45 protein-coding genes and 1 pseudogene (2 of these 46 only partly in view) are annotated in these 57671 nt (G+C 71.2%); 26 read left to right on the top strand and 20 right to left on the bottom strand.

The annotated features are described in order from the left end of the window. From PV796_RS14615 to PV796_RS14590, 6 genes are all read right to left on the bottom strand, one after another. A protein-coding gene (locus tag PV796_RS14615) for a polymorphic toxin-type HINT domain-containing protein (RefSeq protein WP_274913545.1) crosses the window boundary here: on the bottom strand, positions 1-2344 show its 5' portion. It extends 1979 nt beyond the left edge of the window; the window shows 2344 of its 4323 coding nt (coding positions 1-2344); the start codon lies at positions 2342-2344; the stop codon falls past the left edge of the window. Between the two features lie 193 nt (positions 2345-2537). After that, positions 2538-3710 (bottom strand): ALF repeat-containing protein, encoded by a 1173-nt coding sequence (locus PV796_RS14610; RefSeq protein WP_274913544.1) that lies wholly within the window; start codon positions 3708-3710, stop codon positions 2538-2540. Next, positions 3707-4315, bottom strand: a complete 609-nt coding sequence (locus PV796_RS14605) for an RICIN domain-containing protein (protein WP_274913543.1) — start codon at positions 4313-4315, stop codon at positions 3707-3709. The genes PV796_RS14610 and PV796_RS14605 overlap by 4 nt, the downstream gene beginning before the upstream one ends. Positions 4316-4437: 122 nt before the next feature. Next, positions 4438-4989 carry an RICIN domain-containing protein gene (locus tag PV796_RS14600; protein ID WP_274913542.1) on the bottom strand — a complete coding sequence of 184 codons (552 nt, stop codon included), beginning with the start codon at positions 4987-4989 and terminating at the stop codon, positions 4438-4440. A 52-nt stretch (positions 4990-5041) separates the two neighbouring features. Then, the gene (locus PV796_RS14595; RefSeq protein WP_274913541.1) at positions 5042-6631 is read right to left on the bottom strand and encodes an AbfB domain-containing protein; all 1590 of its coding nucleotides are present in this window, start codon (positions 6629-6631) and stop codon (positions 5042-5044) included. Between the two features lie 1053 nt (positions 6632-7684). Next, the gene (locus PV796_RS14590) at positions 7685-8677 is read right to left on the bottom strand and encodes an FG-GAP repeat domain-containing protein (protein WP_274913540.1); all 993 of its coding nucleotides are present in this window, start codon (positions 8675-8677) and stop codon (positions 7685-7687) included. An 894-nt stretch (positions 8678-9571) separates the two neighbouring features. On the opposite strand from PV796_RS14590, the gene PV796_RS14585 reads away from it, so the two are divergent. After that, the gene (locus PV796_RS14585; RefSeq protein WP_274913538.1) at positions 9572-9826 is read left to right on the top strand and encodes a BTAD domain-containing putative transcriptional regulator; all 255 of its coding nucleotides are present in this window, start codon (positions 9572-9574) and stop codon (positions 9824-9826) included. A 52-nt stretch (positions 9827-9878) separates the two neighbouring features. Here PV796_RS14585 and PV796_RS14580 read toward each other — a convergent pair. Then, positions 9879-10639: pseudogene (locus PV796_RS14580) on the bottom strand (PIG-L deacetylase family protein). Between the two features lie 204 nt (positions 10640-10843). Between PV796_RS14580 and PV796_RS14575 the strand changes: the two are divergent. The 6 genes from PV796_RS14575 (at position 10844) to PV796_RS14550 (ending at position 18053) form a co-directional block, all read left to right on the top strand. After that, a complete protein-coding gene (locus PV796_RS14575; protein ID WP_274913536.1) occupies positions 10844-11593 on the top strand; it encodes a GntR family transcriptional regulator in 750 nt (249 codons plus the stop codon). Positions 11594-11918: 325 nt separating this feature from the next. Then, positions 11919-13601 (top strand): APC family permease, encoded by a 1683-nt coding sequence (locus PV796_RS14570; RefSeq protein ID WP_274913535.1) that lies wholly within the window; start codon positions 11919-11921, stop codon positions 13599-13601. Positions 13602-13854: 253 nt separating this feature from the next. Continuing rightward, entirely contained in the window at positions 13855-14034 is a 180-nt protein-coding gene (locus PV796_RS14565; RefSeq protein WP_274913533.1) for an SPOR domain-containing protein, read from the top strand. Between the two features lie 63 nt (positions 14035-14097). Then, positions 14098-14526 (top strand): (deoxy)nucleoside triphosphate pyrophosphohydrolase, encoded by a 429-nt coding sequence (locus PV796_RS14560; protein ID WP_274913531.1) that lies wholly within the window; start codon positions 14098-14100, stop codon positions 14524-14526. Positions 14527-14768: 242 nt separating this feature from the next. Beyond that, positions 14769-15230 (top strand): ATP-binding protein, encoded by a 462-nt coding sequence (locus PV796_RS14555; RefSeq protein WP_274913529.1) that lies wholly within the window; start codon positions 14769-14771, stop codon positions 15228-15230. A gap of 171 nt (positions 15231-15401) precedes the next feature. Beyond that, positions 15402-18053 (top strand): SpoIIE family protein phosphatase, encoded by a 2652-nt coding sequence (locus PV796_RS14550; protein ID WP_274919027.1) that lies wholly within the window; start codon positions 15402-15404, stop codon positions 18051-18053. Positions 18054-18206: 153 nt separating this feature from the next. Here the strand turns inward: PV796_RS14550 and PV796_RS14545 are convergent, their stop codons facing one another. The 5 genes from PV796_RS14545 to PV796_RS14525 form a co-directional block, all read right to left on the bottom strand. Continuing rightward, the gene (locus PV796_RS14545; protein ID WP_274913528.1) at positions 18207-19598 is read right to left on the bottom strand and encodes an amidohydrolase family protein; all 1392 of its coding nucleotides are present in this window, start codon (positions 19596-19598) and stop codon (positions 18207-18209) included. Positions 19599-19718: 120 nt separating this feature from the next. After that, positions 19719-20516 (bottom strand): succinate dehydrogenase/fumarate reductase iron-sulfur subunit, encoded by a 798-nt coding sequence (locus tag PV796_RS14540; protein ID WP_274913527.1) that lies wholly within the window; start codon positions 20514-20516, stop codon positions 19719-19721. After that, complete coding sequence (locus PV796_RS14535; protein ID WP_274913525.1) at positions 20513-22435, bottom strand: fumarate reductase/succinate dehydrogenase flavoprotein subunit; 1923 nt, start codon at positions 22433-22435, stop codon at positions 20513-20515. Before PV796_RS14535 ends, PV796_RS14540 begins: the two co-directional genes overlap by 4 nt. Positions 22436-22486: 51 nt before the next feature. Beyond that, entirely contained in the window at positions 22487-23314 is an 828-nt protein-coding gene (locus tag PV796_RS14530; RefSeq protein WP_274913523.1) for a hypothetical protein, read from the bottom strand. 18 nt (positions 23315-23332) lie between these two features. Further along, the gene (locus PV796_RS14525; protein ID WP_274913521.1) at positions 23333-23632 is read right to left on the bottom strand and encodes a hypothetical protein; all 300 of its coding nucleotides are present in this window, start codon (positions 23630-23632) and stop codon (positions 23333-23335) included. A 385-nt stretch (positions 23633-24017) separates the two neighbouring features. Between PV796_RS14525 and PV796_RS14520 the strand changes: the two genes are divergently transcribed. The 7 genes from PV796_RS14520 (at position 24018) to PV796_RS14490 (ending at position 34506) form a co-directional block, all read left to right on the top strand. Beyond that, on the top strand, positions 24018-26390 hold the full coding sequence (locus PV796_RS14520; RefSeq protein WP_274913520.1) for an ABC transporter substrate-binding protein: 2373 nt from the start codon (positions 24018-24020) through the stop codon (positions 26388-26390). A gap of 186 nt (positions 26391-26576) precedes the next feature. Further along, positions 26577-28484, top strand: a complete 1908-nt coding sequence (gene typA, locus PV796_RS14515; protein ID WP_274913518.1) for a translational GTPase TypA — start codon at positions 26577-26579, stop codon at positions 28482-28484. A 439-nt stretch (positions 28485-28923) separates the two neighbouring features. Next, positions 28924-30546 carry a peptide ABC transporter substrate-binding protein gene (locus tag PV796_RS14510; protein WP_274913517.1) on the top strand — a complete coding sequence of 541 codons (1623 nt, stop codon included), beginning with the start codon at positions 28924-28926 and terminating at the stop codon, positions 30544-30546. Between the two features lie 20 nt (positions 30547-30566). Then, on the top strand, positions 30567-31490 hold the full coding sequence (locus PV796_RS14505) for an ABC transporter permease (protein ID WP_274913516.1): 924 nt from the start codon (positions 30567-30569) through the stop codon (positions 31488-31490). Continuing rightward, positions 31483-32466, top strand: coding sequence for an ABC transporter permease (locus tag PV796_RS14500; protein ID WP_274913515.1), 984 nt, complete (start codon positions 31483-31485; stop codon positions 32464-32466). The genes PV796_RS14505 and PV796_RS14500 overlap by 8 nt, the downstream gene beginning before the upstream one ends. Positions 32467-32477: 11 nt before the next feature. Next, positions 32478-33491: an ABC transporter ATP-binding protein gene (locus tag PV796_RS14495; RefSeq protein WP_274913514.1), complete on the top strand. Its 1014-nt coding sequence runs from the start codon at positions 32478-32480 to the stop codon at positions 33489-33491. Further along, entirely contained in the window at positions 33478-34506 is a 1029-nt protein-coding gene (locus PV796_RS14490; protein WP_274913513.1) for an ABC transporter ATP-binding protein, read from the top strand. Before PV796_RS14495 ends, PV796_RS14490 begins: the two co-directional genes overlap by 14 nt. Positions 34507-34586: 80 nt before the next feature. Here PV796_RS14490 and PV796_RS14485 read toward each other — a convergent pair whose 3' ends face one another. The 5 genes from PV796_RS14485 to PV796_RS14465 form a co-directional block, all read right to left on the bottom strand. Next, positions 34587-35720: an ABC transporter ATP-binding protein gene (locus PV796_RS14485; RefSeq protein WP_274913512.1), complete on the bottom strand. Its 1134-nt coding sequence runs from the start codon at positions 35718-35720 to the stop codon at positions 34587-34589. 12 nt (positions 35721-35732) lie between these two features. Further along, positions 35733-36800: an ABC transporter ATP-binding protein gene (locus tag PV796_RS14480; protein WP_274913511.1), complete on the bottom strand. Its 1068-nt coding sequence runs from the start codon at positions 36798-36800 to the stop codon at positions 35733-35735. A 13-nt stretch (positions 36801-36813) separates the two neighbouring features. After that, positions 36814-37785 carry an ABC transporter permease gene (locus PV796_RS14475; protein ID WP_274913510.1) on the bottom strand — a complete coding sequence of 324 codons (972 nt, stop codon included), beginning with the start codon at positions 37783-37785 and terminating at the stop codon, positions 36814-36816. A 116-nt stretch (positions 37786-37901) separates the two neighbouring features. Then, positions 37902-39701 carry an ABC transporter substrate-binding protein gene (locus tag PV796_RS14470; RefSeq protein WP_446750596.1) on the bottom strand — a complete coding sequence of 600 codons (1800 nt, stop codon included), beginning with the start codon at positions 39699-39701 and terminating at the stop codon, positions 37902-37904. A 103-nt stretch (positions 39702-39804) separates the two neighbouring features. After that, positions 39805-40842 (bottom strand): ABC transporter permease, encoded by a 1038-nt coding sequence (locus PV796_RS14465; RefSeq protein ID WP_274913508.1) that lies wholly within the window; start codon positions 40840-40842, stop codon positions 39805-39807. A 539-nt stretch (positions 40843-41381) separates the two neighbouring features. Between PV796_RS14465 and PV796_RS14460 the strand changes: the two genes are divergently transcribed. Beyond that, complete coding sequence (locus tag PV796_RS14460) at positions 41382-41936, top strand: hypothetical protein (protein WP_274913507.1); 555 nt, start codon at positions 41382-41384, stop codon at positions 41934-41936. 368 nt (positions 41937-42304) lie between these two features. On the opposite strand, the gene PV796_RS14455 is transcribed toward PV796_RS14460, so the two are convergent. Then, a complete protein-coding gene (locus PV796_RS14455) occupies positions 42305-44488 on the bottom strand; it encodes a S9 family peptidase (protein ID WP_274913506.1) in 2184 nt (727 codons plus the stop codon). Between the two features lie 233 nt (positions 44489-44721). Here PV796_RS14455 and PV796_RS14450 point away from each other — a divergent pair, with 233 nt between their 5' ends. From PV796_RS14450 to PV796_RS14410, 9 genes are all read left to right on the top strand, one after another. Further along, positions 44722-44916 carry a hypothetical protein gene (locus tag PV796_RS14450; protein ID WP_274913505.1) on the top strand — a complete coding sequence of 65 codons (195 nt, stop codon included), beginning with the start codon at positions 44722-44724 and terminating at the stop codon, positions 44914-44916. A 110-nt stretch (positions 44917-45026) separates the two neighbouring features. Further along, positions 45027-45995 carry an N-acetyl-1-D-myo-inositol-2-amino-2-deoxy-alpha-D-glucopyranoside deacetylase gene (mshB, locus tag PV796_RS14445; RefSeq protein ID WP_274913504.1) on the top strand — a complete coding sequence of 323 codons (969 nt, stop codon included), beginning with the start codon at positions 45027-45029 and terminating at the stop codon, positions 45993-45995. Further along, entirely contained in the window at positions 45992-46525 is a 534-nt protein-coding gene (locus PV796_RS14440; protein WP_274913503.1) for a DUF6113 family protein, read from the top strand. The genes mshB and PV796_RS14440 overlap by 4 nt, the downstream gene beginning before the upstream one ends. Positions 46526-46768: 243 nt before the next feature. Then, a complete protein-coding gene (locus PV796_RS14435; protein WP_446750595.1) occupies positions 46769-49018 on the top strand; it encodes a hypothetical protein in 2250 nt (749 codons plus the stop codon). Between the two features lie 199 nt (positions 49019-49217). Next, positions 49218-50189: an ABC transporter ATP-binding protein gene (locus PV796_RS14430; protein ID WP_274913501.1), complete on the top strand. Its 972-nt coding sequence runs from the start codon at positions 49218-49220 to the stop codon at positions 50187-50189. Then, on the top strand, positions 50186-50923 hold the full coding sequence (locus PV796_RS14425; RefSeq protein WP_274913499.1) for an ABC transporter permease: 738 nt from the start codon (positions 50186-50188) through the stop codon (positions 50921-50923). Before PV796_RS14430 ends, PV796_RS14425 begins: the two co-directional genes overlap by 4 nt. Next, positions 50920-52185 carry a sensor histidine kinase gene (locus PV796_RS14420; RefSeq protein ID WP_274913498.1) on the top strand — a complete coding sequence of 422 codons (1266 nt, stop codon included), beginning with the start codon at positions 50920-50922 and terminating at the stop codon, positions 52183-52185. The genes PV796_RS14425 and PV796_RS14420 overlap by 4 nt, the downstream gene beginning before the upstream one ends. 83 nt (positions 52186-52268) lie before the next feature. Then, positions 52269-52874 (top strand): response regulator transcription factor, encoded by a 606-nt coding sequence (locus PV796_RS14415; RefSeq protein ID WP_274913497.1) that lies wholly within the window; start codon positions 52269-52271, stop codon positions 52872-52874. Between the two features lie 191 nt (positions 52875-53065). After that, complete coding sequence (locus PV796_RS14410) at positions 53066-54169, top strand: PP2C family protein-serine/threonine phosphatase (RefSeq protein WP_274913496.1); 1104 nt, start codon at positions 53066-53068, stop codon at positions 54167-54169. Positions 54170-54187: 18 nt separating this feature from the next. On the opposite strand, the gene PV796_RS14405 is transcribed toward PV796_RS14410, so the two are convergent. Both PV796_RS14405 and PV796_RS14400 read right to left on the bottom strand, forming a co-directional pair. Continuing rightward, a complete protein-coding gene (locus tag PV796_RS14405) occupies positions 54188-55060 on the bottom strand; it encodes a transglutaminase-like domain-containing protein (RefSeq protein WP_274913495.1) in 873 nt (290 codons plus the stop codon). A gap of 17 nt (positions 55061-55077) precedes the next feature. Then, entirely contained in the window at positions 55078-56094 is a 1017-nt protein-coding gene (locus PV796_RS14400; RefSeq protein ID WP_274913494.1) for a GNAT family N-acetyltransferase, read from the bottom strand. 142 nt (positions 56095-56236) lie between these two features. On the opposite strand from PV796_RS14400, the gene fdxA reads away from it, so the two are divergent. Continuing rightward, a complete protein-coding gene (fdxA, locus tag PV796_RS14395) occupies positions 56237-56563 on the top strand; it encodes a ferredoxin (RefSeq protein WP_016573354.1) in 327 nt (108 codons plus the stop codon). Between the two features lie 204 nt (positions 56564-56767). After that, positions 56768-57671, top strand: the 5' portion of a protein-coding gene (gene dapC, locus PV796_RS14390; protein WP_274913492.1) for a succinyldiaminopimelate transaminase. Its footprint extends 215 nt past the window's final position; the window shows 904 of its 1119 coding nt (coding positions 1-904); its start codon is at positions 56768-56770; the stop codon falls past the right edge of the window.

Raw genomic sequence — 57671 nt, 5'->3', positions numbered from 1 at the left:
CGATGCCGGCCGCGGTGGTGCGGGCGGCCCCGGACGCCTGGACGGCGATGGTGGACTGGAGCCTGGCCATGGCCGCTTCGCGGACCGCGCCCTCGGCTTCGTCCTTGGTGCGGTTGGCCGCCTGCAGGGCCTGGTTGGCATGGATGGCGGCCTGTCCGGCCAGGCGGGATGCCTCGTGCGCGGCGATGCCGGCGCGGGCTTCCTGGGCGGTGGCCTCGGCTGCCTTGGTGTTGGCCTTCAGCGCCGCGGCGTTGGTGGCCTGGTACTCGGCCTCGGCCTTGTTGGCGGCGTGGTTGGCGCGTGCGGCGGCGGCTTCGGCGTTGTTGGCGGCGGCGTTGGCGCGGGCCGCGTGCGCGGTGGCCTCGGCTGCTGCGGCCCGTGCCCGGGCTGCGGCGCCTGCGGCTTCGGTGGCCGCGGAACGGGCGCGTACCGCGGCACCGCTGGCCGTGTCGGCGGCGCCGCGAGCCTGACTGGCCGCCGCACCAGCGGTGTTGGCGTCTGCCCGCGCCGCCTCTGCGGCGGCGTTGGCCTCGCCGGCGGCTGCGGTGCCGCGGCCCGAGGCGGCCATTGCCTCAGTGGCCTTGGCCCGGGCCTCCTTGGCCTGGTGGTTCTGTTCCGCCTTGAACGCATCGTTGCGGGCGTTGCGGGCGTTGGTCTCCTCGCCGCGGGCCTTCTCGTCCGCCTTGGCGGCGATGCCTTCCTTCTCGGCGGCGCTGGCGCGTGCCGAGGCTGCCGTGGCCGCGGCCGCCTGGGCCTGCGCGCGGGCCGCGGCCGCGGTGCGCGCCTCGGCCTCCGCACGTGACCGCGCCGCAGCCGCCTTGTCGCGTTCGCGTTCGGCGCGGGCTCGTGCCTGGGCGGCCAGGTTGCGCTCGCGTTCGGCGATCGCGCGCTGTTCGGCGGCGATCTTGGCTTGGCGCTGGGCCTCGACGCGGGCCTCACGGGTCTTCTGGGCGTGCTCCCAGGCTTCCTTCTCGGCCTTCTCGGCGTCGAGGCGGGCCTGCTTGGCACGGGCGGCCGCGTTCGCGGCGACCTTGGCCTGCTTGTCAGCGGCCGTGGCCAGTTGGGCTGCCGCCTTGGCGTTCTCCTCGGCGTTGGCCCGCCACTTCTTGGCCTGCTGCTCGTGCGCTTCGGCCGCGTTCTTGCCGTCCAACGCCGCGGCGTCGGCGGCCGTGGCGTCAACGGCGTGCTGGGCGGTCTGAGCGGCCTTGGCCGCCGCGTCCGCCGCCTCCGCGATGCCCGAGGCGACCTCGGACCACTGCGTGCCGTAGGTCAGACCGGTCTCCACCAGGACGTCGGCCTGCACCTTGGCCTGGCTCGCCGCGACCTTCGCCTGCGTGGCCGCCGCGGTGGCATAGCCGACCTGGCGTTCGACCTCGGCCTTGACGCTGTCGTAGGAGGACAGGCGCTTGCCCGCGCGGTCGGCCGAGAGCATCCGGTCGGCCTCACGCGATGCCTGGGCCGCCGACGTCATCGCGTTGGACGCGTCCTTGAGGGCCTTGACCGCGTCGCCGTGGAAGCCGATGAGCTGCGTGCGGGCCTCCGCCGCGCGCTTGGCCTTCTCGGCCAGCTCACGCAGTTTCTCGGCGGCCTCCTGGGCCTCCTTCTGAGCCTTCTCCTGGGCCGCCCGGTCGTCGGCGTCCTTCTTCGCCGCGATCTGGTAGCCCTTTTCCAGGAACTCCTCGATCGCCTTGTCGGTGCCGGCGGCCAGCGCCTCCTGGGCGGCCTTCTTCACCTCCGGGCCGCCGTTGGCCGCCAGCAACTCCACGCGCTTGCGGAGTTCGGCCGCGCGCTCCTTGGCGTTCTTCTCGTCCTTCTGGTCCTTCTGGCGGGCGATCTCCGCGCCGAAGGCCAGGAAGTCCTCACGGTCCTTGGCCGTGGCCTTCGGGCCCAGAACGCGTTCGACCTCGGCGTTGAACGTCGGCCCGCCGGTGCCGCGCATCGCCTCGATCTTCTTGCGATTCGCGGCGTCGCTGCCGTCCTTCTTGTCCTTGGCGCGCTGGCGGGCCTCGGCCTCGCCGTGCTCCAGGAACTCCCGGATCGCGTTCGGGTCGTCGCTCTCCAGGGCCTTCTTGGCAGCCTCGCGGACCTCGTCCTCCTCGTCGAACTCCGCGAAGTCCTCGACGAGTTGGCGATCGCGCTCCGCGCTGATCCGGTCAAGCTCCGAGCGCGGAGCAGCCGCCTGGGTGGCGGACGACTTCGGCAGCGTGGCGGCCAGGCGGTCCAGGGCCGACACTGCCTGGGCGAAGTCGGCTTTCTGGGCTGCGTTGTGTGCGCGCTCTGTGGTTGCGGCCGTTGCCTGGCTCGTCATGCCGCCGAGCAGCGTCACGACCACTGTGGTGGTCACCGTCTTGCGCGCTATCCCGGCAACGGTGCCGCCGCGTAGCTTTCCGACTCTTGGCCGGAATCTACCCATCACGGAAAGAAACTCCTTTTGGGGTGAAGGGGATAAACAGAAAGACCCCTGCCCTGCAGCAGGTGGCAGGGCAGGGGCAGCCGGTCGACGCGCAACCTGCGCGTCGACCGAACGCTTGGGAAGATCAGCCCTTGACGCGGCTTTCAGCGGCTTGGGCGCGGTCGTACATGTCCTGCCAGAACTTGGCCGTCTCGACCGCGTCCGCCTGTTCCTTGGCCCAACTCTCTTCGGTGGCCTCGGCTGGATCGGCGATGTTCTTCCAGATCTCGTCCGCGGCATCCTTGGCGAGCTGGGCGACCTTCTTCCAGTTCTCCGCCTGGGCCATGGCCGCGGCCTGCTCGGCCTGCCACGCCTTCTGCGCGGCACCCGCGTGCTCGGCAACCGCCCGCCAGGCCCGCTCGGCCTCGGCCCGCGCCTTCGCCGTGTCAGCCGCGCCCTTGACCGCGGCCTCGGCCGTCTCCGCCTGCTCGATCAGACGGGACAGGGCCTGGTGCCGGACCTGCTCGGCGTCCGCGGTCCGCAGCCGGTGTTCCTCCAGGTCCAACGTCGCGCCAGTCACCCAGCCGTAACCGAAGAACTCGGCGACGTCCGTGTCGGTCGCACCGGGCCGCAGCGCCCACTGGGCCGCGACCCGCACCTGCGCGCCCGGGTCGTTCTCGGCAAGCGCGCGCACGAACTCCCGGTCCTTGGCGGCAACTTCCAGCCTGTGCTGCTCGTTCGCCTCGCGGGTGGCCCGGTCACGCTGCTGCGCCTGGGCGTACCCCGTCTTGACGAAGGCGGCGCGGTCGGCGTCCGTGCCCTTCAGGGCGCGAGCGGCCGCGGCGCGCACCTCGGGAGAGAATCCGACGGTATGGGTTTGCACGACCCGTTCGCAGAAGGCCTTGTTGCGCGCCCGGGTGTCCCGCAGCCGCTTCTTGGCATAGTCATAGCCGCCGCCGGGTGCTATCCACTCCGCGATCGCCTCATCCCCACGGGAGTTGCGCAGCGCGTTCCACGCCGAGGTGCGAATCTCGGCCGGCAGACGCGACTTCGCCAGCCGCAGCACGTAGTTGCGCGCCTCCTCGGCCGCTGCGGCCTTGGCCAACGTGGCCGGGTCAGCCGACGGTTCCGTCGACTGACCGGTCGAAACGACGGCGGGCACCGGGGCGTCGGCCCAGGCGGGAGCCACCGTCACACCAGCGATCCCACCGGCCAGCAGGCCGGCCGCCACCGCCTGCGCGACCCACAACTTACGGCTCACAGTCGCCCTTTCAGAAACAGAAGATTCATTGCGTTGATCCAGCGACAGCACGGTCACTTGACCGGCAGGACCCGCCACAGCTGTGCCGCGGTCTGGTTGCAGTACCACTGCTGGGCCTTGACGCCGTCGTCCTTCTTGCCGTGGTCGATGTCCAGGCAGCGATCGGGGGTGTGCATGGGGCGCAGTTGGAAGAGCTTGCTGACCGGATCGACCAGGACCATCCGCCAACGCAGTTGGGCCCCACCACCGCTACAGCCCCACTGCTGGATACGGGCACCGGCCTGGGTGCCGCTGTTTTCCACCTCAAGGCACTTGCCGCTGTGCTCGTTGCGCAGCACGAAGGACGAGTCGACGGTGGGTATGGCGCGCCACTGTTGTGCCTGGCCCTCGTTGCAGGTCCACTGCAGCGCGGCAGCGCCGTTGTCCTTGCTGGCGGAGTCGATGCCAAGGCACTTGCCGGTCTCCGGGAGCTGCAGCCGGACAGTGTCGCCCTTGTCCGAGGCGGCGTCCTTGGCGGTCTGGGCCTTCTTCGCGGCCTCACGGGCGGCTTCGAAGGCCTTGTTGGCAGCGTCGTCCGCGCTCGCGTGGGCGGTGGCGGTGCCGGCGGCCAAGGCAGCGATGCTGCAGGCGACGGCCAGGGCCGCGCGGATTGTCCGAGACATCTGGAAGTCCGTTTCTTCTCGATGGGTGGGCAGCCCAACGGGGTTGGGCGAGAGCGATGCCTGTTGGCAGTGAGCCGGCCGCCGAACGAACGGCGACCGGCTCGATGGAAGCCGGTGTGGGGTCAGGCTCCGGCTGGCTTGAGCTGCCAGCGCTGCGCGGCGGTGCTGTTGCAGTACCAGCTCTGGGCGTTGGCGCCGTCCTTGAGACTGCTGTCCTTGATGTCCAGACAGCGCAGGTCCGTGTGCATGGGCCGCAGCTCGTAGAGCTCCTTGGTGACGTCGACCATCACCAGACGCCAACGCATCTGGCTGCCATCCACGCACCACCACTGCTGGACGTTGGCGCCGGCCTGGGTGCCACTGTTCTCCACCTCAAGGCACTTGCCGCTGTGCTTGGCCCGCACCTCGAAGGTCGCCGAACCGGTGGGGACCAGCTCGAAGAGCTGACTGTCCGCACCGTCCGTGCACGTCGACTGCACGGCGTTGGCACCGTTGCGGAAGCTGCCGTCTGCGATGGTGAGGCACTTGCCGCTGTGCGCCGCCTGCAGTTGCACGACGGATGTCTGAACGGCGGCGCGGGGCGTGTCCGTATCGGCGTGTGCGGTGGTGACACTGCCGGCCAGCGCGGCGACGCCGGCGCCGATGGCCAGCGCGGCTCGGGTGATCCGGGACATGGAGTGTTCCGTTCTTCTTGCTTCTTGCGGAGTGGACTCGACGGGCGGAGCGTCAGCGCGCGAGCGGGGCGGAGATCTTCCAGGTGGCGTCCTGGGCGAAGTCCTTTTCGGCCTCATAGCGGTTCTTACCGCTCTTGTCGGCCGCGTAGAGGTCACCCTGGAACTGCCGCAGCCAGCGCCCCGGTTGGCTCGCCGACTCAAACGACGTGCCCGAGTTCGTCAGGCCCTTGCGGGCGCACCAGGTGGCGTCCTTGCGGAACGCCGAGCTGGTGTCGTCGGCGGCCATTCGCACCCGGAAGCTCTTCTGCATCAGGTAGTAACCGGGCTTGCGCACCGACTCGAAGGAGTAGCAACCGGGTTGGCCGGTGAGGGCGGGCTTGATGTCCCAGGTGGCATCTTCGCGGTCCGCCTGCTTGCCCTTGCCGCTGACGGGGGCGAGGAACGCCTCGCCCTTGTCAGCGTCGGACTGGCGGATGTACCAGCCACTCAGGTTGGCGCTGATCGCCTGGAAGGACTGTCGTGTCGCCCGGTGCTGCCCCTTCATGAGGAACTCGGTGACGTCTACGTCGCTTCCGGCCAGAGCCTTCTTCGCCGCGGCGACCAGGCCCGGGTGGACCCCGGTCTTCTCCGCGCGGGCTTGAATCTGCAGCGCCTGCTTCCGGTTGGCCTCGGCCTGCTTCTTCAGGATGTTGTCGTAGTCGCGCTTGTTGGCCTGGGGAGCACCGGTGTGCAGGAACTCCTTCCAAGCGGCCGGGTCGGGGCTGAGTATCGCCCGCTGCGCCGCGGCGTAGAGCTCGGAGCGCTGTTCGTCGGCCGGGGTAAGCCGCAGGAGTTCACGGATGAGATCGTCGTCGCTGAGATCGAGCGCGGCGTCCGAGAACGTGACTTTGAACCGCGTCTCGAACAGCGCCAGGGTGGCCTTGCGGTACTTCAGCTCCTCTTTGCGTCGAAGTTCCTCGGCCTCCTTCTCCGCCTTTTCCTTCAACTCCTGTGTCACGTCCCGCTGGTGGGCTTCGCGCGCACCGGTGGTGATGAACTCCTGCCAAGCAGCGGCGTTACCGGCCAATGCACGGGCGGCCGCGTCCTTGACCTCCTTGCCGATCACCGGGTGGTTCATGATCGCGCGGACAAAATTGTCGTCACTGAGGCCCAGGAGTTCCGAGCTGACCGGCATGCCGACCGTTATCAGTGCCCGCTGCTTGGCAGCCCGAGCGGCGCGGTCGGCGTCGGCTCGGTCCTTCTCCCGCTGCTTGTCGACCTCATAAGCATTGTGGATACCGGTGGTAATGAACCGCGCCTGGTCCTCGGCTGAGGTGCCGACCATCATCACCTCCTCGGCCGCCATACGCACTGCCTGCAGCGAGTCGCCGGCGTCCCTGGCCTTCTGCCACAGCGCGTGGATGAAGTCGCCGTCGCTCAGGAGCAGCACGTCCGGGCTCGGGTCGAGGTGGACCACGGCCGCGGCGTCCACGCGTTGCTCGTCACTGGTACCGATACCTGCTGCCCGGGCAACCGAGCCCGTCGGCGCTGCGAAGGAAACCGGCGCGGCCACGCCGGTGACCGCGGCCAGCGCGGTGGCGGTCACGATCCCGCGCTTGATGACCCTCTGCATTCCTGCGGAGTTGGTGCGGCTCTTGTCCATTCTGTGTTCAGTAACCCTTCCGGCGTCCCGTGGCAGTCGCCCGACGGCTGCGGGCAGACGGATACGCAGCTTGGAGATTTCAATTGCCGTCGTTTGACGGATGGTTGAGGGAGGGACTGTTCGCTCCCTGCCGCTCTCGGGTGCCTGGATGAGTCGGGCGGAGGGAACGGAAACAGGCAGTCAGCGACCGAAGGCCCATATCGATTTCACAGTTGCTGGATTTGTACCTCGGGAACCGTTCCGACCAGGCCACGGCGCTCCCAACCCTCACTGGGCCCGTGTCGGTCTGTTCGGCATGCACGCGATGCGGAGAACGCACCCTGACGATCACTTCTGGAGCGTTAACGCATTCCCCGTAAGTCGACCGAGAGAGACGCCCCGGGCGTCATCTGCTCCTACGATCCCGAGTGGTTGCCGCCTTTTGCGGCGGCACACTCGGCTGAACCGTACGGATCCCCTCTGGCGCGTCGCATGATTCTCCCCCTTGCGACTGGTCATCCTCGTGGCAGCGCCTGACGCGGGACGAGTCCGACCGCTCCCAGGCGGGGCGCAAAGCCCGCGCGAGCCTGGTCTTCACGGTCATGACTGGTCGAATCCCCCGCCGGGTGCGCTCGCCGCTGGCGAACAGCATCTGCAAATATCGGGTCAAGTAAGTATCAGATAATGGTCAATAGTTTCAACATCCCCGCATCGCCCCAAGATGGGCAATTCCCCACCAGTGGCTAGCCTCTCGACCTGTAGCCCCAACGGTCGACAGGAAGTGATGGATCGTCACCATCTGATCGACCCTTTATCAAATCTTGATCAGAGTAAGGTGGTCTTTCGCGTATACACCCCCTCAGAGGTGCCTCCTCGCGGCGGTCCGCGCCCACCGTCGCATGGTGCGTCGGGCCAGTCAGTGACACTGGCCAACGGGGAGCCTTGGGCCGATGAAGGGCTCATGGGGTGCCGACGGTTCAGGGGTGCGCAAGGCTATGCCGCACGAAGCTTGGGCCCGGAGGCCGCACCCCCGGAGAGTGCGGCTTTCATACGGACGGCAGGAGTGGTGCGACGTCAGAACATCAATTGGTAAGCGCCGTAGCTCCAGCCGACCTTGACGGGCTTGTCAAACGGGTCCGGGGTGTTGCCGTTGCCCTTGTACAGGATCAGGTCGCCACTGGTGGTACGGGCGAGAAGGTCGGTCTTGCCGTCGCCGTTCACATCGCCGGTGGAGAGCAAGTAGTCGTATGCGTTCCAGCCGCTGCCGATCTTCTGGCGGGGCTCAAAGGGGGCCTTCCAGTTGCCAGTGCCCTTGTAAAGCCACAGGACTCCCGACTTGTCGCGAGCGACGATTTCGGCCTTACCGTCGCCGGTGAGATCGCCCTGGCCGGCTATCTGGGTGTACTGGTCCCAGCCGCCGCCGATCTCGGTGCGCCCGGTCAACCGGCCGTCGGAATACGAGAGATAGACGTACATCATGCCTGCTTTGTCGATGGCCATGATGTCGGACTCTGGGTTACCGCCGAGGTCACCGGGGGAGAGGACCTTGTCGTAGATGTTCCAGCCCCCGCCGATGAGACTGGTCTCGGTCTCGAAGTCGTTCTTCGGGGAGGTGAAGCGCAGATTGCCGTCACCGTCCCAGGTGTAGAGCCCGTCGGCGAAACCGTCCTTGTCGCGGTCGACGTTCTGCGCGGCCTTGAAGATGTCCCAGCCGGGTGCCACACGAGTCCGCGGCTCGAACCCGTTGCCGCTCGGCAACTGCTGGTAGAGGTCACCGTTGCCCATCACGCCCGAGAAGTGGAAGGACGGCGCGTTCACCGCCCCCGAGGTGCTGAGCGCGGTCGCTGCCATGCGGCTCTGAAGGGCGTTCGGAGCCTTCCCCTTGCCAGCCCAGGGGACGGTCAGCTTCAACGTCTGGGGCTGAATGTTCTGCAAAGGCGCCGGAACGGGGGCGGGGCTGTCGGCGGCTGCGGTTCCCCCCATCGCCCCCAGCAGGGTTGCTGCGAGCGTCGCGGTGGCGATCTGGGTGAGTGCACGGCCACGCTTACGGCCGGAACGGAAACCCACGTACTTCTCCAGTTAGTTGGACATTGGTTGCACCATGCCCTATAGGGCGTGATGGCATATTATTAACTCAATCTTTACAGAAGAGGGCTGTGTGTCAACTGAGTCATCAGCCCGCTGGAGGCTGGCCCGCCGAAGTCGTTTGAAGTGATGCCTTGAAGGCTGGCTGAGGAGGCTTGCTTCAGCAGTCATGAAAGGGCGTCAATTCCCCTGCGGCGGCTCGTGAGTTATCAGAATTCGCGCCAACAGCGGTTCGAGGTCTGCGCTTAGCTTCTATTTGAGCCGTGCTTCGCGGGTTGGTGCGACCTTGTGTGAGTCGGACCGCTGTATGCCTGGCCCGTGGCAGGGACTCTTCCCGGCTCGTGACGCGGTGCCAGGCGATGGTTCTTCGAGCGTGGTGGCCGTCCGGAGCCAGGTCGCGAAGGTGTCGGTGCACTGGCTGGGGAGCCTGTCCTTGTGCGGAGGTTGCCCCGCCTGACCCGGGCCGGCGTGAGCTTGTTGGTCCCCTTCGCCCCGCACGCCGCTGCCGTCGGACGGCGCTTCGTGCGCTGTGCGACCGCGACGATCGCCGACCGCTGGATGCGCGCTGGATCGAACGCTGCGAAGGGGCGTTCCCGCAGGCCATAGCCCAGCCCTCGACATTCTGGTTCAAGGATGATGTTCGACGCCATGCCGGGCGTGCTGCGCACCGCGGAGCCGCGGGCGGGGACGGGCAGCCCGAGCACGATGTCGGCGGCGCCGGTCAGCCGGTGGACGTAGGCGGCGGTGACGGCGATGACTGCCCGCGGCCAGTCGGTGTCGAGCCCGGCCGCCAGCTCGCGGAGCGCTCCGAGAGGCTGACCACGTCCAGCAGGCCGGCCATCCGCCCCGCCAGAACTCCCGGTCAGCGGCGCGGTCTTGGGACCCGCGGTAGGCGAGGTCCTCGTCGACCAGGTCCCGCAGCCGGCCGAAGGGGGGCGGGTACGGGCTCGCCGGTCGCGAGCGGGGTGTAGGCGGCGGCGATCCGGCGGGCCACCAGCGCTGGCCGTCTCCCGGGACGTGCGCAGCACCCTCTCCGACGAGCTCGGCATCAGCCCCGGGCCGCGCCTGACCGGGATCGAAGGCGCCATCCTGCGACAGGACTTGGCGACCCTCCAGCCCTGCGGCGTCTGATCCGGGCACTCCGGCCGGCCACTGCGGCTTCGCCGCGCGCTGCGGCCCGCCGCTAATGCGGAAAGACCTCGAACAGCACCGCCGGCCGCCCCCGATGACGGGCGGCCGCGGTGCGCAGCGAGCGGTTGAGGAAGTCGCTGGCGTAGGCGTGCGGGTCCTGGTCGGGGGCGATGAGCGCGGCGAGGTAGGTGGTGTGGGCGGTCAGGGAGGCGATGGCGCGGGGGACGCCGGGGCCCACTTCGACGGCGTGGGTGGGGTGGGGGGAGCCGGCCACCGCGGTCCAGCGGACGCCGGACCAGGGGTCGAGGCCGTCGGTGTCGGCGAGTTCGGGGAAGATCCAGCGGTTGCCGGCGTCGGCGGCGGCGTCCAGGACGGCCCGGCCCACCACCGGTGGTCGGGGGTGTTCCAGTGGGTGCCGAACCAGGTGTCGCGGTGGTTGAGCGTGAGCAGCAGCTCCGGGCGGTGCCGGCGGACCGCGGCGGCCAGATCGCGGCGGAGCGCGGTACCGGCCTCGATGACGCCGTCCCGGTGACCGTCGAGGAACTCCACGCGGCGGACGCCGACATGGGCCGCCGCGGCGCGCTGCTCGGCCTCGCGGAGCGTGGCGCACGCCGGGGGCGCGAGGCCGTCGATGCCCGCCTCGCCCCGGGTGACCAGGAGGTAGCTGATCTCCCGTCCGGCGTCGGTCCATTCGGCGATGGCCGCCGCGGCGCCGTATTCGAGGTCGTCGGGGTGGGCCACGACGGCCAGCGCCCGCTGCCAGTCGTCGGGCATCGGGCGGAGGGAGCTGACGGCGGCGTTCTCGATCGGCATCGCGACCCCTTTCGTGCTCGGTCACGATGCTGACACGGTTGGACACGGACAGTGGTGAAGGGCAGGGTGGGGCGGGCGTTCGAGTGGGGCGTGGGGCGGGGGTGAGCTGCGCGCATCACTTTCAGTGAAGGCTTGCGGGGAGGTTGCGGACGACGACGCGCGGTTGCCACGCTGTTGCTGACCGTCAAGCTGTTGGGAGGGCACGTGCCTTTCGGTGAGCAGCCCGCGTACCTCCGCGTCGCCGGTGACCTGCGCCAGAAAATCGTCGACGGGGTGCTGGCCCCGCACACCCGCCTCCCCTCTCAAGCCCGCATCCGCGAGGAGTACGGCGTCTCGGACACCGTGGCCCTGGAGGCGCGCAAGGTCCTGATGGCCGAGGGCTTGGTGGAGGGCCGCTCCGGCTCGGGGACGTACGTACGGGAGCAGCCGGTGCCGCGCCGGATCGCCCGCGGCGGCTTCCACAGCCGGGGCGCAACGCCGTTCCGGCAGGAGCAGACGGACGAGCGGGTGCGGGGCACCTGGGAGTCCAACAGCGAGCAGGAACCGGCCAGTTCGGCGGTGGCCGCCCGGCTGCGGGTCCCGGTGGGCGCCAGGGTGATGCGGACCCGCTACGTCTTCCGCGCGGAGGGGGAGCCGTCGATGCTCTCCACCTCCTGGGAACCGCTGGAAATCACCGGGCGGACGCCCGTGATGCTGCCCGAGGAGGGGCCGTTGGCGGGGCGCGGGGTGGTCGAACGGATGGCGGCCATCGACGTGGTGGTGGACAACGTCGTGGAGGAGGTCGGGGCGCGGCCGGGCCTGGCCGAGGAGGTGATGGCGCTGGGCGGGGTGCCCGGCCATGCGGTGTTGGTCATCTCGCGGACGTACTTCGCCGGCCGCCGACCGGTCGAGACGGCGGACGTCATCGCGCTCGCCGCCCGCCATCGGGTCGCATACCACCTGCCGGTGAAGTAACGGCGACTTCCGGGCGCCGCGGGGCGTCCCGGATGGCGCGCGGTCTCCGATAGGTGCCCGAAAAACTCCCCGTGTTCGCCAAGTCGACGCCCTGTATGGGGATCCCGTGCCATCCTCAGGGCCGACAGGCCGCGAATTCCGGCCGACTTACCTGTCCATTTTGACGTAATTCTTCAGGGTTTGTCGTCGGAAGAGCGGTGTTGGAAACCTCACAGACCCTCAACTCGGCGGGATTTTTTCATCGGTGTGGGAACCGGATCTTCGGTTTCGCTCATACGATGGCGAAGTTTGTGCACGGCACGGGGGAAGACCAGGAGACCAGCACGTGAGCACGACGAAGACAGCGAGTGCGGAGCAGGGTTCGCACTCGAACTACCGTCGGTCCCTAGGGACCATTGCCCTGACCGCCACTGGTCTCGGATCGATCATTGGTTCCGGCTGGCTGTTCGGGGCCGAGCGCGCCGCGGCCATCGCCGGCCCGGCCGCGATCCTCGCCTGGGTCATCGGCGCGGTCGTCGCCCTGACCATCGCGCTGACCTACACCGAGCTCGGCTCGATGTTCCCCAAGGCGGGCGGCATGGTCCGCTACGGCCAGTACTCGCACGGCTCGCTCGCCGGGTACCTGGCGGCCTGGGCCAACTGGATCGCGATCGTCTCGGTGATCCCGGGTGAGGCCACCGCCTCCGTCCAGTACATGAGCAGCTGGGAGTTCGGCTGGGCCAAGGCGCTCTTCGACGGCAAGGAGCTGACCGGCTCCGGCGTCGCGGTGGCCAGCGTCCTGCTGATCTTCTACTTCTTCATGAACTGGTTCGCGGTCTCGCTGTTCGCCAAGACCAACACCGCGATCACGGTCTTCAAGGTCGTCGTGCCGATCCTCACCGCGGGTGCCCTGATCCTCGCGCACTTCGACACCGGCAACATCGACCGCGCCGGCGGCTTCGCCCCCAACGGCTGGAGCTCGATCTTCAGCTGTGTGGCGCTCTCCGGCATCGTCTGGGCCTACAACGGTTTCCAGTCGCCGCTGAACCTCGCCGGCGAGGCGCGCAACCCGGCCCGTTCGCTGCCCAAGGCGGTCGCCTTCTCGATCGTCATCGCGCTGGTCATCTACCTCGCGCTCCAGGTCGCCTTCCTCTTCGCGGTGCCCTCGGGCGACCTGAGCAAGGGCTGGGGCGGGCTCAACTACCACTCCCCGCTCGCCGAGCTGGGCCTGGCCTGGGGTCTGAACTGGCTGGCGCTGCTGCTGTACGCGGACGCCTTCGTCTCGCCGTCCGGCACCGGCATGATCTACGCCGCCACCACCTCGCGCATGATCCAGGGCGTCCAGGAGAACGGCCACCTGCCGGGCGTCTTCGGCAAGGTGGACGCCAAGACCGGCATCCCGCGCCCGGCGCTGCTGCTCAACCTCTTCGTCGCGTTCCTCTTCCTCGCGGTGTTCCGCGGCTGGGGCTCGCTCGCCGAGGTCGTCTCGGTCGCCACCGTCATCTCGTACATCACCGGCCCGGTCGCCGTGATGGGGCTGCGGCGGCTGTCGCCGCACATGAAGCGGCCGGTGAAGCTGCGCGCGATGCCGGTCATCGCGCCGATCGCGATGATCTTCGGCTCGCTGGTCCTGTACTGGGGCAAGTGGCCGCTCACCGGCAAGGTCATCTTCATCATGGCCGTCGGTCTGCCGGTCTGGGCCTGGTACGAGATCGTCCGGCCGTGGAAGCAGGGCCGCAAGCCGCTGCCGGAGCTGCTGCCGCACCTGAAGGCGGGCGCCTGGATGGTGATCTACCTGCTGGTCATGGCGGCCGTCTCCTACCTGGGCGGCAAGGAGTTCGGCGGCAAGGGCTACCTGCCGCAGGGCATCGACCTCGCCGTGGTCGCCGCGATCGCGCTGGCCTTCTACTTCTGGGGCGTGCGCAGCGCCTGGCGCAACCCGACGCTGATCAAGGTCGAGGCCGAGATCGCCGCGGCACAGGCCGCCGACGAGGCGGCGGCCGGCGGCAAGACCCCGGCCGGGGCCTGAGCGGCCGTACCCGGCCCGCTCCGGTCCCTGTAATACGGACACGACTGACCCGAATTCCTCGGGTTTCCGGCCACTCGTGGTCGCATCTGGACTTCCAGAGCGCCCACGGGTGGCCGGTTCGGTCTCTCTTTGTGTAAATCCATATCCGGTGCGTAAAGGTCGGGCGTAGGGTCGGGCATATGCGGATTGCGATTTCGGCATCAGCACAGGAGGGGCGCGCCGCGGCGCGCTGCGCGGCGGACGGAGGGGCGCAATGACCGAGAACGAGACCGCGTTGCCCTGGCTCGTCATCCGCCAGGACGAAGGCGGAAACCGCTATCGGGTCGGCCGCTATGCCACCCGGGCGGAGGCGGAGCGGGTCGCCGAGCGCCTCGACACCCGCGGCAATCGACGGCTCTACGCGGTCGAGCGGGTCGGTCGGGGCGCCTCGTAGGGGACGTCGTGCGGCGCGCGGAGCGGGAAGCGGGAGGCCGGCGGGAGACGTAGGCTGCCGCGCATGACGACGGTGCGCGTAGTGGTGGGCGGTGCGGTGTGCGAGCGGGGGCGGTTGCTGGCCGCCCGACGGAGCGCGCCGCCCGCGTTGGCCGGCCGTTGGGAACTTCCCGGCGGCAAAGTGGAGGACGGCGAGACGCCGGAGCAGGCGCTGGTGCGCGAGCTGCACGAGGAGTTGGGCGTCGACGCTGCCCCCGTGGAGCGGATCCCCGGCGAGTGGGTGCTGCGGCCCGGCTACGTGCTCCAGGTGTGGACCGCCCGGCTGGTCTCCGGCCGGCCCGAGCCGCTCCAGGACCATGACGAACTGCGCTGGTTGCGGCCCGGCGAGGAGCGCGAGGTCGACTGGCTCGACCAGGACCGCCCGGCGGTCGCCGAGGTGATGCGTCGGCTCGGCGGGCGGCCCGCGGTGGGCATCCCGGGCGCGCGGTTGTAGCGCGGGAGTTCGGCGCCGGGCGCGCTCCCCCGGCTGACGGTGGGTCGCGCACCGCCCCGGATCGGCCGCCGGCATCTGCCCGCTCAGGGCGTGCGCCACCGCCGTGACGGCCCGCCGCGAGATGCGCCATTTGTGCCACAGTGCACGGTTGAAGGCGGTACTTGCCGTTCGATACCGGGTATGTCCTGATTGGCCCTATTCGGCGTGGGCCGGGTACGACGGGGGGCCCCTCGGCCTGGGAAGTGATCGGCGTGAGCGACAGCGCAGCGGCAGAGGTCCCGGAACCCGGCCCGACCGATGTCCGCGGGCGCGGCCGGAACTGCGGTGCGCCGAGCGCGGAATGGAGCCTCCCGGCCGACCCCGGCGCGGTGCGCACCGCCCGCACCATGGTCCGTCAGGTGCTGGACGACTGGGGGTTGGACGGCGCCGCCGACGTCGCGGTCCTCCTGGTCAGCGAACTCGTCACCAACTCCCTGCGCTACGCCAGCGGCCCCATCGGCGTGCGGATGGTGCTGCTCGGCGCCGGCGCGCTGCTGGTCGAGGTCTCCGACCCGCTGCCCGATCCGCCCCGGACCCGCACCGCCGCCCCCGACGACGAGGGCGGCCGCGGCCTCCAACTCGTCGCGCACAGCGCGCGCCGCTGGGGCACCCGCCAGGGGAAGAGCGGAAAAACCGTGTGGTTCGAGCTGGCGGTGGCTGGTTAGGAGTCATGGGGGGTCCTGATCGTTGCCATTTCATCGACATTTTGTAGATGGCCTGCGATCGAGACTGTGCTGTGATCGTGAAGACCGTGTTCCGGATAGCCGACGTACTGGAATACTCGGCAGGTCCGGTCCGGGCACGATGAGCTGGAGGGGACGGGGCTCGTGAGCGAGATGTCATCTGGTGGGGTGGTGCCCGCGCGCAGCGAGGGCCTGGGCGGCGCGTACGGTCCGAGGGACCCCGAACGCCGTCACCATGCCCGCGAGCCGCAAGGCCCGCCCGTGTGGCAGAGCAGCCGACCCGGCTCCATCTACGACTACATCAAGGTCGCCTCGTTCTCGCTGGGCCCCGACGGGCGCATCGATCAGTGGAGCGAGCGTGCCGAGCAGATGCTGGGCATCCCGGCCCGCTACGCCCTCGGCAAGGACCCCGTCGAGGCGTTCGTCCCCAGCGAGTTCCGGGAGACCGGGCGCCGCAAGGTGTCCGAGATCCTCGACGGCCGGGAGTGGACCGGGCTGGTGCCCTACCGCCGGGAGGCCGAGGGCGCGCCGGAGGGGCTCGCCGAGATCTATGTGATGCCCGCCGAGAACGAGGACGGCGCACGCGGCGCGGTCTGCCTGGTCGTCGATGTCCGGGCGCTGCGCGGCATCGAGACCGACCTCGCCGCCGCGCAGGCCGTTTTCGGTCAATCCCCCATGGGCTTCACCCTGTTCGGCACCGATCTGCGGCTGCTGCGGGTCAACCAGCGCTTCGCCAGCGTCTTCGGCGGACCGGCCAGCAAGTACCGCGGCGGCACCCCGCACGACTTCCTGCCCCGCCCCGAGGCCGACCGGATGACCGTCGCGCTGCGCCGCGTCCTGGAGACCGGCGAACCGGTCAGCGAGATGCAGCTGGTCGGCGTCGTCCCCGGCGAGGAGGACCGCCGCCGCTGGTCGGTCTCGCTCTACCGGCTCCACGGCGCCAGCGGCCGCCCCATCGGCGTCGCCGCGCTCGCCTCCGACGTCACGGGCCGCCGCCGCGCCGAACGCGAGGCCGCCAACGCCCGCCGCAACCTCGCACTGCTCAACGAGGCCGGCGCCCGGATAGGCAACTCCCTCGACCTGGAGACCACCGCCCGCACCCTCCTCGACGTCGCCGTACCGCAGTTCTGCGACCTGGCGTCGGTCGACCTCTACCAAGGGCTGCTCTCCGGCGACGAGGCGCCGCCCGGGATGAGCGACGGCAGCGCGGAGCTGCGCCGGGTCGCCTTCGCCAGCGCGGTCTCCGACGCACCACTGCCCGGCGGGGTGCCCGACGAGGCGGCCGTCGCGGTCGGCGCCATGCACCGCTACCCCTTCAACTCCCCGTGCGCGGCCGCCCTGCGCACCGCCCAGGCGCAGGTCATCCCCGGCCGGGAGGGCGACGGCGGGCCGGAGCTGGGCGCGGTGGTGCACTCCACCCTCGCGGTGCCGATGGTCGCCCGGGACACCGTCGTCGGCCTGGTGCGCTTCTCCCGCACCAAGGGCAGCGAGCCGTTCGGCGAGCGGGACACCGCGCTGGCGGTCGAACTGGCCGCGCGCGCCGCGGTCTGCATCGACAACGCCCGGCTCTACCGCCGGGAGCACGAGCGCGCCCTGATACTGCAGCGCAGCCTGCTGCCGCCCGGGGACCCGGAGGCCGCCGGACTCGACATCGCCTGCCGCTACCTGCCCGGCACCACCGCCACCGAGGTCGGCGGCGACTGGTTCGACGTCATCGAACTCCCCGGCCACCGCACCGCGTTGGTGGTCGGCGACGTGATGGGCCGGGGCCTGCGGGCCGCGGTCGCGATGGGCGAACTGCGCACCGCGGTACGGACGTTGGCGCTGCTCGACCTGGAACCGGCCGAGGTGCTGGGCGCGTTGGACGAGATCGCGCAGGGGCTGGGCGGCAGCGGGAACCGGGGCGCGGGCGCGCGGTCCGGGCGCGGCCGCCCGGGGGCCGCGCCCCGCCAGGACCGCCCGGCCCGGGACGCCGACCTCTCCGAGGTCTACCTCGCCACCTGCGTCTACGCCGTCTATGACCCGATCACCCGCAGGTGCACCTTCGCCAACGCCGGCCATCTGCCGCCGGTGTTGGTCGAGGAGGGCGAGGAGGCGATGCTGCTCGACGTCCCGCCGGGGATGCCGCTGGGCGTCGGCGGGGAACCGTTCGAGGAGATCGAGGTCGAGGTGCCGGACGGCGCGCTGCTCGCGCTCTACACCGACGGCCTGGTGGAGTCCCGACACCACCCGCTGGACGAGGGGCTCCAGGCGTTCCGGCGCGCCCTCTCGGACGCCGACCGGCCGCTGGAGGACGTCTGCGACCACGTCCTGGGCGCCCTGGACACCTCGCATGGCGAGGACGACATCGCGCTGTTGATGGCCCGGGTGCACGGGCTGCCCAAGGACGCGGTGGGCGACTGGAGCCTGGCGCCGGAGCCGCGTTCGGTGGCCCGGGCCCGGGAGTTGGCCCGCGACCAGCTCACCGACTGGGGGCTGTCGGCCCTGGTGGACACCACCGAGCTGCTGGTGAGCGAACTGGTGACGAACGCCCTGCGGCACGGCCACGGCGAGATCCGGCTGCGGCTGCTGCTGGACCGGACCCTGGTCTGCGAGGTCTGGGACGCCGACCTCGCCCAGCCGCGGCGCCGGCGGGCCCGGGACACCGACGAGGGCGGCCGCGGCCTCCAACTCGTCGGCCTGCTGAGCGAGCGCTGGGGCAGCCGCCGCACCCCGCGCGGCAAGACCGTCTGGTTCGAACTCGCCCTCCCGGACGGTGACACCACACCGGTGGATCCGACGGAGGCCCTGCTCAGCCTCTTCTGAGGCGCCGGGCGCGGGGGCGTCGCCCAAGGGGGACGGGCGCGGCGCCCACGAGGGCGGCGGCGTCCACAGGGGCGGCGGCGGGGACGGCCGCGCGCCTACCCTGGGTGAAAGGGGGGCCCTCGGCCCCGTAGGGGACCTCCCGTACGGGGCGTCTCACGCCTCCCGGACGTGCCGGGCGGCCAACTCCGCCTCGTGGACCACGCGTTCGACGTCCACGTGGGGCAACTCGCCCCGCGACTTGCGCAGGTGGCCGTCGACGAAGACCTCGCTGACGTTCGGCGGCTGGCCGTTGAGGACGATCTGGCTGGTCCAGTCGGTGCGCGGGGCGAAGTTGAGGGTGCCGGGGTCCAGGACGACGACGTCGGCGCGCTTGCCCGGCGTCAGCGAGCCGACCCGGTCCGCCATCCCGATGGCCTCCGCGCCGCCCAGCGTCGCCATCCGCAGCACCGCCGGGATGGTCGGGTGGATCCCGGCGTCCTCGTGCCGGGCCCGCTGGACGCCGACGGCCGCCTTCATCAGGTTGAACATGTCCGAGGTGTCGTTGGTCCCGCCGTCGTGGCCGAGCCCGGCCTTCACCGCGTGCCGGTGGAACGCCGGCAGCGGGCAGATACCGGACGCCAGCCGCATGTTGCTCAGCGGGCAGTGCGCGATCCGCACGTCGTGCTCGCCGGTCAGCGCGATCTCCGCGTCGGTGAGGTGGATCGCGTGGTTCATCAGCAGGTCCGGCCCGAAGGCGCCGATCTCGCGCAGCGAGCGGATCGGGTCGTCCTTGCGGTCGTGGCGGCTCTCCAGGACGTGCGAGTTGAACATCACGCCCAGGTCCCGGGCGAGTTCGTGGAGCGTCCGCAGCTCCTTCAGCCACGGCATTCCCGCGTGCGCGGCCACCTGGACGGAGGCCAGCGGCAGCGGGTCCAGGAAGTCCCTCTTCACCCGGGGGATGAGGGGGGCGTCGGCGGCGCTCTGGGTCGCGGCGTAGACGAAGCGCAGCCCGGAGTCGTCCAGCGCCCGGACGTACTCCGCGCTGGTGTCGTAGGGGAGGGGGTGCACCCAGTCAACGACCGTGGTGACGCCGGTCCGGAGGACGTCGAGCGCGGCCAGGTGGACGAAGCGGTACATGTCGCGCGGGTCGATCCGGGGCAGCGCGGTGCGCTCGCAGTCGCGCAGCCAGCCGGTGACGCCCTCGCTCGCGCAGCCGCCGCGGATGCTGGACTGCCACAGGTGGTTGTGGACGTCGACGAAGCCCGGCAGCACGATCCGGCCGCGGGCGTCCAGGACGCGGGCGCCGGCCGGCGCGGTCAGGCGGTGCCCGACGGCGGCGACGGTGCCGTCCCGCAGGAGCACGTCGACGCCGTTCTCCAACTGGCCGAGCGGGCCGTCGCCCACCCGGGGATCCATGGTGAGGACGAGGTCCGCGCCGCGCAGCAGTGTGGTGCGGCGGTCGCCGGGGGCGTCCGTCGGGTCCGCGGGGCGGTCCCACTCGGGGAAGCCGGCGGCCGCGGCCAGCGGGACCGTGCTCAGCCCGGCCAGCGCGCGCCGTCGGCTCATTCTCGGAAGATTCACTCCGTTCTTATACCGCGGGCGTTCGAATCCGCGGTAAGGACGTTTTCGGTCACCTGATGTGACATCAAGAATGCGGCACCGATGGCCACTTGGGCGCGATCCGGGTCATTCCGTCCGGCGCCGGATCTTGTTCCCGAGCCATACCAGGGGGTCGTACTTGCGGTCCGCGGCGCGCTCCTTCAGCGGGATCAGCGCATTGTCAGTGATCTTGATGTGCTCGGGGCAGACCTCCGTGCAGCACTTGGTGATGTTGCAGTAGCCCAGCCCGTGCTCGTCCTGCGCGGTGCGCTTGCGGTCCACCCCGAGGGCCGGTGCGGCGTCCAACGGGTGCATGTCCAGCTCCGCGACCCGCATCAGGAACCGCGGACCGGCGAACGCCGGCTTGTTCTCCTCGTGGTCCCGGACGACATGGCAGGTGTTCTGACACAGGAAGCACTCGATGCACTTGCGGAACTCCTGCGACCGGTTCACGTCCTCCTGCCGCATCCGGTACTCGCCGGGACCGAGGTCCGTCGGCGGCACGAACGAGGGAATCTCGCGCGCCTTGGTGTAGTTGAAGGAGACGTCGGTGACCAGGTCGCGCAGGACCGGGAAGGTCCGCATCGGCGTGATGGTCAGGGTCTCGGTGCGCTCGAAGACCGACATCCGGGTCATGCACATCAGCCGCGGCCGGCCGTTGATCTCCGCGCTGCACGAACCGCACTTGCCCGCCTTGCAGTTCCAGCGGACCGCGAGGTCGGGGGCCTGGGTCGCCTGGAGGCGGTGGACGATGTCCAGCACCACCTCGCCCTCGTTCACCTCCACCGTGAAATCGCGGAGTTCGCCGCCGTCCGCGTCGCCCCGCCACACCCGGAAGTGCGCCTGGTAGGCGCCGGTCCGCGCCTGTGTCTGCTGCTCGCTCACCGGCTCAGCTCCTCGTCCGTCAGGTACTTCACCAGCTCGTCCTTGTCGAAGAGTTCCAGGAGGTCGCGCCGGATCGGCGGGGTCTCCCGGCGGGAGAGCCGGATCTGTCCCAGCGCCGGGTCCGGGCCCTCCGACTCGGGCCGCGCGTCGGCGAGTTCGCAGACCAGGTTGACGTTGCGCCAGTGCCGGTCCATCTCCGGGTGGTCGTCGCGGGTGTGGCCGCCGCGGCTCTCCGTGCGCTCCAGGGCGGCCCGTGCCACGCACTCGCTGACCAGCAGCATGTTCCGCAGGTCCAACGAGAGGTGCCAGCCCGGGTTGTACTGCCGGTGGCCCTCCACCCCGGCCCGTCGCGCCCGCGCCCGCAGCTTCGCCAGCCGCTCCAGCGCCTCGGCCATCTCGCCCTCCCGGCGGATGATGCCCACCAGGTCGTTCATCGACTGCTGGAGCTCCTGGTGCAGTGCGTAGGGGTTCTCCGGCCGGTCGCCGCCGTCCTCGGCGCTGAACGGGCGCAGCGCCTCCGCCTCGGCCGCGTCGATCCCGCGCTCCTCGGCGGGCGGTCGGCGGTGCAGCGCCGAGACGTACTCGGCCGCGTACAGCCCGGCGCGGCGGCCGAAGACCAGCAGGTCGGAGAGGGAGTTGCCGCCCAGCCGGTTGGAGCCGTGCATGCCGCCGGCCACCTCGCCGGCGGCGAACAGCCCCGGCACCCCGGTCGCCGCCGCGGAGTCCGGGTCCACCTCCACCCCGCCCATCACGTAGTGGCAGGTCGGACCGACCTCCATCGGCTCGGCGGTGATGTCCACGTCCGCCAGTTCCTTGAACTGGTGGTGCATGGAGGGCAGTCGGCGCTTGATCACCTCGGCCGGCATCCGCGTCGACACGTCCAGGAACACCCCGCCGTGCGGGGAGCCGCGGCCCGCCTTGACCTCGGCGTTGATGGCCCGGGCCACCTCGTCGCGGGGCAGCAGCTCGGGGGGCCGGCGGTTGCGGTCGGGGTCGTCGTACCAGCGGTCGCCCTCGGCCTCGGTCTCGGCGTACTTCTCCTTGAAGACGTCCGGGACGTAGTCGAACATGAACCGCTTGCCGTCGCTGTTGCGCAGCACCCCGCCGTCCCCGCGCACCGACTCGGTGACGAGGATGCCCTTCACCGACGGCGGCCAGACCATCCCCGTCGGGTGGAACTGGACGAACTCCATGTTGATCAGCGGCGCCCCGGCCAGTAGCGCCAGCGCGTGGCCGTCCCCGGTGTACTCCCAGGAGTTGGAGGTCACCTTGAACGACTTGCCGATGCCGCCGGTGGCCAGTACCACGGCCGGCGCCTCCAGCACGAAGAAGCGGCCGGACTCCCGGTCGTAGCAGAAGACGCCACAGACCGCGCCGTCCGCCTTGAGCACCCGGGTCACGGTGCACTCCTGGAAGACCTTCAGCCCCTCCTCGTAGGAGCCGGAGACCCGCTGGTCCTCCTGCTGGAGCGAGACGATCTTCTGCTGGAGGGTGCGGATCAGCTCCAGGCCGGTCCGGTCGCCGACGTGCGCCAGCCGCGGGTACTCGTGGCCGCCGAAGTTGCGTTGGGAGATCCGGCCGTCCGCGGTGCGGTCGAAGAGCGCGCCCCAGGTCTCCAACTCCCAGACCCGGTCCGGGGCTTCGCGGGCGTGCAGCTCGGCCATCCGCCAGTGGTTGAGGAACTTCCCCCCGCGCATGGTGTCCCGGAAGTGCACCTGCCAGGTGTCGTGCTCGTTGGCATTGCCCATGCTGGCCGCGATGCCGCCCTCGGCCATCACCGTATGGGCCTTGCCGAACAGGGACTTACAGATCACCGCCGTCCGCATCCCGGCCTCGCGGGCCTCGATGGCGGCGCGCAGCCCTGCGCCGCCCGCGCCCACCACGACCACGTCCCAGGTCTGCCGGTCCACATGCGCCATCCGTGGCACACCTTCCCTCGAAGTTCCTTGGTTTTCCCCGGAGTTGCCCCGTCAGAAGAAGCGTGGGTCCGTAAACGCCCCGCTGGCCAGCAGGAAGACGTAGAAGTCCGCCAGCGCCACGCTGATCAGGGAGGACCAGGCGAGCAGCATGTGGCGCGCGTTGAGCCTGCTGACCCAGCCCCACAGCCGGTAGCGCACCGGGTGCTTGGAGAAGTGCCGCAGCCGACCGCCGACGATGTGTCGGCAGGAGTGGCAGGAGAGGGTGTAGGCCCAGATCAGCACGATGTTGGCGAGGAAGACCAGCGAGCCCAGGCCCATGTGGCCCCAGCGGTAGTGGTCGTCGCGGAAGGTCAGCGCGGTGTCGTAGGTGAGGACGCCGGCCACCAGCACCGCGAAGTAGAAGAAGTAGCGGTGGACGTTCTGCAGGATCAGCGGGAAGCGGGTCTCGCCGGTGTACTTCTTGTGCGGCTCGGCGACCGCGCAGGCCGGCGGGGAGGCCCAGAAGCCGCGGTAGTAGGCCTTGCGGTAGTAGTAGCAGGTCAGCCGGAAGCCCAGTGGGAAGATCAGGATCAGCAGGGCGGGGGACAAGCCCCACCAGCTCCCGAAGAGGTCCCAGTTGGGGCCGCCGTGCATGGTGCGGCAGTTCTCCGCCAGGCAGGGCGAGTAGAACGGCGAGACGTAGGGGGCGTGGTAGTAGTCCGCGTTCGCGAACGCCCGCCAGGTCGAGTAGACGACGAAGGCGAGCAGCCCGGCGGCGGTGCCGGCCGGCGCCAGCCACCAGCGGTCGGTGCGCAGGTGGCGGGCCGGGATGGCGGCGCGCGAGGCATCGCGCACGCCGGTCGGCCCCGATTGCGGTGCGGGTTCGATGCCAGTGGCCAACGTATTCGTCTCCGTCCTTTAGGGCGCGTGCCGGTCCTTGGCGCCCAGGCCCTCGTCCTCGGCGTCCGTCCACAGCGCGGAGTTGTAGGGGGTGTCCGGGATCGTCACCATCTCGTCCTCGGTCTTGGTGCCCGGGGCCGGACGCGCGCCGGCCAGGCCCTGCTTCAGCAGCGCGAGGCTCTCCCGCAGATGGTCCGTGTCGCTGCGGACCCGGCGGACGTCCAACCCGCCGCCGATCCGCGTCTCCAGCTTTCCGACCGCCTGGACCAGGGCGTCCAGGCTGCGTTCCACCGCCGTCAAGTCGTCCTGTACCGACATCACATGCCCTCACTTCATGACGTGTGGCGGGCGATCTCATGCGCCCGAGAGTGTCGCGCGTCACAGTAGGGCTTGGGAAGGGGGCAGACGCGAGTACGACTCGAACCGGTGCGTTGCGGCCAGCCGACGCTCACCATGTGTCGAACTCCGGTACGAGCGGGGCGGGATGAGGGCGCGCGCGACGGCCCGCGCGCCCCCGCGGGCGTCAGCCGGCGGACCGGGGGTTGCGCCGGGCGGGTGGCGTTGGCCGGACCCCCGACGTGTCGGGCGGCCCGGAAGCGGACGGTCACCTTCAGTAGGGAGCCCATAGATGTGATGAGCCGCAAAGTCGGCCGGACGTGTTGCTGCGGGTCGGTGCGGCGCGGGCGAGCCCGGAGGGAAAGTCATGACCGACCACGTCAGCCCAGGCGGCGCGGTGTGCCGGAGGCGCCGCTGTGCCGCGCTCGTCGCGGTGGGCGCGCTGCTCCCGCTGCCGGTACTGGCCGGATGCAGCCAGGGCGACACCGCGCCCTCCGTCGCCCAGTCCCAGGACATCGCGCCGGCCCCGCGGGGGATGGTCAAGGACGGCGGTACGGTCCGCTGGGCGATCGACGCGCTGCCCAGCACCTTCAACGCCTTCCAGAGCGACGCCGACGCGGCCACCACCCGGGTCGCCGGCGCCGTGCTGCCCAGCCTGTTCACCCTCGACGGCAGCGGCCGGCCGCAGCGCAACGCCGACTACCTCACCGCCGCGGACATCAGCGCCCGCGAGCCCCGACAGGTCGTCACCTACCAGCTCAACCCCAAGGCGCGGTGGAGCGACGGACGGCCGCTCACCGCCGCGGACTTCCTCGCCCAGTGGAACGCGCTGCGCGGCAAGGACAACGCCTACTGGACGGCCCGCAACGCCGGTTACGACCGGATCGCCAAGGTCGAGGCCGGCGCCAAGCCGCACCAGGTCAAGGTCACCTTCGCCCGCCCCTACGCCGACTGGCAGGCGCTGTTCACCCCGCTCTATCCCAAGAGCGTGATGGGCGAGGCGAACGCCTTCAACGACGGGGCGCGGGAGAAGCTCCCGGTCAGCGCGGGGCCGTTCCTGGTGCGCAAGCGGGACGCCGACCGCGGCACCGTCACCCTCGTCCGCAACCCCAAGTGGTGGGGCGACCGGGCCAAGTTGGACCGCCTGGTGCTGGCGGCGCTGCCCCGGGACAAGCGGGCCAGGGCGCTGGCCGCCGGGTCCGTCGACGTCGCCGCGGTCGACCAGGGCGCCGCCAAGCGGGTCGCCCAGGCCGCTGCGCCGGCCACCCTCAAGGTCGCGGACGGCAAGGCCGCCGACCGCGCCGGCGCCGCCCGGCAGAGCGCGCTGCGCGGCTACACCATCCGCAAGGCCCTGGAGCCCGCCTACACCCAGCTCGCCCTCAACGGCAGCGCCGGGCCGCTCGCCGACGACCGGGTGCGCCGCGCGGTGGCCCGCGCCATCGACCGGCAGGCGCTCGCCGACACCGTCCTCAAGCCGCTGGACCTGCCCGCCAAGCCGCTCGGCAACCACCTGCTGCTGGCCGGCCAGCACGGCTACGAGGACCACAGCGACGCGATCGGCGAGGCCGACTCCGACGCGGCCAAGAAGCTGCTCGCGGAGGCCGGTTGGAAGCCGTCCACGGGGGGCGGGGCGCAGCCGGCGGGCGAGGAGCAGGCCGGCGTCGGGCGCGCGGTGACGCCGGACCGGCGGGACGACGGGGACGGGGCCGGCGAGGACCCCGACGCGGACCGGCCCGGCGACGGCACCTCCGTCGACCAGTCCGACGACGCCGGGACCGACGACCGCAACCCGCAGCGGCCCCTCGCGGGCGAGGCCGCGGCCCGGGCGGACCGGGACGGCGCCCGCCCGGCCGCCGCCGAGGCGCCGCTGTCCTCCGCCGGGGCGGTCGGCTCCGAGGTCCAGCAGGCCGCCCTGCTGCGGCAGAGCGCGGCGTTCTACAAGGTCGGCGCCACCGAGGAGAGGGTGGCGGCCCGCGGGGACACCCGGTCCGCGGCGTACGGGAAGTACCGGCAGTACAAGCAGCGGGCCGCGCAGGCGCTGGGCGCCGCCGAGCTGATCGAGACCGGCCAGGCCCCGCACCTGCCCGGCGCCGCCGCCGGCCACGCGGCGGTGCGGCGGGTGGGCAACGGCCTCCGCGCCGCCCAACAGGCCGAGACCGGGCGCTCCCCGGAGGCGGCGCCCGGCCGGGCCCCCGGTCGGGCGCCGGTGATGAGGAAGGACGGCCGGCCCCTGGCGCTGCGCTTCGTCCTGCCCGACGGCCCCGGCTCCGAGCAACTGCGCACCGTCGGCCGGCGGATCGCCGGGATGCTGAACCGGATCGGGGTACAGACCGCGGTCCAGCGGGTCCCGGACGCCAGCTACTTCAAGGACCACATCGCCTCCGGCGACTATGACCTGGCCCTGTACTCCTGGCCGGGCACCGCCTACCCGGCCACCGACGGCCGGCCGATCTTCGCCAAGCCGGAGCCGGCCCCGGACGGTTCGCTGACCGTCGAGCAGAACTACACCCGGGTCGGCACCGACCGCATCGACCAACTCTTCGACCAGGCCGCCTCCGAACTCGACCCGGACGCCGCGCACACCCTGGTCGAGCAGGCCGACGCCCGGATCTGGGCCGCCGCCGGATCGATCCCGCTCTACCAGCGGCCGGAACTGGTGGCCACCAAGAAGTCGCTCGCCAACATCGGCGCGTTCGGTTTCGCCACCCCCCGCTTTCAGGACATCGGTTACACGAAGTAGAGGTCTTGCCAAAGCCGAAGTTCGAGAGGAAATCGCAGGTCAGAGTGGGTTTGTACGGGCTGGGGCGGCCGTTGCCGCCACAGCCCCGTACCATGGGGTGAGGCCGTGGCGTGTCCAGCCCGGCAGGGCCCGCGTAACAACAGAGGTACGCGCAGCCGACCACTCACTCCAGGAGTACGCCGCAATATGGCCACGCGCCACGACATCCGTAACGTCGCCATCGTCGCCCACGTCGACCACGGCAAGACCACCATCGTCGACGGCATGCTGAAGCAGGCAGGTGCCTTCGCCGCCCACCAGCTTGAGTCGGTCGACGACCGGGTCATGGACTCGAACGACCTGGAGCGTGAGAAGGGCATCACGATCCTCGCCAAGAACACGGCGGTGAAGTATCACCCCAAGGACGGCGGGGAGCCCATCACCATCAACATCATCGACACCCCCGGCCACGCCGACTTCGGTGGCGAGGTCGAGCGCGGTCTGTCGATGGTCGACGGTGTGGTCCTGCTCGTGGACGCCTCCGAGGGCCCGCTGCCGCAGACCCGCTTCGTGCTGCGCAAGGCGCTCCAGCAGCGCCTCCCCGTCATCCTGTGCATCAACAAGACGGACCGCCCGGACTCCCGGATCGACGAGGTCGTCAACGAGACCTACGACCTGTTCCTGGACCTGGACGCCGACGAGGACCAGATCGAGTTCCCGATCGTCTACGCCTGCGGCCGCGACGGCATCGCCTCGCTGACCAAGCCGGACGACGGCACGGTCCCGGCCGACTCCACGAGCCTGGAGCCGTTCTTCTCCACGATCCTGGAGCACGTCCCGGCCCCGACGTACGACGAGGCCGCTCCGCTCCAGGCGCACGTGACGAACCTGGACGCCGACAACTTCCTCGGTCGTATCGCGCTGCTGCGCGTCGAGCAGGGCGAGCTGCGCAAGGGCCAGACGGTGGCCTGGATGAAGCGCGACGGCTCGATCCAGAACGTCCGCATCACCGAGCTGATGATGACCGAGGCGCTCACCCGCAAGCCCGCCGAGATGGCGGGGCCCGGTGACATCTGCGCCGTCGCCGGTATCCCGGACATCATGATCGGCGAGACGCTGGCCGACCCGGAGAACCCGGTCGCGCTGCCGCTGATCACCGTCGACGAGCCGGCGATCTCCATGACCATCGGCACCAACACCTCGCCGCTGGTCGGCCGCGGCGGCACCGGCAAGGGCGCGGACGCCAAGGCCGCGGTCAAGGACCGCAAGGTCACCGCCCGCCAGGTCAAGGACCGCCTGGAGCGCGAGCTGATCGGTAACGTCTCGCTGCGCGTCCTGGACACCGAGCGCCCCGACGCCTGGGAGGTGCAGGGCCGTGGTGAGCTGGCGCTGGCCATCCTGGTCGAGCAGATGCGCCGCGAGGGCTTCGAGATGACCGTCGGCAAGCCGCAGGTGGTCACGCAGGAGATCGACGGCAAGGTGCACGAGCCCGTCGAGCGCATGACGATCGACGTGCCCGAGGAGCACATGGGCGCCGTCACCCAGCTCATGGGCGTCCGCAAGGGCCGGATGGACAACATGTCGAACCACGGCTCCGGCTGGGTCCGCATGGAGTTCGTCGTCCCCTCCCGCGGTCTGATCGGCTTCCGCACGGAGTTCCTGACCCAGACCCGCGGCACCGGCATCGCGCACTCCATCCACGAGGGCCACGAGCCCTGGTTCGGCACCCTGGCGACGCGCAACAACGGCTCGCTGGTCGCCGACCGCTCCGGCGCCGTCACCGCGTTCGCGATGACCAACCTCCAGGAGCGCGGCGTGCTGTTCACGGATCCGGGCACCGAGGTGTACGAGGGCATGATCGTCGGCGAGAACTCGCGCTCCGACGACATGGACGTGAACATCACCAAGGAGAAGAAGCTCACGAACATGCGGTCCTCGTCGGCCGACTCGTTCGAGGCGATCGTCCCGCCGCGCAAGCTGTCGCTGGAGCAGTCCCTGGAGTTCTGCCGCGACGACGAGTGCGTCGAGGTGACCCCGGAGGCCGTCCGCATCCGCAAGGTCAACCTGGACGCCCGCGAGCGCGCCCGCGCCGCGTCCCGCGCCAAGCACGGCTGACGCCGAAACGGCACCCCGAGCGCCCCGTCGGACCCCGGTCCGGCGGGGCGCCGCCGTATCCGGGCGCGGGGACGGCCGGCGGAGTGGGTGGCGCTGCCGAGCCGGGCCACCGAGGAGGCGGTGCGCGCGATGCCCGGCTTCCCCTCGGCCGACCCCCACGCCGGCACCAACGGCGAACGGGTCGTCAACTCGCGCAGCGGGAGCGCGCGGACGCCTTCCGGGCCGTGCCGGTCAATCCGGCGGCGCAGGAGCGAAGGCCCCCGGTCGGGCGGCCCGTTCGGGGTGCGGGGGTCGTTCGTCCGAGGGGTTTCCCGTGGGGTTCGGAGCAGTGGCGGACGGTGCCGGGGTGCGCTATGTCCCGGTGTGGGCTCTGATGTGGGCTACGGCTGGCCCTGGTGGCCAGGCGTAGCCCTTCAGTCCGGACCGTCAGGGAGGCGCCATGCGCGGAGCCGCGCGCGCGAAGTGGGCCGTCGGCGCGGCGGCCCTGGCCCTCGCGGCCTCCGCCTGCGGGGGCGGCACCGCGGGCCCGGGCGGCTCCGCCGTGGTCAGCGCCTCCTGGGGGGACCCACAGAACCCGCTGGAGCCGGCCAACACCAACGAGGTGCAGGGCGGCAAGGTCCTGGAAATGCTGATGCGCGGCCTGAAGCGCTACAACCCCAGGACCGGCGCCGCCGAGAACGTCCTCGCCGAGCGCATCGAGACCACCGACGCCCGGCACTACACCGTCACCCTCAAGCCCGGCTGGACCTTCAGCAACGGCGAGAAGGTCACCGCCAAGTCCTTCGTGGACGCCTGGAATTACGGGGCGCTGCTCGACAACAAGCAGAAGAACGCGCCCTTTTTCCAATACATCGACGGCTTCGACAAGGTCCACCCCGACAAGGGCACGGCCACCGCGAAGACCCTCTCCGGACTCCGGGTGAAGGACGACCACACCTTCACCGTCGCCCTCCACCAGAAGTTCTCCAGTTGGCCGGACACCCTGGGCTATTCGGCTTTCATGCCGCTGCCGCAGTCGTTCTTCCGGGACCACGAGGGCTGGTTGAAGAAGCCGATCGGCAACGGCCCGTACGAGGTGGACTCCTACGACAAGGGCACCGTGCTGCGGATGCGGAAATGGAAGGAGTACCCCGGCCCGGACCCGGCCCAGAACGGCGGCATCGATCTGCGGGTCTACACCGACAACGACACCGCCTACACCGACCTCCAGGCGGGGAACCTGGATCTCGTCGACGACATCCCGGCCGCGCAGTTGCGGAACGTCCGCAGCGACCTCGGGGACCGCTACATCAACCAGCCGGCCGGCATCATCCAGACCCTCACCTTCCCCATGTACGACCCGCAATGGGGAAAGCCGGGCCGGGAAAAGGTGCGGCGCGGGCTGTCGATGGCGATCGACCGGCAGCAGATCACCAAGGAGATCTTCCAGCACACCCGCACCCCGGCCACCGACTGGACCTCGCCCGTCCTGGGCGAGAAGGGCGGCTACCAGGCCGGGGTGTGCGGCGATGCCTGCGAATTCAATCCGGCCGGGGCCCGGCAACTCATCAAGGAGGGCGGGGGACTTCCCGGCGGCCGGATGACGCTCACGTACAACGCGGACACCGGGTCCCACAAGGACTGGATCGACGCCGTCTGCAACAGCATCAACAAGACGCTGGGCAACGACCGGGCGTGCGTGGGAAATCCGGTCGGCACCTTCGCCGACTTCCGCAACCAGATCAGCGCCCGGCACCTGACCGGCCCCTTCCGGGCCGGCTGGCAGATGGACTACCCGCTGATCCAGAACTTCCTCCAACCGCTCTACTACACCGGCGCCTCGTCCAACGACGGGAAATTCAGCAACCCCGAGTTCGACAGGCTCGTCAACGAGGCGAACGCCGCCCCCGATTCCCGGCAGGCGGTGGCGAAGTTCCAGGAAGCGGAGCGGATCCTCGCCCAGCAGATGCCGTCCATTCCGCTGTGGTACCAGAACGGCAGCGGCGGCTATTCGGAACGGATCAGCAATGTGCGGCTCAATCCGTTCAGCGTGCCGGTCTACAACGAGATCACCGTCGGCTGACCACGAAAGCGGGCGCGCTCATGGGACGTTATGTGATCCGGCGGCTGCTCCAGATGATCCCGGTCTTCATCGGCAGCACCTTCCTGATCTTCGTCATGGTCTACGCGTTGGGCGATCCGGTCGCCGCGATGTTCGGCGACCGGGCGCCGGACCCCGCCACCGCGGCGCAGATCCGCCACGACCTCTACCTCGACCAACCGCTGTGGAAGCAGTACCCGCACTACATGGGCCAGATCTTCCGCGGGAACTTCGGCACCGCGTTCAACGGTCGGCCGGTCACCGAGCTGATGTCCACGGCCTTCTCGGTCACCCTCCGGCTCACCCTGGTAGCGATCGTCCTGGAGACGGTGGTGGGCATCGCGCTCGGCGTGTTCAGCGGGCTGCGGCGCGGTCGGGGGATCGACACCACCGTGCTGGTGCTGACCCTCGTCGTGGTCTCGGTACCGACCTTCGTCAGCGGCTATCTGCTCCAGTTCGTCTTCGGCGTGAAGTTGGAGTGGGCCGCACCGACCGTCGCGCTGGACGCGCCGCTGGGCCAACTGCTGCTGCCCGGGCTGGTGTTGGCGCTGGTCTCGCTCGCCTACGTCACCCGGCTGACCCGCACCTCGATCGCGGAGAACGCCCGCGCCGACTACGTCCGCACCGCCGTCGCCAAGGGGCTGCCCCGACACCGGGTCATCACCCGCCATCTGCTGCGCAACTCCCTGATCCCGGTCGTCACCTTCATTGGCACCGACATCGGGGCGCTGATGGGCGGCGCCATCGTCACCGAGCGCATCTTCAACATCCACGGCGTCGGCTACCAGCTCTACCAGGGCATCCTCCGGCAGAACTCGCCGACCGTGGTGGGCTTCGTGACGATCCTGGTGCTGGTGTTCCTGATCGCCAACCTGTTGGTCGACCTGCTGTACGCCGTCCTCGACCCGAGGATCCGCTATGCCTGATCCGTACGTTCCCAAGGAAGCCGTCGGCCACGGCGACGGCGGCAACGCCGCGCTCGCCATCGGGGCGGCCGAATCCCTGGAGCGCGCGCCCGGCGCCGTGCCCCCGCCCCCGGGCGGCGAACCCACCGGGAAGCCGCGCAGCCTGTGGAGCGACGCCTGGCACGACCTCAGCCGCAACCCGGTCTTCGTGCTCTCCGCGCTGGTCATCGTCTTCCTGGTGGTCATCGCCATCTGGCCGCAGGCGATCGCCACCGGAAACCCCTACCGCGCCGACCTGTCCAAGGCCCAACTGGGCGCCTCGCCCGGCCACCCCTTCGGCTTCGACACCCAGGGCCGGGACGTCTACACCCGGGTCGTCTACGGGGCCCGCGCCTCCATCACCGTCGGCACCTGCGCCACCGCCGGCGCCGCCCTCCTGGGCAGCCTCCTCGGCGGCCTGGCCGGCTTCTTCGGCGGGTGGTGGGACACCCTGCTCTCCCGGATCGCCGACATCTTCTTCGGCATTCCGGTCCTGCTCGGCGGGTTGGTCTTCCTCTCCGTGGTCATCAGCACCACCGTCTGGCCGGTGGTCGGCTTCATCGTGCTGCTCGGCTGGCCGCAGATCGCCCGGATCGCCCGCGGTTCGGTCGTCACCGCCAAGCAGAACGACTACGTCCAGGCCGCCCGGGCGCTGGGCGCCGGCAACGGGCGGATGCTGCTGCGGCACATCGCGCCCAACGCCGTCGCCCCCGTCATCGTCGTCGCCACCATCGCGCTGGGCACCTACATCGCCCTGGAGGCCACGCTGTCCTACCTCGGCGCCGGCCTGAAGCCGCCCACCGTCTCCTGGGGCATCGACATCTCCGCCGCCTCCACCCACATCCGCAACGCCCCGCACATGCTGCTGTGGCCGGCGGGCGCGCTGAGCATCACGGTGCTGGCGTTCATCATGCTCGGCGACGCGGTACGCGACGCCCTCGACCCCAAGTTGCGCTGAGGAGGCGGGAGATGGCGAACCACGGCGGCGCGGCCCCCGAGGGGCCGCTGCTGGACGTCCGGGATCTCCGGGTGGAGTTCCGCACCCGCGACGGCGTCGCGAAGGCCGTCAACGGCGTCAGCTACACCGTGGCGGCCGGGCAGACGCTGGCGGTGCTCGGCGAGTCCGGCTCCGGCAAGTCCGTCACCGCGCAGGCCGTGATGGGCATCCTGGACTCCCCGCCGGGCTTCGTCACCGGCGGGGAGATCCTCTTCCGGGGGCGCGATCTGCTCACCCTGGGCCGGGAGGAGCGCCGGCGGATCCGCGGCGCGAAGATGGCGATGATCTTCCAGGACGCGCTCTCCGCCCTGAACCCGGTGCTCAGCGTCGGTGCCCAACTCGGCGAGATGTTCCGGGTGCACACCGGCGCGTCCCGCAAGGAGGCCCGGGCGAAGGCCGTCGCACTGATGGAACGGGTCGGCATCCCGGCCGCGCGGGCGCGGGTGGGCGACTACCCGCACCAGTTCTCCGGTGGGATGCGCCAGCGCATCATGATCGCCATGGCGCTCGCCCTGGAGCCGGACCTGATCATCGCGGACGAGCCGACCACCGCCCTGGACGTCACCGTCCAGGCCCAAGTCATGGACCTGCTCGCGGAGTTGCGCAGGGAGTACCGGATGGGGCTCGTCCTGATCACCCACGACCTGGGCGTGGTCGCCGACGTCGCCGACACCATCGCCGTGATGTACGCGGGCCGGGTCGTCGAGACCGCCCCGGTCCACCAGCTCTACAAGGCGCCCGCGCACCCGTACACCCGCGGCCTGTTGGAGTCCGTGCCCCGCCTGGGACACCAGGGCCGGGAGCTGCACGCGATCAAGGGCCTGCCGCCGAACCTCACCGCCGTCCCGCCGGGCTGCGCCTTCCACCCCCGCTGCCCGCTCGCCCGCGACGTCTGCCGCACCGACCGCCCGCCGCTCTACGAGGTCGGGCCGGGGCGGGCCAGCGCCTGCCACTTCTGGAAGGAGGCCATGAATGGCGGCAGTTGACGAACCGCTCCTCGAAGTCCGCGACCTGGTCAAGCACTTCCCGCTCACCCGCGGGGTGCTGGTCAAGAAGCAGGTCGGCGCGGTCAAGGCGGTCGACGGGGTCTCCTTCGCGCTGCGGCCGGGCGAGACCCTCGGCATCGTGGGGGAGTCCGGCTGCGGCAAGTCCACCGTCGCCCGGATGCTGGTCGGCCTGGAACGCCCGACGTCCGGTCACATCCGCTACCGCGGCGAGGACCTCACCCGCCTCTCCGGCCGCGCCATGAAGGCCGTCCGCCGCAACATCCAGATGGTGTTCCAGGACCCCTACACCTCGCTCAACCCCCGGATGACGGTCGGCGACATCATCGGCGAGCCCTACGAGATCCACCCCGAGGTGGCGCCCAAGGGCGACCGCCGGCGTCGGGTCCAGGAACTCCTCGAAGTCGTCGGCCTCAACCCGGAGTTCGTCAACCGCTATCCGCACCAGTTCTCCGGCGGCCAGCGCCAACGCATCGGCATCGCCCGGGGGCTCGCCCTCCGCCCGGAGATCATCGTCGCGGACGAGCCGGTCTCCGCCCTCGACGTCTCCGTGCAGGCCCAGGTGGTCAACCTGCTGGCCCGCCTCCAGGACGAGTTCCACCTCTCCTACGTCTTCATCGCGCACGACCTGTCCGTCGTGCGGCACCTCTCCGACCGGGTCGCGGTGATGTACCTCGGCAAGATCGTCGAGTTGGGCACCGGCGAGGAGATCTACGACCACCCCACCCACCCGTACACCCAGGCGCTGCTCTCCGCCGTCCCGGTGCCCGACCCCGAGGCCCGGGCCAGTCGGGACCGCATCCTGCTCAGCGGTGACGTCCCCTCGCCGGCCGACCCGCCGTCCGGCTGCCACTTCCGCACCCGCTGCTGGAAGGCCCGGGAACTGTGCGCCAGGGTCGAGCCACCACTGGCCGTCCCGACGGACTTCCGGCATGCGGAGGGTGCCGTGCGGCACCCGTCGGCCTGCCACTTTGCGGGGGAGCGGCGGGGGCGCTGAGCGAGTAACTGGCCCACGACGCACCGGAGCCCGCTTCCCTGAGGGAGGCGGGCTCCGGTGCTGTTGTGCGGGCGCGGGGGTCAGTCCTGCTGCTCGTGCGCCCCGTCCACGCCCTCGATCGCCGCCAGTGCCGGGTCCAGGACGATGTCCTCGCCGCGGGCTGCCGTCGTCGGCTCCTCCGGGAAGTGGCAGGCCGTCAGGTGGCCGGCGTCGCTGCCGCCGAGTTGGACCAGCGGCGGCTCCTCGGTCGCACACTTGTCCTGGGCCTTCCAGCAGCGGGTGCGGAAGCGGCAGCCGGAGGGCGGGTTGACGGGGGAGGGGACGTCGCCGGCGAGCCGGATCCGCTCGCGGTCGTCCACGCCCTCCTCCGTCAGCCGCGGCTCGGGGACGGCCGAGAGGAGGGCGTGGGTGTACGGGTGGCGCGGACGGTTGTAGATCTCGTCGCGGGTGCCGACCTCGACGATCTTGCCGAGGTACATCACCGCGACCCGCTGGCTGAAGTGCCGTACCACCGCCAGGTCGTGGGCGATGAAGACGAACGCGATGCCCAGCTCGCGCTGGAGGTCCTGGAGCAGGTTGACCACCTGCGCCTGGATGGAGACGTCCAGGGCGGAGACCGGCTCGTCGGCGACGATCAGCTTGGGTTCCAGGGCGAGCGCCCGGGCCACGCCGATGCGTTGGCGCTGGCCGCCGGAGAACTCGTGCGGGAAGCGGTTGTAGTGCTCGGGGTTGAGGCCCACGGTCTCCAGGAGCTCGCGGACCCGCTTCTCCCGGCCGCCGGTCGGGTTGATCCCGTTGATCTCCATCGGCCCGCTGATGATGGTGCCGACCGTCTGCCGCGGGTTCAGCGAGGCGTACGGGTCCTGGAAGATCATCTGGATCTCGGAGCGGATCGGCGCCAACTCCTTGCGGCCGGCGTGGGTGATGTCCTGCCCCGCATAAGTGATCTTGCCGCCGGTGGGCTCCATCAGCCGGGTCAGCAGCCGGCCGGTGGTCGACTTGCCGCACCCGGACTCGCCGACCAGGCCGAAGCTCTCGCCGGCGTGCACGGTCAGGTCCACCGCGTCGACGGCCTGGACGGCCCCGACCCTCCGCTTGAACGGGAAGCCGCCGTAGATCGGGAAGTGCTTGGTCAGCCCCTCGGCGGTGAGCAGCGGCTCGCCCTGGGCGGGCGCGGGGGTCCGGGGCGCGGGGAGGGTGTCGTTCTTGGACATGGTGGTAACTCCCTAGCCCAGCCGGGGCTTGATCTGCTCGGTGAAGAGGGTCTGCTTCTGCTCGGAGGTCAGATGGCACGCGGCGGCGCGGCCCAGTCCCAGCGGCGGGCGCTCGGTGGTGCAGCGGTCGCCGTCGACCTCCGCGGTGTAGGCGCAGCGCGGGTTGAAGGCGCAGCCGGAGGGCGGGTTGAGCAGGCTCGGCGGGGAACCCGGGATCGGGTGCAGCGCCTCGCTGACGTCGGAGGAGAGCCGCGGCATCGAGCTGAGCAGGCCCCAGGTGTACGGGTGGCGGGGCTCGCTGAGGATCTCCTTGACGGTGCCGCGCTCGACCGCCCGGCCCGCGTACATCACCAGCACGTCGTCGGCGGTGTCGGCGACCACACCGAGGTCGTGGGTGATCAGGATGATCGCGGAGCCGAACTCCTGCTGGAGGTCCTTGAGGAGGTCCAGGATCTGCGCCTGGACGGTGACGTCCAGCGCGGTGGTCGGCTCGTCGGCGATCAGCAACTGGGGGTTGCAGGCCAGCGCCATGGCGATCATCGCGCGCTGGCGCATGCCGCCGGAGAACTGGTGCGGGTAGTCGTCCACCCGCAGGTTGGGCTGCGGGATGCCGACCTTGGTCAGCATCTCGATCGCCCGCTGCCGGCCCTCGCGCTTGTTGGCGCCGGTGTGCTTCATGAACGGCTCGGCGATCTGCCGGCCGACGGTGTAGTACGGCGACAGGGCGGTCAGCGCGTCCTGGAAGATCATCGCCATCTTGTTGCCCCGGAGCTTCTCCAGGGTCTTCTCCTTGGCGCCGGTGAGCTCCTGGCCGTCCAGGTGGATCTCACCGGTGATCTCGGTCGCCTTGGGGTTGTGCAGCCCCAACACCGCCAGGTTCGTGACGGACTTGCCGGAGCCCGACTCGCCGACGATGCCCAGGGTCTTGCCGCGCTCCAGGTCGAAGGAGAGGCCGTCGACCGCCTTGACGATGCCGTCCTCGGTGGAGAAGCGGACGTGCAGGTCGCGGACGGAGAGGAAGGAGCCGGTGCCGGATCCGTTCGGGGCCGGCGTCTCCGCGGTCTTGGTGGGTGTGGTCACGACTTAAGTTCTCCTAGGACAGGCGCACGCGCGGGTCGATGAACGCGTACGCCGCATCCACGATGATGTTGAAGACCAGGATCAGGGCGGCGCTGAAGATCATCACGCCCATCACCATGGGCAGGTCCAGGGTGATGACCGAGTCGACCGCCAGCCGGCCGAGTCCCGCCAACTGGAAGGTGAACTCGGTGATCATCGCGCCGCCGAACAGCGATCCCAGGTCCACACCGAGGATGGTGACGATCGGGATCAGCGAACCGCGCCAGGCGTACCGCAGGAAGACGTAACGCGCCGGCATGCCCTTGGCCTTGGCGGTGCGGACGTGCTCTTCCTGGAGCTGCTCGATCATCGTCGAGCGCGCCATACGCGTGTACTGCGCGGTGAAGATCGTCGCCATCACCAGCCACGGGATCAGCAGGCCCATGAACCAACCGACCGGATTGCTGGTGAGGTTCACGTACTGCGGGGCGGCCATGATGCCGCTGTAGACGAAGATGCCCAGCACGACGGGGCCGAGGATGTAGATCTGCACCGAGCTGAGGACCATCGACACACCGGTGACGGCCTTGTCCAGCAGCGTGCCGCGCTTCCAGGCCGCGATCAGGCCGGCGCCCAGGCCGATCACCAGGAAGGCCACGGCACCGCCGACGGCCAGCGACGCGGTGAGCGGCAGCCGGTCCATCATCGTGGACCAGACGTCCTGCTTGGTGGCGAAGGAGTAGCCGAAGCAGGGGGCGGCGCAGTGGCCGAGGGTGAAGTCGCGGCCGACGAAGATGCCGACGAGGAAGTGCCAGTACTGGACCGGCACGGGCTGGTCCAGTCCCAGGTTCTTGTGGATCAGCGCGACGTTGTCGGCCGTGCAGTTCTTGCCGCAGGCCATCAGCGCGGGATCGCCCACGGAGAAGAAGACGAAGAACGTGAAGGCGCTGAGGAGGACGAGGATGACGACCGCGCCGATCGTCCGGCGAAGGAGGAAGGGAAACATGACAGTTCGCTGCTCTCAGGACGGCGGCTGCAGTGGGGTGAGGGGTGGCGGGAAGGCCCCGGAGTGCGCGCCCCGCCTTGCGCGCGCACTCCGGAATGCCTTCGGCTGTGTGCTGCCTACTTCTTGATGAACAGCGTGTTCACGTCGAGGTAGTTGGTGTCCGTGTTGTACCGGATACCGCCGATCTTCGAGCCGTAGAGCTGGAGCGACTTGACGTAGAAGACCGGGGCGGCCGGGTTGACCTTCTCCACGATGTAGTGGTGGAGCTTCTGCCACTCCGCGGTCTGCTTCTGGACGTCGGGGATCTGCCGGATGCGGTCGATCTCCTGGCTGATCTTTGGGTCACGGACGTGCGAGTAGTTGGAGGCGCCGTCCGCGATGGTGCGGCCGTCGTAGGACGGCGGGATCACCGTGGAGGCGTCCGGCCAGTCCTGGCCCCAGCCGGTCAGGTAGATGTCGAAGCCGTTGTCGACCTTGCCCATCTGCTGGTACCAGGAGGAGGAGTCGATCTCCTTCTTCTGCACGTCGAAGCCGGCCTTGGCCAGCCCGTCGGCGATGGCGACGGCTTCCTTCTGCCGGATCTCGGTGTTGGCGTAGGCGTAGACGAGCTTCATGCCCGTCTTGCCGGCTTCCTTCAGGAGCTGCTTGGCCTTCTCCGGGTCGCCGTTGGGCTTCTTCAGCTTGCCGTAGGGGTCGTAGCCCTTCTCGTAGCCCGCGACGGTCGGGGAGAGCAGACCGCCGGCGACCTCGCCGCCGTAGCTGCCGCCCTCGATCCGGACGACCTGCTGGCTCGGCAGCGCGTAGGTGATGGCGTCACGGATCCGCTTGTCCTTGATGCGGTCCATGTTCATGTTGAGCTGCCAGACGTAGGGCTGGTAGCCCTGCACCAGGCGCTTGCTGGCGCTGGGGTTGTCCAGCACCTGCTTGGTGAGCGTCGGCTCCACGGCGTTGGTGAAGCTGATGGCGGTCTTGTCGCCGCCCTGATCGGCCATCAACCGCTTGGTGGAGTCGGAGAACTGGTGGTTGAAGGAGATGTTGTAGCCGTCGACGAACTGGTGGCGCGCCGGGTCGGTCTTGGGGTCCCAGTTGGTGTTCTTCACCAGCTGCATGGACTTGCCGGACTTGAAGGACGCGATCTTGTACGGGCCGGCGCAGACCGGCTTGACGTCGTAGTTGTCCTTGGTGTCCTTGGCGCTGTCCGGGACGACGCTGTAACCCGCCATCGCCAGCGCGTAGGGCAACTGCGTCTGCGGCGCCTTGAAGTGGAAGACGATGGTCTTGCCGTCCGGGGTGTCCAGGACGGACTTGGGCAGGTGGTCGCCCTTGTACGGACCGTCCGGCAGCGCCTTGCGGTAGGTCGTGCCGTCGCCCGACAGCCACTGCTGGATGTAGGTCGGACCCTCGGTGATGAACGGCGCGTACATCCGCTCGATGGAGTGCCGGATGTCCTTCGAGGTGATCGGCGTGCCGTCCTCGAACTTGATGCCGTCCTTGAGGGTGTACGTCCAGGTCTTGCCGCCGTCGGACATCTTGCCGGCGTCGGTGGCGAGGTCGCCGACGAGGGTCTTGTTGCCCTTGTCGTCCTGGGTGTAGGTGGTCAGGCCACGGAAGATCAGCTTGGCCAGGTCGCCCACGTCACTGACGTACATCTGGGCCGGGTCGAGGTGGTTGTAGCTGTCGCGCTGGTAGACGGTGATGGTGCCGCCGTTCTCTGCGCCCTTGACCGGGGCCGCGGGGCCGTTGGACTGCGCCGCGGTACCGATCGGCACCACCTTGGACTGGGTGGCCGCGTCCTTGTCGGTCTGTGCGTCGTCCTTGGTCGCGCGGCCGCCGCCGCTGCAACCGGTGAGTGCGAGCGAGCCGGCCGCCAGGGCCACGATCATCGCGCGGGCTCTACGCGTGGAGAGTGCATTCATGAGGATCCAAGCACCTGCCTGTCAGTCGTTGTCCCGATGTGCTGTCTGACGCATCCGGTGCGCCACCGGCGCGGGGGTGACAGCTCCCCCGTCAAGAGGGCGATCAGCGCCCGGACTTGGGGTCGAAGGCGTCCCGTACCGAGTCCCCGAGCAGGTTGAAGCAGAGCACGAAGATCACCATCGCGGCGCCGGGGAAGAGAAGGTAGGTCGGGTCGTTCTCGTAGATCTGGCCGGCCGTCTTGAACAGCCGGCCCCAGTCGGGAGTGGGGTCCACGATGCCGACGCCCATGAAGGACAGGCCGGCCTCCGCCGTCACGAACAGCGGGAGCATGTAGGTGCTTTGCACGAGGATCGGGGTCACCACGTTGGGGAGCAGTTCCTTGGTGATGATGCGCCAGGGGGAGGCGCCGGTGATCCTCGCGGCCTCGACGAAGTCGCGCTCCCGTAGGGACATCACCTGTCCGCGCAGCAGACGGGCCAGACCCATCCAGCCCAGCGCCCACTGCACGAGGATCAGCGCGATCACGCGGATATAGGTGGGGGTCTCGTCGCCCGGTGCCACGAAGAGCGCGATCACCGCGGGCATGAACGCCACGAACGTCAACTGGCTGGGGAAGGCGAGCAGGAAGTCGATCAGTCGGCCGACCCAGTAGTCGGTCCGGCCGCCCAGGTAGCCGGCCGTGATGCCGATGATGGTGCCGGTGACGACCACCAGGATGGTGACCGCGAGCGAGATGCCCAGCGAAGTCCGCATGCCGTAGAGCAGGTTGGTGAACAGGTCGCGGCCGAGGCCCGGCTCGATGCCGAACCAGAAGTCGCTGGACATGCCGCCGTTGGGCCCTGCCGGGTAGCTGAACTCGTCCAGCAGGCTCGGGTCCTGGCCGCCGTAGAGCGTGTACGGGTTCTTGCCGTAGAGCTTGGCGATCACCGGGGCCAGGGCCGCGACGAGGAAGAAGGCGAGCACGACGATCCCGCAGATCACGCCGCTGCGGTCGCGCTTGAAGCGCGCCCACATCAACTGCCCGGGGGAACGGCCGACGAGCTCACCGCCCGTGCCCTTCTTCTTCTCCTTCTTCAGACCCTTGGGCGCAGGTCCTGGTGAATCAGACGTGCTTGCCGCGGTCTGGGATGGACTAGTCATCGCGAAGTGCCCCCGCGCCGAGTTCTCTTGGAACGTGAAGCGGCACCGATTGCACCGCTGGATGAGCGCGACTTTCGCAAGTGGTTTACGGCGGAGTCAAGGGTATGAGGTGTGCTTGTGCACAGGTCGTCCGCTTCTTGAGCGAAGATTGCGCAGATCGTCGCCATGGCGTGCTTGACATGAGATTGTCATGTGCCGCATTTAGGGCATCTCGCCGTCAATCGCTTTAACATGCGGGCAACTTGGCCGTCGCAACACCGATATACGGACGCGCCATGATGAACACCGTACGGCCGTGCGGGTGCCGTAGGTCGGTCGGGGACGTCAGCGGCGCCCCGGCCGACCGTCGTTTTGTGCGGCTTTCACGGTCTGGTTCCCGCCATGTCTGTTGTCCGATGGCTGAGATGGGAGTAGATCTGTGGTAGCGCCTTCGCGAACGCGGGGGCGCCGTGGGCTTCGTGGGTCACCGACGCGGACGGGGGCGGGTCGTGTCCACCATCCGGTCGTTAGCTCTCACCCGGAGCGCCCGCCGTACGGCGGTGGCGTCCGCTCTGCTGCTCACCGCCTCCGAGGCGGCCTGGCTCGTCCGGGACCTCGCCGTCCTGCGGCACCCCGCGGGCCTGTCGGGCGGGGATCTGGGGGCGGCAACGGCGGTGTACGACCCGCTGCTTGCGGCGACCGGGCTCGCGGCCGCCCGCACCGCCCGGCGCGGCACGGCGACGGCGCCGGGCGCGCTGCTGTCCCTGGCGACCGCCACCGCACTGCTGCGCCTGCCGGTGCTGTGGCTGCCGGACCCGCCGCCGGGTACGGACGGGACGCCGGCGGCCTGGGCGCGGGCCACCGCGGTCGCCCAACTCGTCCTCGCCGGGGCCCTGCTGGCGGTCGCCTGCGGGCTCGGCGGGCTGTGCGCGGCGGCCCTGCCCGGAGCACCGGACGACGCCGCGGACGGGCGCCGGCCGGTGGTGTACGGCGACGGGCCGGACGAGCCGCGCCCGCGGGGCGCCCCACGTGGCCGGCTTTCCCGCCGTGGTGCCTGCGGCGAGCCGGTCCGCTGCGCGGGGCTTTCGGGGTGCGGTGACGGACCTCCGGGGTAGGGGCCGGACTGCTTCGCTTTACGTCCGGCCCCTACCCCGGAGGTCCGTCACCTCCCGTGGGTGGGTGGGAAGAACAGGTGGGTGCCACGCCCTGCCGGTGGGCCAACTCAGGTTTGTGGGTTGAGTGGTGGCGGACCACGATGGTCGGCCCCCACTCACCGGTTTTCCCACCCCTCAAACGGGAGGGGACGGGCCGGAGGGGGTGGTGTGCAGGACGTAAAGCGAAGCAGTCCTGCACACCACCCCCGGAGGTCCGTCACCGCACCCAACAGCCCCGCGCAGCGGACCCGCGCCGCAGGGGCAAGAACAGCAACCCCCACGGCGGGGACGCCGACAACGTGGGAAGCCAAGCCAAGCGCAGCGGCCACTCAGGCGATCCCCAACGACCGCTTGAGGAAGTCCACTTGGAACAGCAGCAGATTCTCCGCCACCTGCTCCTGGGAGGCCATGTGCGTCACCCCCGTCAGCGGCAGTACCTCGTGCGGCCGGCCGGCCGCCAGCAGCGCGGAGGAGAGCCGCAGGGAGTGCGCCACCACCACGTTGTCGTCCGCCAGGCCGTGCACGATCAGCATCGGGCGGTGCGGCTCCACCGCGCCCGACAACCCCTCGTCCGTCACCAGGGAGTTGCGCGCGTACACCTCCGGCTCCTCGGCGGGGTGGCCCAGATACCGCTCCTGGTAGTGGGTGTCGTAGAGCCGCAGATCGGTGACCGGCGCCCCCACCACCGCGGCGTGGAAGACGTCCGGCCGGCGCAGCGCGGCCAGGCCCGCCAGATAGCCGCCGAACGACCAGCCGCGGATCGCCACCCGCGTCAGGTCCAGGGGGAAGGAGTCGGCCAGCGCGGTCAGCGCGTGCACCTGGTCCTCCAGGGTCACCGACGCCAGGTCCCGGGAGACCGCCTTCTCCCAGGCGGGGGAGCGGCCCGGGGTGCCCCGGCCGTCCGCCACGACCACCGCGAAGCCCTGGTCGGCGAACCACTGTGAGGTCAGATGGGCGTTGTGCGCGGCGACCACCCGCTGGCCGTGCGGGCCGCCGTACGGGTCGAGCAGCACCGGCAGCGGACCGTCGCCCTCCGTATGGCCGGTGGGCAGCAGCACCGCGCACGGGATGCGGCGCTCGCCGGCGAGCACCAGCCGCGGCCGGGCGGCGAGATGGGGCGTCTCGGCATGCGAGCCGATGACGGCCAGGGTCTTCTCGGCGCCGTCCGGATCCAGCCGCACCACCTCCGAGGTGGCGCCCGGCCGCTCCAACGACGCCTGGGTCAGCACCATCAGCGCCCCGCTGCGCACCGCCGAGGACACCGTCGGATACGGCCGCTCGCCGACCCGCTCCCAGGCCGTCAGGGCGGGGGAGGCGCCCCCGCCCTCCTGGCCGCCGCTGTGGAACCACGCCCGATAGACGCCGATGTCGTGCAACTCCGGCCCGCTGGCGGCGAACAGGACGTCGTCCTCGTCGATGTCCAGCACCGCCCGGACGTGCAGCGGCTCCCCGGTCAGCGGCCGATCGCCGACGAACAGCTTCCGGGCGCCGCCCTCGTCGGCGATCCGCACCAGCCGGCCGTCGGGCGTCCAGCCCGGCGCCCCGGGGAACGGCTCGACCCACACCTCGTCCTGGTCCTCGTGCAGCACGGCGGTCTCGCCCGTCTCCGGATCGACCGTCAGATAGCGCTGGGCCCGTTGGTCCCGGGTCTGCACCAGGAGCAGCGGCGGGCCGGCCGCCGACCAGTGGACGCGGGCCAGATACGGATAGCGCGCGGTGTCCCAACGGACGTCCGTGCGGCCGCCGTCCAGCCCGAAGAAGGCCAGGGAGACCTCGGCGTTGGCGGTGCCGGCCGCCGGATACGGCACCTGGGCGGGCGCCCGGTCCGGGTGCGCGGGGTCGGCGATCCACCAACGGGCCACCGGCGACTCGTCGACCCGGGCGGCCAACAACCGGTCGCTGTCGGGGGACCACCAGAAGCCGCGGTGGCGGTCCATCTCCTCGGCCGCGATGAACTCGGCCAGTCCCCAGGTGACATCGGGTCCTTCGGGCTCCGCCAGCGCGCGGTCCGCGGCCGCGCCGGTGTCCCCGCCGCCGTCCGCCGCGACGACCCGCAGCGCGCCGCCCGACACATAGGCGACATGGCGGCCGTCGGGGGCCGGGCGGGGGTCCACCACCGGGCCGGCCGCGGGGAGTTCGCGGGTGGTGCCGGCCCGCAGCTCGGAGACGAACAACCGCCCCGAGAGGGCGAAGGCGGCCAACTCCACCGCGGCGTCCACCGCGTAGCCGACGATGCCGGCCGAGCCCTCGCGGCTGCGCTCGCGGCGCGCCCGCTCCTCGGGCGGCAGGTCCTCCTCCGCGCCGGCCAACAGGGCGTGCGGGTCCGCGGCGGTGAACTCCCGTCCGCCGTCCAGCTCCAGGACCCAGAGCCGCTGGCTGCGGTCGGTGCCGGTGGCGGAGCGGAGGAAGGCGACGCGGGCGCCGTCGGGGGCCAGGGCGAAGGCGCGCGGGGCGCCGAGCGTGAAGCGCTGGGTGCGCGCCGAGTGCCGGGGGAAGGGAAGCTGTCCGGTCATGTGCCGAGCCTACGGCGACAGCGGCCGCGGCGGGCGGGACTGTGGAAAACGGCGTGCGCCCCCACCGTGCTCCGGTGCACCGACTTATGCGCAACGACGGAAAGTTATGATCCCATGCGCGTAGGGGGTGTGGGGTACAAGAGCCCTTGGCATACCCGGGTACGTCGTGCTGTCCGTTTGGCTCACGTACCGTCAACTCTGTCCGGACCATGCGTACTTGGAGGTGGGCCGCCGTGGCACTCTCGATTTCGGCGGTGGTGCTGCTGGCGATCATCGTCTTCTTGTTGATCAGGAAGTCCGGGCTCAAGACGTTGCATGCCTTCGTCTGTATGCTGCTCGGCTTCTATCTGGCCAGCTCGTCCGTAGCCCCGACGATCAAGAGCCTGACGACCAACGTCGCGGGGATGATCGGCGGCATCAAGTTCTGAGCCGCTAGCCGTCCCCAGTCGGCCCGCCCCGGCCACGGCCTCGGCGGGCTCCGGGGCGATCGTGCAGAGCGGCTGCCCAGGGCGCCGCGGCCGGCTCGTAGGCTGTCGGCATGACCTCCCACCCGCCCGCGGGGCGCAGCGACGCTCCCAGTCGCCGCCTCCTCCTGGTGCACGCGCACCCGGACGACGAGTCGATCAACAACGGCGCCACCATGGCCAGGTACGCGGCCGAGGGCGCCCGGGTCACGCTGGTGACCTGCACCCGCGGCGAGGAGGGCGAGGTCATCCCGCCCGGGCTCGCCCACCTGACGCCGGACCGCGACGACGCCCTGGGCCCGTACCGCGTCCGCGAGCTGGCCGACGCGATGGCCGCCCTCGCCGTCACCGACCACCGCTTCCTCGGCGGCCCCGGCCGCTACCGGGACTCCGGGATGATGGGCGCGCCCCAGAACGACCGGCCGGGCTGCTTCTGGCAGGCCCCCGTGGACGAGGCGGCGGCCCACCTGGTGGCCGTCATCCGCGAGGTCCGCCCCCAGGTCCTGGTCACCTATGACCCGAATGGCGGATACGGCCACCCCGATCACATTCAGGCCCACCGCGTGGCGATGCGGGCCGCGGAGCTGGCCGCGCGGGCCGACTTCCGCCCGGATCTCGGCGGCGCGTATGCGATCGAAAAGATTTACTGGAACTGCAACCCCCGCTCGGAGGTCGAGGCCGGTCTGGCCGCGGTGGCCGGAGCCGAGCACCGCTTCGCCGGGGTCGCGGCGGTGGGCGAGGTCCCCGGTGTAGTGCCGGACGACGCGGTCACCGCGACGCTCGTCGGCGCGGGCGGATACGCGGACGCGAAGGCCGCGGCGATGCGCGCGCACAGGACGCAGATCGTGATCGACGGGGCGTTCTTCGCGCTCTCCAACGACCTCGGCCAACCGCTGTTCAGTACGGAGCACTACCGGCTGGCGCACGGAAAGTCCGGCGCGGCCGACGGGGAGCGCGAGGACGATCTCTTCGCGGGGATCGTGGAGTCGGCCGGTTCGACGGGGGCGCCCGGGCGCACCCGACGTGAGGAGGCGGCGGAATGACGACGTCGAAGGGCGGCGGGACCGCGGCACGGCGCGGCCCCCACAAGGGCGGCGCCGACGCGGACAGGGGCCAGCGGACCAGGGCGTCCGGTGGCGGCGCCGCGGCGCGCGGTGGCACCCCCGCGGCGCCACCGGGCGGGGCGTCCGCGAGCGCACCGTTGACGCCGGGCCGGGTGGGCATCTACGCCCTGCTGCTGGTGGCCGGCGTCCTGGTCGCGCTCGCCGGCACGCTCGTCCAAGCGGCCTGGTTCCCGGGCGGGTTGCTGCTGGCGCTGGCCGGAATCGGTGCCCTCTTCTACGGGGGCTCCAGGGCTACCGGGACCGCGGCCGGGGTGCTGGTGCCCGGCGCGGCCTGGCTGGTGACGGTGTTCCTGCTGATCAGCGACGTACGGCCGGAGGGCGACTTCCTGTTCGGGCCGGGGCTCGGCTCGTACGCCTTCCTCCTGGGCGGCATGGTGATCGCTGTGATCTGCGCCACCGCTCACCAGTTCCGTGCTACCGCCGCGCCCCGTGGCCGAGTTGGCGGATGACGCGGCCCATATCGGGGCGTGCGCCGGGCAGTTGCGGGCGGCCGGCACTCATGCCGGCGTCACGGCCGATGCGGCGGTCTTGCCGCGCACTCGGAGTGCCGGACGGCGGCGGACAGTATGGTGGTGCGCGCCGCCGCGCCGCCCTGGGGGCGCCCCTCCCGCTGACGCTGGAGGCTCCCCGCCCGGCCTTCAGGTCGGGGGATCATGTCTGACGAGCGGCGGAGCCAACCGGGAGAACCTGCTTTGAGTCGTGAATCTGACAGTTCGTCCTCCGGCCCTCGGGGCCGCGGCGGAGCCGTTTACCCGTCGGGGACACCGCCCTACGGCTCGCCCAGGGGAGAAGCCGGCGAGGCGTCGGCGCCCGGATCCGCGGACCGGCCGGAGGAGCCCAAGACCGAGACCACGCTGACGACGCGGATCAAGATCAATATCCCGGGGTCCCGCCCCATCCCGCCGGTCGTCGTGCGCAAGCCCGTCGGTGAGGAGTCCGGCATGAACGCATCGGCTGCATCCGGCGGTTCCGCCGGCGGCTCCGGTTCCCAGGGGACGTCCCGTCCGGCCTTCGGTGGCGAGCGGGCCGCCGAGCGGACGGCGGAGACGCCGCGCCCGGAGGCCGTGGCGGGCGAGGCACCCGCCACCCCGAAGGAGAAGACGACCAGCGACTGGTTCTCGCCGCGCAAGCCCCAGGGGCCGGCCGGCGGGCAGTCGTCCACCACGGGCACCCACCAGGTGCCGGGTGCGCCGGCAGCGGCGGCGGGCGGCCCGTCCACCCCGCAGCGCCCGGACCTCCCGTACTTCTCGGACGCCCCGGCGGCGGCCTCCGGGCCCGTCCCGCAGGACGGCGGCACGCCCTTCGACGGCGGCCGCGGCCACACCGCCTCGCCCTACGAGAACGACCCGCTGGGCGGCGACCCCTTGGGCGGCGCTCCGTTGGGCAAGGACCCCCTGGGCAACGACCCTCTGGGCGGCGCTCCGTTGGGCAAGGACCCCCTGGGCAACGACCCTCTGGGCGGCGACCCGTTGGGCAAGGACCCGTTGGGCGGCGACCCCCTGGGTGGCGCCCCCTTCGGTGGCGACGCACCCGGTGGCGACCCGCTGGCCGGCCCCTCCCCGTTCGACGGCCCGCAGGGCCCCAGCGGCCCGACGGTCGGCCCGGCGCGCGGCGACTCCGCGCTCGACCTCCCGCCCGGATTCAGCGACCCCAGCGCCGGGAAGAGCGCCGCGGGCCGGCTGAGCGACGACACCGCCGAGCTCACCCCGCAGCCCCCGGCTGGGGCCGGACCCGGCGTCGCCGGCGGCATCACGGGCGGCCTGGGCGGCACCCGGCAGGACAAGGGCGCCCGGCCCGGCCCCAAGGGCGGCCCGCGCAGCGGCGGCCCCGTTGGCCGGGTGTCCGGCGACACCCTGGTCGGCGGGATCCCCAAGGTCCCCGGGAAGGACGGTCCGAAGACCGCCACCCCGTTCGCCGCGGCGCCCGGCAACGGCGAGGAGAGCGCGGCCGCCAAGCCCCGCCCCAAGATCCCCGAGCCGATCAACCCGCCCAAGAAGGGCCGCAACAAGCTGGTGCTCCTCGGCGTCGCCGTGGTCGTCCTGGCTGGCGTCGCCTACGGCGCCGGGTTGCTGCTCGACCACGCCGACGTGCCCAACAACACCACCGCGCTCGGCGTGGACATCGGCGGCACCTCCAAGGACGACGCGGTCAAGAAGCTGGAGACCGCCCTCAAGGACCGTCGCACCGCACCGCTGAAGATCACCGTCGACGGCAAGTCCGAGAGCCTGCTGCCCGCCCGGGCCGGCCTGGACGTCGACCTCCAGGCGACGGTCCGCAACGCGGCCGGCCGGGACTACAACCCGGTCTCCGTCATCGGCTCGCTCTTCGGCGTCAAGCGCACCGCCCAGCCCGCGGTGATCGCCGACAAGGAGAAGCTGGGGGTCGCGCTCCAGAACGTGACCGGCCCGGCGGACGCCACCGCCGACGGCGGGATCACGTTCGAGAACGGCAAGGCGGTGCCGCACTACGGCGCGCCCCACAAGGCGATCGACGCCGCGGCCTCCGAGAGCAAGATCACCGACGCCTACCTCAACCGCGTCAGCACCGGCAGCGACGCCCCCGTGGTGCTCGCCGCCACCATCCAGCAGCCCAAGGTCAGCAAGGCCGCGGTGGACAAGGCGCTCAAGCAGTTCGCCGAGCCGGCGATGTCCGGGCTGATCACGGTGCGGACGGACCCCCAACACGCGGTCTCCTTCAGCCCGCAGAAGTCCATCCCGAAGTTCTTCTCCTTCAAGATCGTGAGCGGCGAGCTGGTGCCCTACTACGACCGGCCGGCCCTCAAGGAGCTCTACGGGACCACCTTCGACGGCGTCATGGTGACCAAGGGCGACGGCAGCAAGCACCCGGTCAGCGTCGAGGAGGTGGCCGGCGCGGTGGGCAAGGCGCTGCAGGGCAGCACCCCCGCCGAGCGCGTCCAGACCATCGCGACCAACGGCAACTGACGGATCGCGACCAACGGCAACTGACGATCGGGATTTCCGCTTCCCGACCGCCGTATCCTCGGCACCAGCAGGTCAGAGGCCCTCTGGGGAGAGTCCTCCGGGATTCCCCCTAGGGGGCCTCACCCATGACATCTGTCATGCCGCTTTGCGGACACCTGACACTGCCGGACCGCACCGTCGATCGAGGAAGCTCAATGTCATGACGACGACAGCTACCACCACTCTCACCGCCGCGCGGGACGCGGGCCGGGCCCCGGTGGTCAGCTTCCAGGGGGTCAGTAAGAGTTACGGCGCGGTGCGCGCGGTGGCCGACCTCCACCTGGAGCTGCACCCCGGCGAGACCGTCGCCCTCCTCGGCCCCAACGGCGCGGGCAAGTCCTCCACCCTCGACCTCCTCCTCGGCCTGCGCACCCCGGACACCGGCGAGGTCTCCCTCTTCGGCACCACCCCGCAGCGCGCCATACAGGAGGGCAGGGTCGGCGCGATGCTCCAGAGCGGCGGCCTGATGGAGGGCGTCAAGGTCCGCGAGCTGGTCCGGCTCGCCCGTGATCTGCACCCGCGCGGCTATTCCGTGGACCAGATCATGGCCACCGCCGGCATCACCGACATCGCGGACCGGCTCGTCGGCAAGCTCTCCGGCGGCCAGGAGCAGCGGGTGCGCTTCGCTCTCGCCACCGCCGGCGCCAACGACCTGATCGTGCTCGACGAGCCCACCACCGGCATGGACGTCTCCTCCCGGCAGACCTTCTGGGGCGCCATGCGCCGCCAGGCCGACGAGGGCCGCACGGTCCTCTTCGCCACGCACTACCTCGAAGAGGCCGACGAGATAGCCGACCGCGTGATCGTGCTGCACCGCGGTCGGGTGCTGGCCGACGGCACCTCCGCCGAGATCAAGGCCCGGGCCGGCGCCCGCCGGATCACCTTCGATCTGGACGAGCTGCCCGACCGCAGCGCGCTGGAGGCCCTGCCGCACCTGACGTCCCTGACCGTGTCCCACAGCGGTTCCGCCGCGGGCGCCGCGCGCACCGTCCGCATCCAGTCACAGGACGCCGACGCCACCGTGCACGCCCTTTACGGCCTCGGTCTCTACCCGCGCAACCTCGAAGTCTCCGGCCTCGGCCTGGAGCAGGCGTTCATCGCCATCACCACCGCCGAGGAGGCGGCCCGATGACCACTCTGATCAAGCTGGAGATCCTCCGCGCGCTGCGGAACAAGAAGTTCATGTTCTTCTCGGTGATCTACCCGCCGGCGCTCTACCTCCTCATCGCCGGCGGCGCCGACAACAAGCCGCTCACCGGCACCGGCCTCACCATGGGTCTCTACTACATGGTCTCGATGTCCGCCTTCGGCGCCATGACGGCCGTCCTGCTCGGCAACAGCGAGCGGATAGCCAAGGAGCGAGAGCAGGGCTGGGTGCGCCAGCTCCGCCTGACCGCGCTGCCCGGCCGGGGCTATGTCGCCGCGAAGATAGCCGCCGCGGCGACGGTCAGCCTGCCCTCGATCCTGCTGGTCCTGATCGCCGGTGCGGTCGTCAAGGACGTCCGGCTCGAAGCCTGGCAGTGGCTCGCCATCGCCGTCGGCACCTGGCTCGGCAGCTTCGTCTTCGCCGCCCTGGGCGTCGCCATCGGCTACGTGGCCACCGGCGACGCGGTCCGCCCGGTCTCCATGCTCTGCTTCTTCGCGCTGGCCTTCCTCGGCGGCCTGTGGATGCCGATGACGCTGCTGCCACAGTGGGTGCAGAACATCTCCGAATGGCTCCCGACGCACGCCTACGCGGCGCTGGGCACCGCCGTCGAGGCCGGCGGCGCCCCGCACGTCAAGGACGTGACCATCCTGCTGGGCTACCTCATCCTCTTCGTGGGCGGTGCGGCCTGGCTGTACCGCAAGGACACTCGAAAGGCATGAGACCGGTGAAGACGACGAGCGTGGCGGACGACCGCAACCCGGTGCTGATCGGGCAGCGGCCGCGCAGTCGCCGCCAGGCCGTCGGCAAGTCGATGTGGATCGCCATCTGGCTGCTCTACCTCGCCGGCCCGGTGGCCGAGCTCACCAACCGCGGCTTCAGCACCGGCCAGCGGATATGGGGCGTCGTCGGCCTCACGCTCTTCGTCCTCGCCTACGCCCTGCTGGTCTTCCGCCACATGCTGCGGAAGCCGCCGCTCGCCCTCCGGTACACCCCGCTGATCGTGATGGTGCTGTTGTCCGTCCTCCTGACCTGGACGCTGGGCTACTCCTGGCTGGTGCTGTTCATCTTCACCAGCGTGGCCTCCGCGGTGGTCCTGCCCTGGCAGCGCTCCCGCTGGGTCATCCCGCTCATCACCGCGGTGCTGATCGCCGTCGGCATCCGCTATCCGGAGATACGCAACTACTACCTCTTCGCCTACGCGCTGCCGGCCCTCGGCAGCGGCTTCGTGATGGTCGGCGTGCAGAACCTGGTCCGTACGACGCAGGAGCTGCGGGCCGCCCGGGAGGAGGTCGCCCGCCTCGCCGCCAACGAGGAGCGCCTGCGGCTCGCCCGCGATCTGCACGACCTCCTCGGGCACTCGCTCTCGCTGATAACGCTCAAGAGCGAGCTGGCCGGGCGGATGCTGCCCGGCCGCCCCGACGACGCCGCCAAGCAGGTCGCCGACATCGAGCGGGTCAGCCGCCAGGCCCTGGTCGACGTCCGCGAGGCGGTCACCGGTTACCGCCGCCCCCGCCTGGCGGTGGAGCTGGCCGGCGCCCGCGCCGCGCTGCGCACCGCCCAGATCGCGCTCACCGTCGACCCGTCGCTGGAGGAGGAGCACCACGGGCTGACCGCCGACACCGAGGGCGCCCTGGCCTGGGCGCTGCGCGAGGCGGTCACCAACGTCGTCCGGCACAGCGGCGCCCGCCGCTGCGAGTTGCTGCTCACCGAGGAGTGGGAGGCCGACGAGCGCCGCTATGTCTGCCTGACCGTGGCCGACGACGGGGACGGCCCGTCCCGCGCCCAGCACGACGGCAACGGCCTCGCTGGCCTGCGCGAGCGGCTGGCGCTCACCGACGGCCATCTGGAGACGGGCCAGGCCCCCGGCTCCGGCGGCTTCGTGTTGCGGGCCTTCGTCCCGCTGCGCGCCCCGTCCCCGTCCCCGGACGGCCCGATACCCGCGCCGGACAGCTCCCCGGAGCCGGTGAACGGCCCCGCCTGAGGGGTGCCCTGCCGGGCCCACCCCGCTGCCCCGTGCACGGACTCCCGGCCGCCGTGCCCGCCTCGGGCCGTAAGCTGGCCCGCATGATCAGACTGCTGCTGGCGGAGGACCAGTCCATGGTCCGGGAGGCGCTGGCGGCGCTGTTGTCCCTGGAGGACGACCTGGAGGTCGTCGCCCAGGCGGCCCGCGGGGACGAGGTCCTCGCCCAGGCCAGGGCGCATGCGATCGACGTCGCGCTGCTGGACATCGAGATGCCGGGGATGACCGGGCTGGACGCCGCGGCGCGGCTGCGCGACGAGTTGCCCGGCGTGAAGGTCGTCATCCTCACCACCTTCGGACGCCCCGGGTATCTACGCCGCGCCATGGAGGCGGGCGCGGACGCCTTCCTGGTCAAGGACGCCCCGGCCGCCCAGCTCGCGGACGCGGTGCGCCGGGTGCTGGACGGTGAGCGGGTCATCGACCCGGCGCTGGCGGCGGCCGCGTTGGCCGACGGTGCCAGCCCGCTGACCGAGCGCGAGCGCGATGTCCTGCGGGCCGCCGCCGACGGCTCCACCAACGCCGAGATCGCCACCGCCCTGCACCTCTCCCAGGGCACGGTCCGCAACTACCTCTCGCTCGCCATCCAGAAGACCGGCGCCCGCAACCGCGCGGAGGCCGTCCGCACCGCCCGCGACAAGGGTTGGCTCTAGTACCGCAACGAATCCCCTGCCCGACGGACCAGGGGCGCCCCGGCCGCGATCCGTCGGACAGGCCCCAGGGCGCTTCCAACGGGCCACGGCCGTCCCCGCGCCGCCGGCCGCGCCCGCGACCTCCGTCGGGTGATCCGGCGGACCTTCGCCCCTGTGCGGGCGCGCGGAACGTCCCGCAGGCTTGAAGTGTCATGCCAGCCCACCGCCCTGCCGAGGACGGCGTCCTCGCCCCCGTGCTGCTGATCCTCGCCATCGTGGTCGTCGCGGCGATCGACGCCACGACCGGCCCGGAGCTGCACCTCTCCGCGTTCATGGGCATCGCCTTGTTGGTCGCCGCACTGCGCTGCTCCTACCACCGGACGCTGCTGGTGGCGGTCGTCTACGTCGTCTGCCTCACCTACGTCGATCTGCTGACGGTGCCCGACTGGGCTCCGGCCAGCCGGGTCGTCGGCGTCTTCGGGGCGTTCCTGGCGGGCGTCTTCTCCCTCGTGTTGTGCCGCACCCGGCTGCAGCGCGAGGCGCTGCACGCCCGCACCAGCCTGGTGGCCGACACCGTCCAGCAGGCCATGCTGCGCGAACTCCCGCTGCGCGCGGGCCCCGTGGAGGCGTACGGCTTCTACGTCTCGGCCCAGGAGGGCGCCCGGGTCGGCGGCGACATCTACGAGGCCGTCGAGACCCCGCACGGGCTGCGGCTGCTGATCGGCGACGTTCAGGGCAAGGGCATGCCGGCGATCGGCGCGGGCCTGGAGGTGCTGGCGTCGTTCCGCGAGGCGGCCCAGTACCAGGAGTCGCTGGAGGGCGTGGCGGGCCGGATGGAGCAGGCGCTGACCCGCTACAACGCCCGCTCCGCGCAGGAGGGCACCGACGAGCGCTTCGTCACCGCGCTGCTGTTGGAGCTCCGCGCCCCCGGTCGGGCCCGCATCCTGTCCTGCGGCCACATCCCGTACTACCTGGTGCGCAACGGCCACGTCGACGAGCGCTCCGAGGGTGAGGGCGGGCTCCCGTTGGGGCTGGCCGGACTGAGCCGCGAGCCGCGCCGGAGCGTCCTGATCAGCCCGCAACCGCACGACTGGGTGGTGCTGTGCACCGACGGCGTCACCGAGGCCCGCAGCGCCGACGGCCACTTCTACCCGCTGGCCGAGCGGATCGCCGCCCGGGTGGAACTGGAGCCCGCCGACCTGGCCCGCACGCTCCGCGCCGACCTGGAGCACTTCACCGGCGGCGACCTGAAGGACGACGCCACGCTGCTGATCATCCGTCGTGCCTCCGCGGACGAGGCCCCGGCGGCGGCCTGACCGCGCGCCGCCGGCCGGTCAGTTGAGCCGGGCCCGGGCCGCCGCCGCCTCCTGCCGCAGAGCGGTCGCGGCCGCCGGCTGGACCGGCTCCAACACCTGCGCGTACTCCTCCAACTCGGCTGCCCCGGCCAGGAATTCGCCCCGCTGCACCAGGAGCCGGGCGCGCTCGTGACGCAGCCGCGCCGGATGGCTGGGCAGCAGCAACGACAGGTCCAGCGCCCACAGGTGGACCGCGCTGTGCTCCGGGCGGGCCTGCGCCCAGGCCCGGATGTTGTTGAGGATCCGCTGGACGATCTCCAACGGGCCGGCCGGCGCGAGCATCCCCGGCGTCAGCGCCTCGCCGGTGGCCCCCGCGACGAGCATCGCCGCGTCCTGGTCGGTGAGCAGCCGCCCGCCCTCGAACGGGTCGGCCAGCACGTGCCGCCCGGCCGGATCCCCCAGCCCGACGACGAAGTGGCCCGGCAGCGCCACTCCGTAGACCGGCGCCCCGGCCCGCCGGGCGACCTCCATCCAGACCACCGACAGCAGGATCGGCAGGCCGTGCCGCCGCCGCACCACCTCGTGCAGCAGCGACGACGCGAGTCGCCGGTAGTCGCTGGCCGAGCCCCCGAAACCGTGCCGGGTGCCCAGCAGTTCGGCGAGGTTGCGGGCCCAGGCGCCGGGGCCGCCGGCCGGGGCGTAGGGCAGCGCGCCGGCCAGCCGGTCCAGTTCGATCTGCGCCGCGTCGATGCCGGCCTCGCCCAGGGACGGGTCGGCCTCGGCGCCGATCAGCAGGCACAGCAGGGCGAGGTCGGGCCGCTCCTCGCGGGCCGCCGCCGCGAACTGCCGCCGCCGTTCGTCGCGCGCCGCGTCCCGCCCCGGCTCCCCGCCGCGCTCCGCTCGCTCACCCATACCGGACGGACACCCCCTCAGACCCCGGTCGCGCCGGCGGCCGGGCCGCGCCGGTAGTGATAGCCGTGGTGCTCGGTGAACCCGAGCCCGTCGTACAGTGCCAGCGCGCCCGCGTTGTCCGCCTCGACCTGGAGGTACGCCGCGGAGGCGCCCTCGGCGAGGGCCCGCTCGGCGAGCGCCGCCATCACCAGTTTCGCCAGCCCCCGGCGCCGCCGCGCGGGGGCGGTCTCCACCGCCGCGAAGCCCGCCCAGCGCCCGTCGACGGCCAGCCGACCGATCGCCTCGGTGCCCCCGTCCGGCGCCGGCACCCGCGCGAACCAGACCGACGGGCCGCCGGTCAGCACCGCCAGCGCGTCCGCGGTGGGCGTCCCGGCCCGGTTGTACAGGCCCAGCCAGTCGGCGTCCGGCTGCCGGGAGAGCAGCACCCGTGAGGTGTCCGCGGCGGTGTCCGCCAGCGGTGCCAGCGCCGCGGTCCGCACCGAGGTGTGCGCCTCGTCGCGCCAGCCGCGGGTGGCCAGTTCGGCGGCCAGGTGCTCGTCGGCGTCGGCCCGCCCGGTGGCGACGGTGAACAGGGCGGGCAGCCCGCGGTCTGCGTACCACCGGGTGACCCGGGCCAGCGCCTCGTCCAACGGGACACCGGGGTCACCGAGCGGCACAACGGAATTGGCGCGCCGGGTGAAGCCCCCGGAGGCCCGCAGCGTCCACTCTCCGAGACGTTCCGTCTCAACGGCCGGCCAGCCACGGGCCGCGACCTCCTGGAGCTCGCGCACCGAGGCCGCCGGACCCCTCCTCCGGGCCGGCGCCGCGGGCACCACCTTGCCCGCCACCAGCGAAGATTCATCGATCCGTACGCACTCGCCGCTGCGCCGTGTGATGCTCAGCACACCGTCGTCCCATGATGTGAGAACGCCGACCGCGTCCGTGAACGCCCCAGCCCCCGCACCGGCCCCGGTCAGACGCCGGACGGATACCCTTTTGCCCACGTCAGCATGGGTGATGCGGACTTCCGCGCGACCGCCGGCGAGGAATTCCATCGCTCTCTAACCGCCCCTCTTGTTCGTCTCGTGCCCGGGAACGGAGATACTAGGTGGCGGGCATCGACGACGCCGCGCTCCCGCGCGCCCAGCGGCGGTACCGCCGATCGGTCCGCCGGCCCTACCGAGGAGGAACGACAGCGTGACCTACGTCATCGCGCAGCCTTGTGTCGACGTCAAGGACAAGGCATGCATCGAGGAGTGCCCCGTCGACTGCATCTACGAGGGCTCCCGGTCCTTGTACATCCACCCGGACGAATGCGTCGACTGTGGTGCCTGTGAGCCGGTCTGCCCGGTCGAGGCGATCTTCTACGAGGACGACACCCCGGAAGAGTGGAAGGACTACTACAAGGCGAACGTGGAGTTCTTCGACGAGCTCGGCTCCCCGGGCGGTGCCAGCAAGCTCGGCCTGATCGAGCGCGACCACCCGTTCATCGCCGCCCTGCCGCCGCAGAACCAGGACCACTGACCGACACCGCCCGGAGGGGCGGAGGGGAGCCGGCCCGCTCTCCCGCACCTCCGAGGTAGCTGGGGCAGCCCCGGCACGAGCTGGGGAAGGCCGCACGGCGCCGCCCGGTCCCGTACGGCCACGCCGTACGGGACCGAGGCGTTTTCGCGTCCCGGCGTCCCCGGCGTCACCCCGCGAGCAGGCCCGTACGAGAAAGAGAGCACCGTGGGCGCAGTCTCCCCCCGCCAGTCGCTTCGCGAGCGTCTTCCCGCTTTCCCCTGGGACCGCCTGGAGCCGTACAAGGCGACCGCCGCCGCGCACGCCGACGGCATCGTCGACCTCTCCGTCGGCACCCCGGTCGACCCGGTGCCCGCGCTGGTCCAGCAGGCGCTCACCGACGCCGCCAACAGCCCCGGTTACCCGACGGTGTGGGGCACCCCCGCGCTCCGGGACGCGCTCACCGGCTGGGCCGCCGACCGCCTCGGCGCCCCCGACCTCGCCCACCCCAACGTGCTCCCGGTCGTCGGCTCCAAGGAGCTCGTCGCCTGGCTGCCGACCCAACTGGGCCTGGGCGCCGGCGACAAGGTCGCCTACCCGCGGCTGGCCTACCCCACCTACGAGGTAGGCGCCCGCCTGGCCGGCGCCGAGCCGGTCGCCTACGACGAGCCGACCGCCCTCGACCCGGCCGGCCTGAAGCTGCTCTGGCTCAACTCCCCTTCCAACCCCACCGGTCGGGTGCTCACCGTCGACGAGCTGCGCCGCACCGTCGCCTGGGCCCGCGAGCACGGCGTGCTGGTCGTCAGCGACGAGTGCTACCTCGAACTGGGATGGGACGCCGAGCCGGTCTCCGTCCTGCACCCGGACGTCTGCGACGGCTCCTATGAGGGCCTCGTCGCCGTCCACTCGCTCTCCAAGCGCTCCAACCTCGCCGGCTACCGCTCGGCGTTCCTGCTGGGCGACTCCGCGGTCCTCGGCGACCTGCTCCAGATCCGCAAGCACAGCGGCATGATGATGGCCGCGCCGGTCCAGGCCGCCACCGTCGCGGCGCTCGGCGACACCGCCCACGTCGCCGAGCAGCGCGAGCGCTACGCCCGCCGGCGGGCCGCGCTGCGCACCGCCTTCGAGGCCG

The organism is Streptomyces sp. WZ-12, from assembly GCF_028898845.1.
In the GTDB taxonomy this organism is placed as follows: Bacteria; Actinomycetota; Actinomycetes; order Streptomycetales; family Streptomycetaceae; genus Streptomyces.
The sequence above is the reverse complement of the archived record's forward strand: the minus strand, read 5'-3'. Positions and strand labels throughout refer to the sequence as shown.

Excerpts from the sequence above, each read along its gene's own strand:
- PV796_RS14605 (WP_274913543.1), bottom strand. The coding sequence starts at position 4,315 with ATGTCTCGGACAATCCGCGCGGCCCTGGCCGTCGCCTGCAGCATCGCT.
- PV796_RS14600 (WP_274913542.1), bottom strand. The coding sequence starts at position 4,989 with ATGTCCCGGATCACCCGAGCCGCGCTGGCCATCGGCGCCGGCGTCGCC.
- PV796_RS14595 (WP_274913541.1), bottom strand. The coding sequence starts at position 6,631 with ATGGACAAGAGCCGCACCAACTCCGCAGGAATGCAGAGGGTCATCAAG.
- PV796_RS14565 (WP_274913533.1), top strand. The coding sequence starts at position 13,855 with ATGACCGAGAACGAGACCGCGTTGCCCTGGCTCGTCATCCGCCAGGAC.
- PV796_RS14560 (WP_274913531.1), top strand. The coding sequence starts at position 14,098 with ATGACGACGGTGCGCGTAGTGGTGGGCGGTGCGGTGTGCGAGCGGGGG.
- PV796_RS14550 (WP_274919027.1), top strand. The coding sequence starts at position 15,402 with ATGTCATCTGGTGGGGTGGTGCCCGCGCGCAGCGAGGGCCTGGGCGGC.
- PV796_RS14545 (WP_274913528.1), bottom strand. The coding sequence starts at position 19,598 with ATGAGCCGACGGCGCGCGCTGGCCGGGCTGAGCACGGTCCCGCTGGCC.
- PV796_RS14535 (WP_274913525.1), bottom strand. The coding sequence starts at position 22,435 with ATGGCGCATGTGGACCGGCAGACCTGGGACGTGGTCGTGGTGGGCGCG.
- PV796_RS14525 (WP_274913521.1), bottom strand. The coding sequence starts at position 23,632 with ATGTCGGTACAGGACGACTTGACGGCGGTGGAACGCAGCCTGGACGCC.
- PV796_RS14520 (WP_274913520.1), top strand. The coding sequence starts at position 24,018 with ATGACCGACCACGTCAGCCCAGGCGGCGCGGTGTGCCGGAGGCGCCGC.
- typA (WP_274913518.1), top strand. The coding sequence starts at position 26,577 with ATGGCCACGCGCCACGACATCCGTAACGTCGCCATCGTCGCCCACGTC.
- PV796_RS14510 (WP_274913517.1), top strand. The coding sequence starts at position 28,924 with ATGCGCGGAGCCGCGCGCGCGAAGTGGGCCGTCGGCGCGGCGGCCCTG.
- PV796_RS14505 (WP_274913516.1), top strand. The coding sequence starts at position 30,567 with ATGGGACGTTATGTGATCCGGCGGCTGCTCCAGATGATCCCGGTCTTC.
- PV796_RS14500 (WP_274913515.1), top strand. The coding sequence starts at position 31,483 with ATGCCTGATCCGTACGTTCCCAAGGAAGCCGTCGGCCACGGCGACGGC.
- PV796_RS14495 (WP_274913514.1), top strand. The coding sequence starts at position 32,478 with ATGGCGAACCACGGCGGCGCGGCCCCCGAGGGGCCGCTGCTGGACGTC.
- PV796_RS14490 (WP_274913513.1), top strand. The coding sequence starts at position 33,478 with ATGGCGGCAGTTGACGAACCGCTCCTCGAAGTCCGCGACCTGGTCAAG.
- PV796_RS14485 (WP_274913512.1), bottom strand. The coding sequence starts at position 35,720 with ATGTCCAAGAACGACACCCTCCCCGCGCCCCGGACCCCCGCGCCCGCC.
- PV796_RS14475 (WP_274913510.1), bottom strand. The coding sequence starts at position 37,785 with ATGTTTCCCTTCCTCCTTCGCCGGACGATCGGCGCGGTCGTCATCCTC.
- PV796_RS14470 (WP_446750596.1), bottom strand. The coding sequence starts at position 39,701 with ATGAATGCACTCTCCACGCGTAGAGCCCGCGCGATGATCGTGGCCCTG.
- PV796_RS14465 (WP_274913508.1), bottom strand. The coding sequence starts at position 40,842 with ATGACTAGTCCATCCCAGACCGCGGCAAGCACGTCTGATTCACCAGGA.
- PV796_RS14455 (WP_274913506.1), bottom strand. The coding sequence starts at position 44,488 with ATGACCGGACAGCTTCCCTTCCCCCGGCACTCGGCGCGCACCCAGCGC.
- mshB (WP_274913504.1), top strand. The coding sequence starts at position 45,027 with ATGACCTCCCACCCGCCCGCGGGGCGCAGCGACGCTCCCAGTCGCCGC.
- PV796_RS14440 (WP_274913503.1), top strand. The coding sequence starts at position 45,992 with ATGACGACGTCGAAGGGCGGCGGGACCGCGGCACGGCGCGGCCCCCAC.
- PV796_RS14430 (WP_274913501.1), top strand. The coding sequence starts at position 49,218 with ATGACGACGACAGCTACCACCACTCTCACCGCCGCGCGGGACGCGGGC.
- PV796_RS14425 (WP_274913499.1), top strand. The coding sequence starts at position 50,186 with ATGACCACTCTGATCAAGCTGGAGATCCTCCGCGCGCTGCGGAACAAG.
- PV796_RS14420 (WP_274913498.1), top strand. The coding sequence starts at position 50,920 with ATGAGACCGGTGAAGACGACGAGCGTGGCGGACGACCGCAACCCGGTG.
- PV796_RS14415 (WP_274913497.1), top strand. The coding sequence starts at position 52,269 with ATGATCAGACTGCTGCTGGCGGAGGACCAGTCCATGGTCCGGGAGGCG.
- PV796_RS14410 (WP_274913496.1), top strand. The coding sequence starts at position 53,066 with ATGCCAGCCCACCGCCCTGCCGAGGACGGCGTCCTCGCCCCCGTGCTG.
- PV796_RS14405 (WP_274913495.1), bottom strand. The coding sequence starts at position 55,060 with ATGGGTGAGCGAGCGGAGCGCGGCGGGGAGCCGGGGCGGGACGCGGCG.
- PV796_RS14400 (WP_274913494.1), bottom strand. The coding sequence starts at position 56,094 with ATGGAATTCCTCGCCGGCGGTCGCGCGGAAGTCCGCATCACCCATGCT.